Below are 56,765 nucleotides of genomic sequence, written 5' to 3' on the forward strand. Positions count from 1 at the left end.
CTTCCTGTTCCGCCAGTTCTTTATGACCCTGCCGGACGAGCTGATTGAGGCCGCGCGCATCGACGGCGCCTCGCCGATGCGCTTCTTCCGCGACATCGTGCTGCCGCTGTCGAAAACCAACCTTGCGGCGCTGTTTGTGATCACCTTTATCTACGGCTGGAACCAGTACCTGTGGCCGCTGCTGATTATTCAGGACGTCAACCTCGGCACCGCCGTGGCGGGCATCAAAGGCATGATTGCCACCGGCGAAGGCACCACCCTCTGGAACCAGGTGATGGCGGCGATGCTGCTCACCCTAATCCCACCCGTAGTCATTGTTTTAGCCATGCAGCGCGCGTTTGTCCGCGGCCTGGTCGATAGCGAGAAATAAGATGGCAGGTTTAAAACTTCAGGCAGTTACCAAAAGCTGGGACGGTAAAACCCAGGTCATTCAGCCGCTGACGCTTGACGTGGCGGACGGCGAATTTATCGTGATGGTCGGCCCGTCCGGCTGCGGGAAGTCCACGCTGCTGCGCATGGTGGCGGGGCTGGAGCGCGTCACGTCCGGGGATATCTGGATTGACCGCCAGCGCGTCACCGAGATGGAGCCGAAAGACAGGGGCATCGCGATGGTGTTCCAGAACTACGCCCTCTATCCGCACATGAGCGTGGAAGAGAACATGGCCTGGGGGCTGAAAATCCGCGGCATGGGCAAAGGCCATATCGACGAGCGCGTGAAAGAAGCCGCCCGCATTCTTGAGCTGGATGGCCTGCTGAAGCGCCGTCCGCGCGAGCTCTCCGGCGGCCAGCGCCAGCGCGTGGCAATGGGGCGCGCCATCGTGCGTGACCCGGCGGTATTCCTGTTCGACGAGCCGCTGTCTAACCTCGACGCCAAGCTGCGCGTGCAGATGCGCCTTGAGCTGCAGCAGCTGCACCGTCGTCTGAAAACAACGTCTCTGTACGTGACTCACGATCAGGTCGAAGCGATGACCCTCGCCCAGCGCGTGATGGTAATGAACAAAGGCGTTGCCGAGCAGATTGGCACCCCGGTGGAAGTGTACGAAAAACCGGCCACCCGCTTTGTGGCGAGCTTTATCGGCAGCCCGGCGATGAACCTGCTGGAAGGGCGCATCAGCAGCGCGGGTACCCACTTTGAACTGGAAAGCGGGATGGCGCTGCCGATCAACTGGTACTATCGTGGCTACGCCGGGCGTAAGATGACGCTCGGTATCCGCCCCGAGCATATTGGTTTAACCTCACAGGCGGACGGCGGCGTGCCGCTGGTGATGGACACGCTGGAGATGTTGGGTGCAGATAACCTGGCGCACGGGCGCTGGGGCGAGCAAAAAATGGTGGTGCGCCTGGCGCATCAGGAGCGCCCGAAAGCGGGCAGCACGCTGTGGCTCCACCTGCCGGAAAACCATCTGCACCTTTTTGACGGTGAAACAGGACAACGAGTATGAGCAACTGGCCTTACCCCCACATCGTCGCCCACCGTGGCGGCGGTAAGCTGGCCCCGGAAAACACCCTTGCGGCGATCGATGTCGGCGCGCGCTACGGCCACACGATGATCGAGTTCGACGCCAAGCTGTCGAAGGACGGCGAAATTTTCCTGCTGCATGACGACAACCTTGAACGCACCAGCAACGGCTGGGGCGTGGCGGGTGAACTGCCGTGGCGCGATCTGCTGAAGGTGGACGCCGGAAGCTGGTATAGCGGCGAGTTCAAAGGCGAACCGCTGCCCCTGCTGGCGGAAGTGGCCGATCGCTGTCGCCAGCACGGCATGATGGCGAACATCGAAATCAAACCGACCACCGGCACCGGGCCGCTGACGGGCAAAGTGATTGCCCTTGCCGCGCGCGAGCTGTGGGAAGGCATGACCGCGCCGCTGCTGTCGTCGTTTGACATCGACGCGCTGGAGGCCGCACAGGCAGCTGTACCTGAGCTGCCGCGCGGGCTGCTGCTGGACGAGTGGCGTGAGGACTGGCGTGAACTGACGGGCCGCTTAGGCTGCGTCTCTATCCATCTGAACCACAAGCTGCTGGATGAGGCGCGGGTGAAAATGCTGAAAGACGCGGGTCTGCATATTCTGGTCTACACCGTTAACAAACCCCAGCGCGCAGCCGAGCTGCTGCGCTGGGGCGTGGACAGTATCTGTACCGATGCGATTGACCAGATCGGCCCGAAATTTATTTATTGAGCATACTGCCGTTCTGCTGGGTCGGCAGCATATGCTGCTGACCGCTGCTTTGCGACATCCCGCCCCCTAACATCCCGCCGTTTTTATTTGGCAGCGGCTGCTCGCGCACCTGTCCCTGCTGCACGCGCTGGGTGTTGGCGTTCATCTGGTTTTGCAGGCTCTGCTGCTGCATCTGGGTCTGCGTTCTCAGCTGCTGATTGAGCATCCCTTTCTGCTGCTGTTGCTGGCTCATCATCTCGGTCTGCATGCGCTGCTGGCTCGGGATAACGTAACCCTGCTGGTTCGGGTTGTTCATGGTGTTGAGTGGCTGTGCGAGCGCGGCAAACGGGATCAGCGCCGCAATAATCATCAAGCGTTTCATTGTCATTTCCTCCTCTTGAGGTCTCTCTTAAGTTTACCCTGATTTCACCATGACGATGATTTTTTAGGAGTTGTGAACCAGGCTTAAGCGGGGAATATGGATCCCTTCACCTGGAGAACAATAATGATGAAACCAACCTTCTTGCGCTGGGTCGCCATCGCCGCGCTGATGGCAGGCGGCACATTTACCGTGGCGGCCAACCCGCCCGCCGCTCCTCCCGTCTCTTATGGCGTGGAGGAGGATGTTTTTCACCCCGTGCGGGCCACGCACGGCATGGTGGCCTCGGTTGACGCGCTGGCGACCCAAGTGGGCGTCGATATTCTTAAGCAGGGCGGTAACGCGGTGGATGCGGCGGTCGCGGTCGGGTACGCGCTGGCGGTAACGCATCCGCAGGCGGGGAATCTGGGCGGCGGCGGCTTTATGATGCTGCGCACCAAAGACGGCAAAACCACGGCCATCGACTTCCGCGAAATGGCGCCTTCTCAGGCGTCCCGCGATATGTTCCTCGACGACCAGGGGAACCCGGACAGCAAAAAATCCCTGACCTCGCACCTCGCCTCCGGCACGCCGGGCACCGTTGCGGGCTTCTCGCTGGCGCTGGAAAAATACGGCACGATGCCGCTGAACAAGGTGGTGCAGCCTGCCATCAGGCTGGCGCGGGAGGGATTTGTGGTCAATGACGCCCTGGCGGACGACCTCAAGACCTACGGCAGTGAAGTCATTCCCAATCACGAAAACAGCAAGGCGATCTTCTGGAAGGACGGCGAGCCGCTGAAGAAGGGCGATAAGCTGGTGCAGAAGAACCTCGCCAAAAGCCTGGAGCTGATTGCGGAGCACGGCCCGGACGCGTTCTACAAAGGGGCGATTGCCGACCAGATTGCGGAAGAGATGCAGAAGAACGGCGGGCTTATCACCAAAGCTGACCTGGCGGAATACAGGGCGGTCGAGCGCGAGCCGATTAGCGGCACCTACCGCGGCTACGAGGTCTTCTCCATGCCGCCGCCGTCTTCCGGGGGCATTCACATCGTGCAGATCCTCAATATTCTTGAAAACTTTGATATGCACAAGTTCGGCTTCGGCAGCGCGGATGCCATGCAGGTGATGGCGGAGGCGGAAAAACGCGCCTATGCCGACCGCTCGGAATACCTCGGTGATCCGGACTTCGTGAAGGTGCCGTGGCAGGCGCTGACCAACAAGGCGTATGCAAAATCCATTGCCGATCAGATCGACATCAACAAGGCTAAGCCGTCGAGCGAGATCCGCCCCGGCAAGCTGGCGCCGTATGAAAGCAACCAGACGACGCACTTCTCGGTGGTGGATAAAGACGGCAATGCGGTGGCGGTGACCTACACGCTCAACACTACCTTTGGTACCGGGATCGTAGCGGGCAACAGCGGCATTCTGCTGAACAATGAGATGGATGACTTCTCCGCCAAGCCGGGCGTGCCGAACGTCTACGGGCTGGTCGGCGGCGATGCGAATGCGGTGGGGCCGAAGAAGCGTCCGCTGTCGTCCATGTCGCCAACCATCGTGGTGAAAGACGGGAAAACCTGGCTGGTGACCGGCAGCCCTGGCGGGAGCCGCATCATAACTACCGTGCTACAGATGGTGGTGAACAGCATCGACTTTGGCATGAACGTCGCCGAGGCGACCAATGCGCCGCGTTTCCACCACCAGTGGCTGCCGGACGAGCTGCGCGTGGAGAAGGGCTTTAGCCCGGACACCATCAAGCTGCTGGAGCAGCGCGGACAGAAGGTTGCTGTGAAAGAGGCGATGGGCAGCACCCAGAGCATTATGGTGGGGCCAGACGGCGCGCTGTTTGGCGCGTCGGATCCGCGTTCGGTGGATGATTTGACGGCGGGGTATTGATGTGTTGCCCGGTGGCGCTGCGCTTACCGGGCCTACAACTGCACGAACGTAGGCCGGGTAAGGCGAAGCCGCCACCCGGCAACAAACTACTTCATTCTCGCCATATAATACGCATCCACATACTCGCCGTTGCGCAGGGCGTAGCGCCTGCCGGTGCCTTCAATTACGAACCCGTGCTTTTTGTACACCGCGATTGCCGGTTCGTTATCAACAAATACCGTTAACTCAATGCGATCGACACGCAGCCAGTTGTCGCACATATCAATCATGGTTCGCATCAGCGCGCTGGCAACGCCCCGATTTTGCCATTGCGCACCCACACAAATACCGAAATCGGCAACGTGGCTGCGACGCGGGCGTTGTGCGACGGCAATGCACAGGTGCCCGGCGACGGTCCCGTCGATACAAGCCACCAGCTGTTTAATGCCGGGCTGATCGGTTAGACGGTCATGCCACATCTGCTCTGAGGGATGAGGAACCTGTAGCGTGTTGTGGTACACCTCCGGCTGGGCGTGGATCTGACGAATGGCATCGTAATCTCTCGGTTCCGCGTGGCGTATCACTATCTCACTCATTCCTTGTTCCTCAGTCGGTTAAAAGACCCCTCCAACATCAATGACTTTAAAATTTGAGTCAACCGCTATTTTTTGCAAAAAGTATTGGACAAGTGCGAATGAGAATGATTATTATTGCTTTGCATTCAGGAGGACCCCTACGGGAACCTGAAAGCACGACATTGCTCACATTGCTTCCAGTATTACTTTAGCCAGCTTCTCGCTGGCTTTTTTTTTGTTATGGTTAGATTCAGTAACCTTCCAAAAGGACTGAGCCATGACACTACATTGCGCATTTATTGGATTTGGCAAAAGCACCACGCGTTACCACCTTCCGTATGTCCTCCACCGTAAAGACACCTGGCATGTGGCCCATATCTACCGCCGCCGCGCGAAGCCGGAAGAGCAATCCCCGCAGTACTCCCACATTCACTTCACCAGCGATCTCGATGAAGTATTGAATGACCCGCAGGTAAAGCTGGTGGTTGTCTGCACCCATGCCGACAGCCATTTTGACTATGCGAAACGCGCGCTCGAAGCGGGCAAGAACGTGCTGGTGGAAAAGCCGTTCACCCCGACCATTGCCGAAGCAAAAGCGCTGTTTACGCTGGCGAAGAGCAAAGGGCTGACCGTCACACCGTATCAGAACCGTCGCTTTGACAGCTGTTTTCTGACGGCGAAAAAGGCGATTGAGAGCGGCAATCTTGGCGACATTGTGGAAATCGAAAGCCACTTCGATTACTACCGCCCGGTGGCGGAAACCCAGCCCGGCCTGCCGCAGGACGGCTCGTTCTATGGTCTGGGCGTACACACCATGGACCAGATCATCTCCCTGTTTGGCCGCCCGGACCACGTGGCTTACGACATCCGCAGCCTGCGCAATAAAGCCAACCCGGACGATACCTTCGAGGCGCAGCTGTTCTACGGCGACCTTAAGGCTATCGTTAAAACCAGTCACCTGGTGAAAATCGACTACCCGAAATTTATCGTTCACGGTACCAAAGGTTCGTTCATTAAGTACGGCATTGACCAGCAGGAGACCAGCCTGAAGGCCAACATCATGCCAGGCGAACCGGGCTTTGCGGCGGACGATTCCGTGGGCGTGCTGGAGTATGTGAACGATGAGGGCGTAACGGTCAAAGAAGAGCTGAAACCGGGAACCGGCGACTATGGCCGCGTCTACGATGCACTGTATGAAACCCTCACCAGCGGCGCGCCGAATTACGTCAAGGAATCTGACGTTCTGACCAACCTTGAAATCCTTGAACGGGCCTTCGAGCAGGCTTCTCCTGCCACGGTAACCCTCGCGAAATAAGCAAAAACGGCTCCTCTGGGCTTGTTCATAATTTTTGAACAGAGGAGTCAATTTTCACCCTCTATGATCCCCGACCGTTTGAGTCCACACTTACTCCATCGAAACGAACTGAGGGTGAAAACAATGATCTACTTACGCAAAGCAAACGAACGCGGTCACGCAAATCATGGCTGGCTGGACTCATGGCATTCATTCTCGTTTGCCGACTACTACGACCCGAACTTCATGGGCTTCTCCGCGCTGCGCGTGATTAACGACGACGTGATTGATGCAGGCCAGGGCTTCGGTACCCACCCGCACAAAGACATGGAAATCCTGACCTACGTGCTGGAAGGGGCGGTTGAGCACCAGGACAGCATGGGCAACAAAGAGCAGGTGCCGGCGGGCGAGTTCCAGATTATGAGCGCGGGTACCGGGGTGCGTCACTCTGAGTACAACCCGAGCAAAACGGAAAAACTGCACCTGTATCAAATCTGGATCATTCCAGAAGAGACCGGCATCACGCCACGCTACGAGCAGCGCCGCTTCGACGCGAAACAGGGCAAACAGCTGGTGCTGTCCCCGGACGCGCGTGAAGGTTCCCTGAAAGTGCATCAGGATATGGAGCTGTACCGCTGGGCGTTGGCGAAAGACGAACAGTCCGTGCACCAGATTGCCGCCAACCGCCGCGTGTGGATCCAGGTGGTGAAAGGGGAAGTGTCTATCAACGGCACCAAAGCCACCACCGCCGATGGTCTGGCCGTCTGGGATGAGCAGGCGCTCTCCGTGCACGCCGACAGCGAAAGCGAAATCCTGCTGTTTGACCTGCCTCCGGTCTAAATAATTTCTCAACCTTCCCTTTAAACGGGGAAGGTTGAGCTTTGTCCGTGATAAACTGAGCAAATCTCTCACTTCAAGATTTCTCAGGACGATGAAAAAGAAACGCCCCGTACTTCAGGATGTCGCCGATCGCGTCGGTGTGACCAAAATGACGGTCAGCCGTTTTTTACGTAACCCGGAACAGGTTTCCGTGGCGTTGCGTGGCAAGATTGCCGCCGCCCTTGATGAACTGGGTTATATTCCCAACCGCGCACCCGATATTCTCTCCAATGCGACCAGCCGTGCGGTGGGCGTTCTGCTTCCTTCCCTGACCAACCAGGTTTTTGCTGAAGTTCTGCGCGGCATTGAAAGCGTTACCGATGCGTTTGGCTATCAGACCATGCTCGCCCACTACGGGTACAAGCCGGAACTGGAAGAGGAACGTCTTGAATCAATGCTTTCCTGGAACATTGACGGCCTGATTTTAACCGAACGTACCCACACTGCCCGCACGCTCAAAATGATTGAAGTCGCCGGTATTCCGGTGGTGGAACTCATGGACAGCCAGTCGCCATGCCTCGACATCGCCGTTGGGTTCGATAACTTTGAAGCGGCTCGTCAGATGACAGCGGCGATCATCGCCCGCGGTCATCGTCATATTGCCTATCTGGGTGCGCGTCTTGATGAACGTACTATCATCAAACAGAAGGGATACGAGCAGGCGATGCTCGACGCAAATTTAACCCCGTACAGCGTGATGGTGGAGCAGTCCTCATCTTACACCTCGGGTATTGAGCTGATGCGTCAGGCACGACGCGAGTATCCGCAACTGGACGGTATTTTCTGTACCAACGATGACCTTGCGGTCGGTGCAGCGTTCGAATGCCAGCGTCTGGGGTTGAAGATCCCTGAGGATATGGCGATTGCCGGCTTCCACGGCCACGATATTGGTCAGGTGATGGAGCCGCGTCTGGCGAGCGTTCTGACACCGCGTGAACGCATGGGCCGCATTGGCGCAGAACGCCTGCTGGCGCGCATTCGTGGAGAGACGGTTACCCCTAAAATGTTAGATTTAGGTTTCACCTTGTCACCGGGTGGATCTATTTGAACTGACAAATTTGAAGTAGCTCACACTTATTCACTTCGCGCACGTTTGGATATTGCTTCTCTTTTGCCCCAGCAGGACAATGTTACCGATAACTGTTACCCGTAACAATTGACTGAGGGACACCCTTTGAGCACGACTAATCACGATCACCACGTTTACGTCCTGATGGGCGTGTCCGGTAGCGGTAAATCTGCCGTGGCGAGCGAAGTGGCGCATCAACTTCAGGCTGCGTTTCTTGATGGTGACTTCCTCCATCCGCGCAGCAACATCATGAAAATGGCCTCCGGCGAACCGCTGAACGATGACGACCGCAAACCGTGGTTGCAGGCGCTGAATGACGCCGCGTTCGCGATGCAGCGCACCAACAAAGTTTCCCTGATCGTCTGCTCCGCGCTGAAAAAAAACTACCGCGACCTGCTGCGCGACGGCAATCCGAACCTCTCGTTCATCTACCTGAAAGGCGATTTCGGGGTGATTGAAAGCCGTCTGAAAGCGCGTAAAGGCCACTTCTTTAAAACCCAGATGCTGGTGACGCAGTTCGAAGCGCTTCAGGAGCCGGGTGAAGATGAAAAAGACGTCTTAGTGGTTGATATCGATCAGCCGCTGGAAGGTGTTGTAGCCAGCACCATCGAGGTCATTAACAAAAGGCAGTAAGTTTTGAGTACATTAACGCTAGTTTTGACAGCAGTGGGTTCGGTATTGCTGCTGCTGTTTTTAGTGATGAAGGCGCGTATGCACGCCTTCGTTGCTTTGATGGTGGTTTCTATTGGTGCAGGTCTCTTTTCCGGTATGCCGCTCGACAAGATCGCCGCGACGATGGAAAAAGGGATGGGAGGCACGCTGGGCTTCCTGGCGATTGTGGTCGCGCTGGGCGCGATGTTTGGCAAGATTCTGCATGAGACGGGCGCGGTCGACCAGATTGCCGTCAAAATGCTCAAATCCTTCGGGCACAGCCGCGCGCACTACGCGATTGGCCTGGCCGGTCTGATTTGCGCACTGCCGCTGTTCTTCGAAGTGGCGGTGGTGCTGCTCATCAGCGTCGCCTTCTCCATGGCGCGCCATACCGGTACTAACCTCGTGAAGCTGGTCATTCCGCTGTTTGCGGGCGTGGCGGCGGCTGCGGCGTTTCTGCTGCCAGGGCCGGCGCCGATGCTGCTGGCCTCCCAGATGCACGCCGATTTTGGCTGGATGATCCTGATTGGCCTGTGCGCGGCCATCCCGGGGATGATTATCGCCGGTCCGCTGTGGGGCAACTTCATCAGCCGTTACGTTGAACTGCACATTCCGGACGACATCACCGAGCCACACCTGGGCGAAGGCAAAATGCCGTCATTCGGCTTTAGCCTTTCTTTGATCCTGCTCCCGCTGGTGCTGGTGGGCCTGAAAACCATCGCCGCGCGCTTTGTGCCGGTCGGTTCTACCGCCTACGAATGGTTTGAGTTCATTGGTCATCCGTTCACGGCGATCCTGGTGGCGTGCCTGGTGGCGATTTACGGCCTGGCGATGCGTCAAGGGATGCCAAAAGACCGGGTGATGGAGATCTGCGGTGCGGCGCTGCAGCCTGCGGGGATTATCCTGCTGGTTATCGGTGCAGGCGGCGTGTTCAAGCAGGTGCTGGTGGATTCCGGCGTGGGCCCGGCTCTGGGTGAAGCCCTGACCGGGATGGGTCTGCCGATTGCGGTCACCTGCTTTGTGCTGGCTGCGGCGGTACGTATCATCCAGGGTTCCGCTACCGTGGCGTGTTTAACCGCCGTGGGTCTGGTGATGCCGGTGATTGAACAGCTGAACTACTCCGGTGCGCAGATGGCCGCGCTGTCTATCTGCATCGCGGGCGGGTCAATTGTGGTCTCGCACGTTAACGACGCTGGCTTCTGGCTGTTCGGCAAGTTTACTGGCGCCACCGAAGCGCAAACGCTGAAAACCTGGACGCTGATGGAAACCATCCTCGGCACCACCGGGGCCATTGTCGGGATGATTGCCTTTACGCTGCTGAGCTGAATGCGGTGATTTAACAAGGCTCAAAACTAAGGCCCGGTAGCGTTAGCGCTTACCGGGCCTTTTTTATTATCCAGGGCGTCAGGCCGGGTCATAACCCGGCATTGTGTTACTCGCCCTGCGTCGCGCTCTCAATCGTCAAGCGCACATCTGACGTAATCAGTTCAGCCAGCATCTGGTAAACCTTCAGCGTCTCTTCCGGCTCGGCATCGCCCGTATCGCTGATGAAGCCTTCGTCACGCAGCGTCAGCACCAGCGAGCTGAAGACCGCCTTGTCGAAGAATTCCGGGGCGTTAATGCCGTGCAGAACGGACAGGCGCTGCGCCAGCGTCCGGCTCTCTTTCTCCAGCGTGCCGCGGTTGATCGACGGGTTCGCGCTCAGCAGCCAGAACGTAATGGCGTAGCGCTGCAGCGTTTCGCGCGCACCGGCCGCCAGCAGTTGCAGGGTACGGGAGCGTGACGGATTGATGTGCAGCTCGTCGTTCGCAACGGTGATCAGCCCCTGACGGCGCAGCTCTTCCGTCAGTTTATCCAGCTCAACGGCCAGCTCTTCCTTGCTCCAGCGCAGGAATAGCTCCGCTTTAAGCATCGGGTAGAGCGTCTCAACGTGGCGCAACAGCTCCTGACGTGTAATACGGCGATGCTGGGTGATAATGGCCGCCATGAGCGACGGCAGCATCAGCATATGAGCGATGTTGTTGCGGTAGTACGTCATCAGTACGGCCTGCTCGCGCGGCAGAATGATGATATCGCCGATCGTATCTTTCTCGACTTCGAACTTATTCATCTGCAGCGCGTGATCGATAAGCTCGCTGGCGGTAGCAGAAGGAGCTGTCGAATCAACCGAGTACGGCACGTTGCGCATCATGTCCAGATAGCAGTCCAGCTGCTCCGTGAGCTGTTCACGGGTCAGGGAACGCTGACGTGAAGCCAGCAGCGCCGTACAGCACAGGTTCATCGCATTGGCCGCACCGGCGTTGTTAATGCGCACCATCAGCTCGGACGCGATACCGTTCACCGTTGGCGTCAGCCAGGCCGGACGCACCGCTTCGATAGGATCAATAGACTCGCGCCAATCCGGAACATGATGGTTCAGATACGTCATCAGCGGCATCGGCTCGCCAAAGTTTACGTAGCCCTGACCCAGGTTGCGTAACTTGCTCAGGCCACGCAGCATCTGCGGCAGGCTCTCTTTCTCTTTGGTCGCACCGCGCAGTTCTTTGGCGTACGTGCCCACTTCCATTACGTGCTCATAGCCAATGTAAATTGGCACGAGCGTGATTGGACGCGTACCGCCGCGCAGCATCGCCTGAATGGTCATCGACAGCGTGCCGGTCTTCGGATCGAGCAGACGACCGGTACGGGAGCGCCCGCCCTCCACGAAGTACTCTACGGAGTAGCCGCGGCTGAACAGCTCGCCGAGATACTCGCGGAACACGGTGGAGTAGAGCTTGTTGCCCTTGAAGGTACGACGAATAAAGAACGCACCCAGGCGGCGGAAAATCGGGCCTGCTGGCCAGAAGTTCAGGTTAATACCGGCGGCAATGTGCGGCGGTACCAGTCCCTGGTGATAGAGCACGTAGGAGAGAAGCAGGTAGTCCATGTGGCTGCGGTGGCAGGGGACATAGACAATCTCATGACCATCGTGCGCCAGCTGACGTACACGCTCAGCGTTATGCACGTTGATGCCCTGATACAGGCGGTTCCAGGTAAAGCCGAGAATACGATCGGACAGGCGAATCATCTCGTAGGAGAAGTTCGCGGCAATCTCTTCCATCAGCGCAATGGCGTTCTGCTGGGCTTTCTCATGGGAAATTTTCTTGCTGCGCGCTTCGTCTTCAACGGCGCGGGCGATCGCTTTCGAGGCCAGCAGCTTGTTGAACAGGTCCTGACGCGCCGGAAGACGTGGCCCTACGGCCGCCAGGCGCTGACGGGCGAAGTGCATACGCGCCACGCGCGCCAGTTTTTGCGCGATGATCTTGTCAGTGCCGTGCTCGTCCGCCATTCGGCGAAGGGAGACGGAAGGTGAGAAGCGCACAAAGCTGTCGCGTCCCAGCCAGGAGACCGCGAAGAACTTCTGGATGCCGTTAAGCATGCGCAGCGGCGGGTTCTCTTCGCCTTTTTCGCGGCCCGGACGGCGACCAAACATCACCGATACCGGCACCATCTGCACATCCAGGTCAGGATTGCTGCGGTGCAGGTCGAGATAGTCGTGGAACAGCTTGATGGACTCTTCTTTCGGTGTGTAATAGGTAAACACGCGCGGCCCGCCGTGAATGAACACGTAGCGCGGCAGCAAAGTGCCGTCAACTTCCAGTGGTTCAAGCGGATCGGGTAAATCATGCGCCAGACACTGGGCACGGAGCGTTAGCAGGTCTGCCTTAGAGTTATAAGGCAAAACGTACATAATAGGGCGCGACGTATCGAGCCCCAGTTCCAGCGCGGGTTCTGCTGGGATAGACTTGCTTTTTACCAGTATGCTTAATGGTAAATTAAGTAATTTGTAGTAAATTCGTGGCCAGCCGGACATAAACGATGTAAAGCCTCTGGTTAATAATGCAATTGCGGCGCAAGGATAACAGAAAGCGCGCAAAATTTCTGTTGTTACCCGTCATACTTCAGGCGGCAGCGAAACGCGCTGCAGCTCCTGTTACTGACGCTCTTTTTTAAAAAGGTTCTTTTAATGGCCAATAATACCACTGGGTTGACGCGTATCATCAAAGCCGCCGGCTATTCATGGAAAGGTTTCCGTGCCGCGTGGGTCAATGAAGCTGCTTTTCGCCAGGAAGGTGTCGCCGCTATCGTCGCGGTTATCATCGCCTGTTTCCTTGATGTAGATGCCATTACCCGCGTGCTTCTCATCGGTTCCGTACTTCTGGTGATGATAGTGGAAATTCTCAATAGCGCTATTGAGGCCGTGGTCGATCGAATCGGCTCTGATTTTCACGAGCTCTCTGGCCGCGCGAAAGATATGGGCTCCGCCGCTGTCCTGCTGGCGATTATCACCGCAGCCATTACCTGGGTCACGCTGCTTTGGTCACATTTCCGATGATGCTCGAGGAATAATTAAGTCCCTGGTTTTTTGTGCAGTTTTTGGTTCCAAAATCGCCTTTGACTGTATATACTCACAGCATAACTGTATATACACCCAGGGGGCGGAATGAAAGCATTAACGACCAGGCAGCAAGAGGTGTTTGATCTCATTCGGGATCATATCGGCCAGACGGGTATGCCACCCACGCGTGCGGAAATCGCGCAGCGTCTGGGTTTCCGTTCTCCGAATGCTGCCGAGGAACACCTGAAAGCGCTGGCGCGTAAGGGTGTGATTGAGATTGTGTCAGGCGCGTCGCGTGGTATCCGCCTGCTGGTGGAAGAAGAGACGGGCATTCCGCTGATAGGCCGCGTTGCCGCAGGTGAACCGCTGCTGGCACAACAGCATATTGAAGGTCACTACCAGGTCGATCCTGGTATGTTCAAGCCGAGCGCTGATTTTCTGCTGCGCGTTAGCGGGATGTCGATGAAAGACATCGGCATTCTTGATGGCGACCTTCTGGCCGTTCACAAAACGCAGGATGTGCGAAACGGCCAGGTGGTGGTTGCGCGCATTGATGACGAAGTGACCGTTAAGCGCCTGAAAAAACAGGGTAACACCGTTCAGCTGTTGCCCGAAAACAACGAGTTCACCCCGATTGTGGTCGACCTCCGCGAGCAGAGCTTCTCTATTGAAGGCCTGGCTGTTGGCGTGATTCGTAACGGCGAATGGCTGTAATCTCTTCCTGACAGGCTACGCTTCCGCTGTAGCCTGCTTCATTTACCCTTCCCGGTATCTCTCATGTCACTGCTGACGGCATCTGATAAGGCATTGTGGCGTCTTGCCCTGCCGATGATTTTCTCCAATATCACCGTGCCCTTGCTGGGTCTGGTCGATACGGCCGTTATTGGTCATCTCGATTCCCCTGTTTATCTTGGCGGCGTGGCGATTGGCGCGACGGCAACCAGCTTCCTGTTTATGCTGCTGCTCTTTTTGCGTATGAGTACTACCGGGCTCACGGCACAGGCGTATGGTGCGAAAGATCCGTTACGTCTGGCGCGTGCGCTGGTGCAGCCGCTGATCCTGGCGCTTGGCGCGGGGGTGCTCATTGTTTTACTGCGCACGCCCCTGATAGACCTTGCGCTCCATGTTGTTGGCGGCAGCGAGGCGGTACTGGAGCAGGCGCGTCGCTTCCTGGAAATCCGCTGGCTCAGCGCGCCCGCTTCGCTGGCAAACCTGGTTCTGCTGGGTTGGTTACTGGGTGTGCAATACGCCCGTGCGCCAGTGATTTTGCTGGTTGTGGGAAACCTTCTCAACATTGTGCTCGATCTCTGGCTGGTGATGGGCCTGCATATGGACGTGCGCGGGGCGGCACTGGCAACGGCGATTGCCGAATACGGAACCTTACTCATTGGGCTGTGGATGGTCTGGCGCGTGCTGGCCCTGCGCGGGATATCCCTTGTAATGCTGAAAACCGCATGGCGCGGCAATATCCGTAAACTGCTGGCGCTCAACCGTGACATCATGCTGCGCTCGCTTCTGCTACAACTCTGTTTTGGCGCATTGACGGTTTTTGGTGCCCGTCTTGGGCCTGAGATCGTCGCGGTGAATGCGGTCCTGATGACATTGCTGACGTTTACCGCCTACGCGCTGGACGGCTTCGCCTACGCCGTTGAGGCGCACTCCGGGCAGGCGTACGGCGCGCGGGAAAGTGGGCAGCTTAGGGATGTCTGGCGGGCAGCCTGTCGACAAGCGGGACTGGTCGCGCTGACGTTTGCACTGATCTATGCCTGTTTTGGCCGTAACATTATTGCATTACTCACTTCGATCCCGGCTTTACGCGAACTGGCGGACCACTACATCGTCTGGCAGGTGATCTTGCCGGTGGTGGGAGTGTGGTGTTATCTGCTGGACGGCATGTTTATCGGTGCGACGCGCGGAGCGGAAATGCGCAACAGTATGGCGGTTGCGGCGGCGGGGTTTGGTTTGACGCTGCTGACGCTTCCGTGGCTGGGGAATCACGGTTTGTGGCTGGCGCTTGCGGTCTTTCTCTCGCTGCGCGGCCTCTCGCTTGCCTTTATCTGGCATCGCCACTGGCAAAATAATACATGGCTTCCTTCCCGTCACGATATATCGTGACGGTTAAAGATTCCGAATATGAAATCAACCGCCGAATCCTTAGCTACAATTATTATCACGTCCAGCAGAAAAGAACGTAACGGACGTTACGACCCGACGCTTAACTAAGAGGACACGATGATGAATAAAGACGAAATCGGCGGCAACTGGAAGCAGTTCAAAGGTAAAGCGAAAGAACAGTGGGGTAAGCTGACTGATGACGATATGACCGTCATTGAAGGCAAGCGCGATCAGCTTGTCGGTAAAATTCAGGAACGTTACGGCTACGCGAAAGACCAGGCGGAAAATGAAGTCAAAGACTGGGAAACGCGTAACGATTACCGCTGGTAACGCTGAATAACCCACAGAGGCGGCTTAAGAGCCGCCTTTATTTTGCTGCTAACGCGGCTTTTTCTTTATCAGAATTGAGTGGTCGTGCTGACACGCATCCTGATGCCGACAGGCTTCCACCTCAACGCATGCAGAACACAGCCCGTGCGCTTCAATCACGTTATGACGCAGGGCAAAACCCATTTTTGCCGCCAGCGTGTGCATAATGTCCTCTACGCCTTCCGCTCCCTCTTCTTTCACTACGCCGCAACGATCGCAGATAAACATGGCCGATGTATGCGTTGGCTGATCGAAAAGATGGCACAGGACATAGCTGTTTGTGGATTCGACTTTATGCACAAACCCTTGTTCCAGCAGGAAATCCAGCGCACGATACACCGTGGGCGGTTTAGCCTGCGGCTCGCTTTCGCGGAGCAGGTCGAGCAGATCGTAGGCGCTGATCGCCCCCTGTTGCAGGCTCATCAGGCGCAAGACTTCAAGGCGCTGCGGGGTCAGGCGCACATTGCGTTGCGCGCACAGCTTTTCGGCCTGCGCTAACAGCTCTTTTGTGGACTTATCCATTTAGCACCTCGGATGTTCTGGGAAATAAAACCCTCACTTTATCATGTTCTGGCAAAAACACCGATATCCGCCAGGCTGTGCTATACCTGACGCATCGCAAACCGGGAATGTAACAATGAAAAAACCAGACTGTATCAAGCACTGGCGCGACGTAGAAGGGCCAGATGACGCCACCTACCCCGACAGTAACGAGCTTTTTTCCATCGGATCGCCGCTGGCGCGCAGCCTGGGCCTCAGGCGTATAGGCATTCATCATGAACGTTTACCGCCGGGGCGTCGGACGTCCTATCCCCATGCGGAAAGTGACGAAGAAGAGTTTATCTACGTGCTTGAGGGCTATCCTGAAGCCTGGATTAATGGTTATTTGTGGAAACTCGAACCCGGAGACAGCGTGGGCTTTCCCGCCGGAACGGGGATATGCCACACCTTTATCAACAACACGGAAGAAGAGGTGCGGTTGCTGGTGGTGGGAGAGGCCAACAAGAAGCACAACCGCATCTACTATCCGCTCAATCCGGTTTATGCCGCCACGCGGGAAGATCGCTGGGTAGACCATCCGCCACAGTTTTTTGGGCCGCACGATGGAAAACCTGGGAAAAAATAATTTCCTCTTCTATAAATATTGAGGGCCGTCACAAATTACAACAGGCCGTAAGGAAGTTTTACTTAGGGAATGAATTAGCGGGTCTTTTTATCTTTATTCACAGCAATAGTTCGCGCCTGTTTGGGGGATAACAGACAGGGGTTATTTCATAACAGACTATAAGACGGGCATACTGTGAAAAAACATTTTAAATTTTCGATGGTTAGCATCGCTGTCTCCTTGTTTATGGCAAATCAGGCGGGAGCAGCCAATACCTGGACAGAATCACGTAGCGACGCGATGGGGGGCACCGGCGTTGCTTCGGGCAATTATGGTAGCGGGGCGTTAATTAACCCCGCGCTGCTGGCAAAGGCAAAACCGGACGATGACGTGACGGTCATTTTGCCGTCCGTTGGGGTGCAGGTAACGGATGAGGACAATCTTCAGGATGAGATTGATACCATCAACGACAAAATCAATCACTATAAGGATGTGGTTGATAACCTTACGCCAATCGAGATTATTACTAATCCGTTAGGCTCCATCAACCAGTTCCAGGGCGCGGCCAAAGATCTGGCCGATGAGCTGGACTATCTCAAGGGCAAAACCGCTCGCGCGACGGCAGGAGCAGGCCTTGCCGTGAGTATCCCTAACGATGTGCTTTCCGTGGCCTTTATGGCGAAAGGGTACGCCCATGGCCGGGTAAGCTCGTCTATCGACCAGCAGGATATTGATTATCTGCGCGGTATTCAAAGAAGCAATCTGGTGGCTGCCGGCGTTGCCCTGGACGCTGCGCTGAACGGCACGGACCAGATCACTAAAAACCTCAACTCAACGGCGTCCGGTCGGGCGGCGATTATCTCCGACTACGGTATTGCCGTTGCCCGCCAGTTTGACCTTGGCGGCGTTCCGGTTTCCGTGGGCGTGACGCCAAAACTGCAAAAAAGCTGGATCTATAACTACACCACCTCGATCTACGATTACGACAGTAATAAGTGGAACGATAGCCGCTACCGTACAGACGATACCGGCTTTAACGTCGATGCCGGTATTGCCGCTGATTTTGGCGAAAACTGGACGGTCGGCGTGAGCGGGCAAAACCTGATGTCGCGCGATATCGACACCAAAGATATCCGCATCCGCAACGGGCGTACGGGGGAAGTGGTGAGCTATAAAGACACCTACCAGATCCGTCCGCTGGTGACCGCGGGCGCTGCCTGGCACAACGATCTGGTGACCCTGACCGCCGATGGCGATCTGACCGAAACCAAAGGATTTAAGAGCGAAGATACGTCGCAGTATGTTGGGGTCGGTGCTGAAGTGACTCCGCTGAGCTGGCTGGCGGTGCGTGCCGGTTATCGTGCGGATATGAAAGGGAACGACAGCAACGTCTTTACCGGCGGTGTCGGTTTCGCGCCGTTCAATACCGTTCATGTTGACCTGATGGGTCTGTATGGCGAGGACGAAACCTGGGGCGCAGGGGCTCAGCTGAGCATGACGTTCTAAAGTACACCGGGGGCGCTGCGCCTCCGGCTTTTCTTTGTGCTATAGTAGCGCCCCTTTTCCACCAGATGCTTAAAACTTCGCCATGTCGTCAGAACACCAGACCGCTTTTCCTGCACACCGTTTCTCTATTGCGCCAATGCTCGACTGGACGGACAGACACTGCCGCTATTTCCTGCGCCAGCTCTCCCGCCATACGCTGCTGTACACCGAAATGGTGACCACGGGCGCAATTATTCACGGTAAGGGCGACTACCTGGCATACAGTGAAGAAGAGCATCCGGTTGCGCTGCAGTTGGGGGGCAGCGATCCGGTCGCGCTGGCCCAGTGTGCAAAGCTGGCGGAAGAACGCGGCTACGACGAGATCAACCTGAACGTTGGCTGCCCTTCCGACCGCGTGCAAAACGGCATGTTCGGCGCCTGTCTGATGGGCAACGCACAGCTGGTGGCGGACTGCATCAAAGCGATGCGCGATGTGGTCTCCATTCCGGTGACGGTCAAAACCCGTATCGGCATCGACGACCAGGACAGCTACGAATTCCTGTGTGATTTCATCAATACGGTGTCAGGGAAAGGCGAGTGTGAGATGTTTATCATCCACGCCCGCAAAGCCTGGCTTTCAGGCCTTAGCCCGAAAGAGAACCGTGAGATCCCGCCGCTGGACTACCCGCGCGTGTACCAGCTGAAACGTGATTTCCCGCACCTGACGATGTCAATCAACGGCGGTATTACGTCGCTGGAAGAGGCGAAAGCGCACCTTGAGCATATGGATGGCGTGATGGTCGGGCGCGAGGCGTATCAAAATCCGGGCATTCTGGCGACCGTCGACCGCGAAATCTTTGACGTTGCAGGCGCAGACACCGATCCGGTTACCGTCGTGCGTGCCATGTACCCTTACATTGAGCGCGAGTTGAGCAATGGCACCTATCTTGGCCACATCACCCGCCATATGCTTGGCCTGTTCCAGGGTATTCCGGGCGCGCGCCAGTGGCGTCGCTACCTCAGTGAGAACGCGCATAAAGCCGGTGCCGATATTGAGGTGCTGGAACATGCGCTGCGGCTGGTGGCGGATAAGCGATAATTTCGCTAAAAGATCGTCAAATTCACCACGCCCTGCGGATCCTCGCGGGGCGTTTTTCTTTAAGAACAATAGGTTAGCTTTGGCATGATTCTTGTAATGATTGCAGTATCATTCGGGAACTCGTGGGAGAGCACCATGCTTGAACTACTTTTTGTGATTGGCTTTTTTGTCATGCTGATGGTCACGGGCGTGTCGCTGCTCGGTATTCTGGCCGCGCTCGTTGTGGCCACGGTGGTTATGTTTATCGGCGGATTATTTGCCCTGACGATCAAACTGCTGCCGTGGCTGCTGCTGGCTATCGCCGTGGTGTGGGTAATACGGGCGATTAAAGCGCCAAAACTGCCGACTTATCAGCGCAATAACCGCTTCCGTTACTAAGGTATTGAGGGGTTCGTCACATACTTGTAACTTTTCCGGCAGCATGGCTTAGAACAGAATAGGATTTACTTATCGAATCTGTCACTATGGCTGCCGCTACAGAATTCATCGAGCTGTACCCTACATACAGCCGAACTAAAAAAAGAAAGGGCTTCCCACGGGAAGCCCAATTTCTTTTTGGGGGTCAGGGAATTAGCAGACTTGAACCCTGCGTCGCCCGGCTTTCCAGCACCTTATGCGCGCGCTGCGCATCGGTTAGCGGGTATTTCTGCGCATCCGCCACATCCACCTTAATCACGCCGCTGGCTATTAGCGAGAACAGCTCGTTGCTGGCTTCCTCCAGTTCTTCCCGGTTGGTGATGTAACCCTGCAAAGAAGGGCGCGTTACGTACAGCGACCCTTTCTGATTCAGAATGCCGAGATTGACGCCGGTGACAGCGCCTGAGGCGTTACCAAAGCTCACCATCAGCCCGCGACGCTGCAGGCAGTCCAGCGACGCTTCCCAGGTGTCTTTCCCCACCGAGTCATACACGACGCGTACTTTTTTGCCGCCGGTGATCTCTTTTAGCCGTTCGACGATGCTCTCTTCCCGGTAGTTGATCACCTGCCACGCGCCCGCGTCCAGCGCACGCTGGGCTTTTTGCGCACTGCCTGTGGTGCCGATCAGCTTCGCGCCTAAGGCTTTCGCCCACTGGCAGGCAATCAGCCCCACGCCACCGGCGGCAGCATGAAACAGGAACTGCTCGTCGGGTTTAATCTCGTAGGTTTTACGCAGCAGGTAGTAAACGGTTAAGCCTTTCAGGAAGGAGGCCGCCGCCTGCTCAAAGGAGATGGCGTTAGGCAGCAGGGCGGCTTTATCCGCCGGGACGTTGTGGACGGAGCTGTAAGCGCCCAGGGCAGACTGTGCATATACCACACGATCGCCTTCTTTAATGTGCTTAACCGCACTGCCCACTTTGCTGACGATGCCGGCCGCCTCAGTGCCCAGGCCGCTCGGCATTGACGGAGGTGGGTAGAGACCGCCGCGAATATAAGTATCAATGTAGTTAATGCCGATAGCTTTGTTTTCAACCTGAATTTCGTTCTCGCCAGGCGCAGCGGGGGTAAACTCCACCGCTTTCAGCACTTCAGGACCGCCGTGTTTCTGGAACTCAATGCGCGTTGCCATGCTCCCTCCGTAAGAAAAATATGGTAATCTTTCGACCCACTCTTTATCTCGGTAACTCCATTCACTATGGCAGGAAACAAAGCCTTCAACAAACAGACTGAACCTCGCGAGCGTGATTTCCAGGTCGCAGGGTTAAAAGTCCCGCCGCACTCGATTGAAGCGGAACAGTCGGTGTTGGGCGGTTTAATGCTGGATAACGAACGCTGGGACGACGTCGCCGAGCGCGTGGTGTCTGAGGATTTCTACACCCGTCCGCACCGCCATATCTTTACCGAAATGGCGCGCCTGCAGGAGTCCGGCAGCCCGATTGACCTGATTACGCTCGCGGAATCGCTGGAGCGTCAGGGGCAGCTGGACAGCGTCGGCGGGTTTGCCTATCTGGCAGAACTGTCAAAAAACACGCCAAGTGCGGCGAACATCAGCGCTTATGCTGACATCGTGCGTGAACGCGCCGTTGTCCGAGAGATGATCTCGGTGGCGAATGAGATCGCCGAAGCCGGTTTTGATCCGCAGGGTCGCACCAGTGAAGACCTGCTCGATCTTGCCGAGTCCCGCGTCTTCAAAATCGCCGAAAGTCGTGCCAACAAAGATGAAGGCCCGAAAAACATCGCCGACGTGCTCGACGCCACCGTTGCGCGTATAGAGCAGCTTTTCCAGCAGCCGCACGACGGCGTGACCGGGGTGAACACAGGCTATGACGATCTGAACAAAAAAACTGCCGGTTTACAGCCGTCGGATTTAATTATCGTCGCGGCGCGTCCGTCGATGGGTAAAACGACATTTGCGATGAACCTCGTCGAAAACGCGGCGATGTTGCAGGATAAGCCGGTGCTTATTTTCAGTCTCGAGATGCCCTCGGAGCAGATTATGATGCGTTCTCTGGCATCCCTGTCGCGCGTGGATCAGACCCGCATCCGTACCGGCCAGCTCGACGACGAGGACTGGGCGCGCATCTCCGGCACCATGGGCATTCTGCTGGAAAAACGGAACATCTACATCGATGACTCCTCCGGCCTGACGCCGACGGAAGTGCGCTCCCGCGCGCGCCGCATCGCCCGTGAACACGGCGGCATCGGCCTTATCATGATCGACTACCTTCAGCTGATGCGCGTCCCGTCGCTCTCCGACAACCGTACGCTGGAAATTGCAGAGATTTCCCGCTCGCTCAAGGCGTTAGCCAAAGAGCTGCACGTGCCGGTGGTGGCGCTGTCGCAGCTTAACCGCTCTCTGGAACAGCGTGCAGACAAACGCCCGGTCAACTCCGACCTGCGTGAATCCGGCTCCATTGAGCAGGATGCCGACTTAATCATGTTCATCTACCGTGATGAGGTCTATCACGAGAACAGCGACCTGAAAGGGATCGCCGAAATTATTATTGGTAAGCAACGTAACGGCCCCATCGGTACGGTACGTCTGACCTTTAACGGCCAGTGGTCGCGTTTCGACAACTATGCCGGTCCTCAATATGATGATGAGTAATTTCTAAGGAATTCAAATGCAAGCGGCAACTGTTGTTATTAACCGCCGCGCTCTGCGACACAACCTGCAACGTCTGCGTGAACTGGCGCCTGCCAGCAGGCTCGTTGCAGTCGTGAAAGCGAACGCTTACGGACACGGTCTTCTTGAGACCGCGCGAACGCTCCCCGATGCCGACGCCTTTGGCGTCGCCCGTCTCGAAGAAGCTCTCCGCCTGCGCGCAGGCGGCATTACGCAACCGATTCTGCTCCTTGAAGGCTTTTTTGAAGCCTCGGATCTGCCGACCATTGCAGACCAGCAGCTGCACACGGCGGTACACAACGAAGAACAACTGGGCGCGCTGGAAACGGCTGAACTGAGCGAGCAGGTCACCGTCTGGATGAAGCTCGACACGGGCATGCACAGGCTGGGCGTGCGTCCGGAAAACGCGGAGGCGTTTTATCAGCGTTTGTGCCAGTGCAAAAATGTGCGTCAGCCGGTCAATATCGTCAGCCACTTTGCCCGTGCCGATGAGCCCGAATGTGGCGCAACCGAGCAGCAGCTTGATATCTTCAACACCTTCTGCGAAGGCAAGCCGGGAATGCGCTCCATTGCGGCATCCGGCGGCATTCTGCTGTGGCCGCAGTCCCACTTCGACTGGGCGCGTCCGGGGATTATCCTGTATGGCGTTTCCCCGCTTGAGAATAAACCCTGGGGGCCGGACTTAGGCTTTAAGCCGGTGATGTCGCTGGTATCAAAGCTGATTGCCGTGCGGGAGCACAAAGCGGGCGAGCCGGTGGGTTACGGCGGTACCTGGACCAGCGAGCGCGACACGCGGCTTGGCGTGGTGGCGATGGGCTACGGCGACGGCTATCCGCGCGCGGCACCAACGGGCACGCCAGTGCTGGTCAATGGTCGTGAAGTGAACATTGTCGGCCGCGTGGCGATGGACATGATTTGCGTGGATCTTGGGCCCGGCGCGCAGGATAAAGCGGGCGACGATGCGGTGATGTGGGGTGAAGGTCTGCCCGTTGAACGCATTGCTGAGATTACAAAAGTAAGTGCTTACGAACTTATTACGCGTCTGACGTCACGGGTGGCGATGAAATACATCGACTGAGCTTTAACGGGATGCGATGCATCCCGCTTCTGTTAACATCCCCTCGATCTTATTCCGCTTCCGGTTTATTGTTGAAAACCCTGCCTCATAATAATCCGGAGAACATCGCGTGTTTCAGAAAGTAGACGCCTACGCCGGCGACCCTATTCTCTCCTTGATGGAGCGTTTCAAAGAAGATCCTCGCAGCGATAAAGTGAACCTCAGCATTGGTCTTTATTACAACGAGGACGGCATCATTCCTCAACTGAAAGCCGTTGCCGAAGCCGAAGCACGTCTTAACGCAACCCCGCACGGTGCTTCGCTTTATTTGCCGATGGAAGGGTTAAACACCTACCGTAATACGATTGCGCCGCTGCTGTTTGGTGCGGACCACGCGGTGCTCGCGCAAAAGCGCGTGGCGACTATCCAGACGCTGGGCGGCTCGGGTGCGCTGAAGGTAGGCGCAGATTTCCTGAAAAAATATTTCCCGGATTCCGGCGTGTGGGTCAGCGACCCGACGTGGGAAAACCACGTGGCCATCTTTGAAGGCGCGGGCTTTAAGGTCGAGACCTATCCGTGGTTCGACAGTGAAACCAACGGCGTGCGCGTCGAAGCGCTGCTGGAAAAACTGAATACCCTGCCGGCGCGCAGCATCGTGCTGCTGCACCCATGCTGCCATAACCCGACCGGGGCGGACCTCACCAATGCCCAGTGGGATGCGGTGATCGAGGTGCTGAAGGCACGTAACCTGATCCCGTTCCTCGACATCGCCTATCAGGGCTTTGGCGCGGGCATGGAAGAAGATGCTTACGCCATCCGCGCCGTTGCCAGCGCCGGGCTGCCAGCGCTGGTCAGCAACTCCTTCTCAAAAATCTTCTCTCTCTACGGCGAGCGCGTTGGCGGTCTGTCCGTGGTGTGTGAAGACGCCGAAGCCGCGGGGCGTGTTCTTGGCCAACTGAAAGCGACGGTCCGCCGTATTTACTCCAGCCCGCCGAACTTTGGTGCGCAGGTGGTGGCGACCGTTCTGGGCGATGAACAGCTGAAAGCCACCTGGCTTGCGGAAGTGGAAGCGATGCGCAAGCGCATTCTGTCGATGCGTCAGGAACTTGTTAACGTGCTGAAAGAGGCGGTGCCGGGGCATAACTTCGACTATCTGCTCAAGCAGCGCGGGATGTTCAGCTATACCGGACTGAGCGCGGCACAGGTCGATCGCCTGCGTGACGAGTTCGGTGTCTACCTGATCGCCAGCGGCCGTATGTGCGTGGCGGGCCTGAATGCCGGCAACGTCCAGCGCGTGGCGCAGGCGTTTGCTGCTGTAATGTAAATGCTCACTAACCCAGCCCTCTCCCACCGGGAGAGGGCTGGGGTGAGGGCATCAGACTGCATAAACACGTCCCCCGGCACTTTGTGATCGTCTTCTTTTTATTCATCTTTATAAGTAAAAACTCCTTTCCTTCCCCTCCCGCCGGGGTTATGGTCGGATAGATTTTTGACCATCCACTCAAAATATAAAGATAACAAACTGAATATTCAGGGGAAAATATGCGCAAGATCACACTGGCGCTCAGCGCCGCCTGCTTATTGTTCTCGCTTAATAGCGCCGTCGTCGCGCGAGCTTCCGCACCGACGCCGCTTTACACCGGTACCACCGCCGCCATCCTTGCCGAGCAGGCACCCATTCACTGGGTTTCCGTGGCCCAAATCGAAAACAGCCTGATGGGCCGCCCGCCAATGGCCGTGGGCTTCGACATTGACGATACCGTGCTGTTCTCAAGCCCTGGCTTCTGGCGTGGCAAGAAAACATATTCTCCGGACAGCGAAGCGTATCTGAAGAACCCGGAGTTCTGGGAAAAAATGAATAACGGCTGGGATGAGTTCAGCATTCCGAAAGAGGTGGCCCGCGCGCTGATCGCCATGCACGTTAAGCGCGGCGACAGCATTTACTTTGTCACCGGCCGTAGCCAGACCAAAACGGAGACCGTCTCCAAAACCCTGCAGGACGATTTTCAGATCCCGGCAGCCAGCATGAATCCGGTCATTTTTGCCGGTGATAAAGAGGGACAAAACACCAAAACCCAGTGGCTGGAGCAGAAAAACATCAAAGTGTTCTACGGTGATTCGGATAACGACATTACCGCGGCGCAGGATGTGGGGGCCAGAGCGATCCGGGTGCTGCGTGCCTCTAACTCGACCTATCGACCGCTGCCGATGGCAGGCAAGTTTGGCGAGGAGGTGATTGTTAACTCCGAGTATTAGTTCTTGAGCGGCGGGTTTGATTCTTTTTTGAACAAATCCGCCGCTGCGGGTTTTACCTTTCGCCTTCTTGCTGCACACTTAGAAATATTCATCTTTCAGAACGGAGCAGCTCATGTGGTATCAACAGACCCTGACCTTAAGCGCTAAACCCCGCGGGTTTCACCTTGTGACGGACGAAGTCATCGGGCAACTCCGCGACCTGTCGCGCGTCAAAACGGGTTTACTGCATCTGCTGCTTCAGCACACGTCAGCCTCCCTCACGCTTAATGAAAATTGCGACCCTACCGTCCGGTCTGATATGGAACACCATTTCCTGAAGACGGTTCCGGACAACGCCTCCTACGAGCACGATTATGAAGGCGCAGATGACATGCCTTCGCATATCAAATCTTCTCTGCTGGGCGTATCGCTGATGCTACCGGTTCATAACGGGCGGCTAATGCTGGGAACGTGGCAAGGGATCTGGCTGGGAGAACATCGCATTCACGGTGGTTCGCGTAAAATTATCGCAACGCTACAAGGGGAATAAAGATGACAATTTCGGAGATACTTCAGTACTGCATGAGCAAGCCTGGCGCGGAACAAAGCGTTCACAGCGACTGGAAAGCCACGCAGATCAAAGTGGGAGACGTGCTGTTTGCGATGGTGAAAGAGGTTGAAGGGCGCCCGGCGGCGTCGCTGAAAACCAGCCCGGAACTGGCGGATCTATTACGTCAGCAGCATGATGATGTGAGGCCGAGCCAGCACCTCAATAAGGCGCACTGGAGTACCGTTTATCTGGACGGCTCGCTGCCCGGCTCACAAATTTACTATCTGGTGGATGCGTCCTACAAGCAGGCGGTTGAGCTGCTGCCGGAAGCGACCCGACAGCAGCTCTCCGTGTAACAATTACAGCAACGGTTTAAGGAAGCGCGCGGTGTGCGAGGCTTCGCACTCTGCAACGGTCTCTGGCGTACCGGAGACGAGGATTTCACCCCCGCCGCTGCCGCCTTCCGGACCGAGATCGACAATCCAGTCCGCGGTTTTAATCACGTCAAGATTATGTTCGATGACCACAATCGTGTTGCCCTGATCGCGCAGCTGATGCAGCACCTCAAGCAACTGCTGGATATCCGCAAAGTGCAGGCCGGTGGTCGGTTCATCCAGAATGTAGAGCGTCTGGCCGGTACCACGCTTGGACAGCTCGCGCGCCAGCTTCACGCGCTGCGCCTCACCGCCGGACAGGGTTGTTGCTGACTGCCCCAGGCGAATGTAGGTCAGACCTACGTCCATCAGCGTCTGCAGCTTACGCGCCAGCGCAGGGACGGCGTCAAAGAACTCGCGCGCCTCTTCGATGGTCATGTCCAGCACTTCGTGGATGGTCTTGCCTTTGTATTTAATCTCCAGCGTTTCGCGGTTATAGCGCTTGCCTTTGCACTGGTCGCACGGCACGTAGATATCCGGCAGGAAGTGCATCTCAACCTTGATCACGCCGTCGCCCTGACACGCTTCACAGCGGCCGCCGCGCACGTTAAAGCTGAAACGTCCTGGCGTATACCCGCGCGAACGCGCTTCCGGTACGCCGGCGAAGAGTTCACGTACGGGCGTGAAGACGCCGGTATAGGTCGCCGGGTTGGAACGCGGCGTACGGCCAATCGGGCTCTGGTCGATGTCGATAACCTTGTCGAAATGCTCCAGCCCCTGAATGTCGCGGTACGGTGCAGGCTCGGCCAGCGTCGCGCCGTTCAGCGCCGTCTGCGCAATCGGGAACAGCGTATCGTTGATCAGCGTCGATTTACCGGAACCGGACACGCCGGTAATGCAGGTAAACAGGCCAACCGGCAGCGTCAGGGTGACGTCCTTCAGGTTGTTGCCGCGCGCTCCTGTGAGCTTCAGCACTTTTTCCGGGTTCGCCGCGACGCGCTGTTTTGGCACTTCAATTTTGCGCTTGCCGCTCATGTACTGGCCGGTCAGCGACTCGGGCACCGCCATAATGTCCTTCAGCGTACCTTCCGCCACCACCTGGCCGCCGTGCACGCCCGCGCCCGGGCCGATGTCGATCACGTGGTCTGCGGCGCGAATTGCGTCTTCGTCGTGCTCCACCACGATTACCGTGTTGCCGAGATTGCGCAGGTGGATCAGCGTGCCGAGCAGACGCTCGTTGTCGCGCTGGTGCAGGCCGATGGACGGTTCATCCAGCACGTACATCACGCCGACTAAGCCCGCGCCAATCTGGCTCGCCAGACGGATACGCTGGGCTTCACCGCCGGAGAGCGTTTCCGCCGAGCGGGAAAGCGTCAGGTAGTTCAGGCCAACGTTCACGAGGAACTTGAGGCGATCGCCGATCTCTTTCAGCACTTTTTCGGCGATTTTCGCACGCTGGCCGGAAAGCTTCAGGTTGTTGAAGAAGTCCATTGCGTGGCCGATGCTCATGTCTGAGATGGTCGGCAGCGCCGTGTTTTCCACAAACACGTGGCGCGCTTCGCGACGCAGACGCGTGCCCTCGCAGGTGGCGCAGGAGCGGTTGCTGATGAACTTCGCCAGCTCCTCGCGCACCGCGCTGGATTCGGTCTCTTTGTAGCGGCGCTCCATATTGTGCAGCACCCCTTCGAACGGGTGGCGACGCACGGAGGTATCGCCGCGATCGTTCATGTATTTGAACTCGATGTTCTCTTTGCCGGAACCGAACAGGATCACTTTGTGCACGTTCGGGCTCAGGCTCGCCCACGGCGCTTCAACGTCGAATTTGTAGTGCTCCGCCAGCGACTTCAGCATCTGGAAGTAGTAGAAGTTACGCTTATCCCAGCCGCGAATCGCACCGCCCGCGAGCGACAGCTCGGGGTTCTGGATCACGCGATCCGGATCGAAATACTGCTGCACGCCCAGACCGTCACAGGTCGGGCACGCGCCCGCCGGGTTGTTGAACGAGAACAGGCGCGGTTCCAGCTCGCGCATGCTGTAGCCGCAAATCGGGCAGGCGAAGTTGGCGGAGAAGAGCAGCTCTTCCGCTTTCGGGTCGTCCATGTCGGAGACCACGGCCGTGCCGCCAGAGAGTTCCAGCGCGGTTTCAAAGGATTCAGCCAGACGCGTGGCGAGATCGTCACGCACCTTAAAGCGGTCAATCACCACTTCGATGGTGTGTTTCTTTTGCAGCTCAAGCTTTGGCGGATCGGACAGGTCACACACTTCGCCGTCGATACGGGCGCGGATATAGCCCTGGCTTGCCAGGTTCTCCAGCGTTTTGGTGTGCTCGCCTTTACGCTCTTTGATGATCGGTGCCAGCAGCATCAGGCGTTTGCCTTCCGGCTGCGACAGCACGTTATCCACCATCTGGCTCACGGTCTGTGCCGCCAGCGGGACATCGTGGTCCGGGCAGCGCGGCTCACCCACGCGGGCATACAGCAGACGCAGATAGTCATGAATTTCGGTAATGGTACCGACCGTTGAACGCGGGTTATGCGAGGTAGACTTCTGCTCAATAGAGATAGCAGGCGATAACCCTTCAATATGGTCGACATCCGGTTTTTCCATCAGCGACAGGAACTGACGCGCGTACGCCGAGAGCGATTCAACGTAACGACGCTGTCCTTCGGCATACAAGGTGTCGAAAGCCAGTGAGGATTTGCCTGACCCCGAAAGCCCGGTCACGACGATGAGTTTGTCGCGAGGGATTATGAGGTTGATATTCTTGAGATTATGGGTGCGGGCGCCCCGAACTTCGATCTTATCCATTCACCTTTCCCGGTTGGAACACGGATTGCCTGGTTTGTTTGAAGGACAAACGGCTGTCAGAAACGGCTAATTATGACACAAAATGACCTGTTTGAATATACAGTATTGGAATGCATTTTCTGATTCGCTGTGTAACAATGTCGAGTTCGCGGGATATTTCTGAACCGACCACGCAACTATGCAAATTGCCGCGTGGAAATGGTACACTCGCGCGTTTACACTATTAAGAAACGTATTCAGGAGACACGAACATGGCCAGCAGAGGCGTAAACAAGGTGATTCTCGTCGGTAATCTGGGCCAGGACCCGGAAGTACGCTACATGCCGAGTGGTGGCGCAGTTGCCAACATTACGCTGGCTACTTCCGAATCCTGGCGTGATAAAGCGACCGGTGAAATGAAAGAGCAGACCGAATGGCACCGCGTTGTGCTGTTTGGCAAACTGGCCGAAGTGGCCGGTGAGTATCTGCGTAAAGGTTCTCAGGTCTATATCGAAGGCCAGCTGCGTACCCGCAAATGGACCGACCAATCCGGTCAGGAAAAATACACCACGGAAGTGGTGGTGAACGTGGGCGGCACCATGCAAATGCTGGGTGGCCGTCAGGGCGGCGGCGCACCAGCCGGTGGCAGCCAGCAGCAGGGCGGTTGGGGTCAGCCTCAGCAGCCACAGGGCGGCAACCAGTTCAGCGGCGGCGCGCAGTCTCGTCCGCAGCAGCAGTCTGCTCCTGCCCCGTCTAACGAACCGCCAATGGACTTCGACGACGACATCCCGTTCTGATCAACGGATGCTAAAACAAAAAACCCAGACATCGTCTGGGTTTTTTGTTGCTGAAGGGATCAGGTAATGACCATCGGCCAGTCTGGTGGCGTGTGGCTCATCGCCTCAACCATCACTACTTTAATATTTTCCCAGACGGCGGCCATATCCAGCAGGGTGATGCCCAGCAGGCCCGTTGCGAACCAGCAAGCCGCGCCAAGCCCTAGCAGGGTACTGATGACGGCAAGACCCGCGTAGTCGGATTTACGAAACTGAATGTTCAGCGTGCTGGCTAAAAACATCAAAAACGCACTCAACAAGGGCCAGCGCAGGAGAACCATGCTGGTAGTAATGGTTGCCATAAAACCCATCCTCTACAAAACAGACGAACTGAATGAAACAGTGTTTCTCGTTACACAATATGTGTGAACTATATCACATTTGTTGATTTATTCGCCAGTGTCTGCGTAGCCAAAAAGGGGATTTTATTAGCCGGAAAAAGAGTGTGCGGTACGGGACTGCCTTCGTACAAAGGGATGCGGACCCACAACGTGCGGGGTAATGCCCGCCGGGCAAGCGGGGAAGAGCATCTGGAGGCAAAGAGACGTCCAGCCGTGCCGTTTTTAGGAGAAGCATTATTTTCTGATAATATTGTGGTGATGTCTGATTATTTATAAAACAACGAACAAAATATACCCGCAGAAATAGGATGAAACGTCACGTTGGCGTTGTACTTTTTTCATGCCGCCAGAAGTTTTGCTTAATCAGCGATCCTCTGTTGTGTTCTCTTCAAACCTCCCGTACGCGATGGATAATTATTTTCCTTAATTAAAACGGAACGAATACTTACAGTTTAGCTTACGGGAAAATATTATCGTCATAACGAAATTTAAGATTTTTAATACTAAAAGTCAGTTGCTAACTTCGCATGATTCATGCAACGTAATCACCTGTTTAACAAAGCATCCGGCCTTCATTACTACAGGCGTACAACATGCAGGGATATAGGGCGGGAAATGAATCGTAGCGCGCGGCGCAAAATGCTCAGAGTGGTAGGGATCATCATGGTAGTTATGCTGCCGGTGATGCTTGCTCTATGGTTTGCCCAGCTGAGAGCCGAGTCGGAAACGAGCGCTCAGCTACGGACATTTGCTGAACTGGCTTTAGACAAAACAGAACTGGTAATTCAACAAGTTGAACTGGCCAGGGGCGAGGCAGAAAAATATCAGGGTGAACGTTGTACGCCGGAACATCGTCAATATATGTTGAACGTTGTTCGTGGCCGCCTGTTTGTCGCCGATTTAATTTATGCTGAAGGTCAGAATTTTCTTTGTTCGACCGTTTTTACACCGGATCAACCCTACGTCATTCCGGTCGCTAATTACACGCGTAAACCTGACGTTGCTATCTATTATTTTCGCGATACGCCATTTTATACTGGCTATAAAATGACATATATGCAGCGCGGAAATTATGTCGTGGTTGTCAATCCGCTTTCTTACAGTGAAGTGATGTCTACCGATCATTCCCTCGCATGGGGGGTATACGACACGGTAACTAATGCCTTCTTTTCCGTCAGCCAGAAAGCCAATGCGACTTTATTAAATTCGATGATTCGGGATAAGGAATCGGTATTTCAAAAAGATAACCGTTTCTATACCGTCGTGAAATCGACAAATCGGCCTATTGCCGCCATCGTGTCGACGTCAGATAAACGTTTTTATGAAACGCTCTATCACCAGGCGACGTTGACGCTACCGCTGGGAATGATCTGCAGCATTATTATTTTGCTGGTGTGGTCCCGCACCCATCGTGAGCTTAATTCGCCGGGGCGCTTACTGCACCGGGCGCTGAACAAGCGCCAGCTTTGTGTGCACTATCAGCCGATTATTGATATCAAGAACAACCAGTGTGTGGGGGCAGAGGCGCTGTTGCGCTGGCCTGGTTTCAATGGGCAGGTAATGAGCCCGGCTGACTTTATTCCGCTTGCGGAAAAAGAGGGAATGAGCGAGCGGATCACGGATTATGTCGTTGAGGAGGTGTTCAGCGATCTGGGCCATTTCCTGGCGGCGCATCCGCATCTCTATATTTCGATCAACCTGTCGGCCACGGACTTCCACTCCTCGCGGCTGATCGCCATGATTTCTGACAAGGCCCGGCACTACGCCGTACGCGCCCAGCAAATTAAAATTGAAGTGACGGAACGCGGCTTTATCGATGTGCCAAAAACCACGCCGGTGATTCAGGCCTTCCGTCAGGCGGGCTATGAAGTGGCGATCGATGATTTCGGGACCGGTTATTCCAACCTGCACAACCTCTACTCGTTGAACGTGGATATTCTGAAAATCGATAAATCGTTTATCGACACCTTAACCACCAACAGTACCAGCCACCTGATCGCCGAGCATATTATCGAGATGGCGCAAAGCCTGCGGCTTAAAACCATTGCGGAAGGGGTTGAGACGGCTGAGCAGGTGAGCTGGCTGTTGAAGCGCGGCGTTGAGTTCTGTCAGGGATGGCACTTCGCGAAAGCGATGCCGCCCCAGGAGTTTATGACCTGGCAGCAGCAACCTTTGCACTGATATCCATTAATTCAACTGGTGGCGATAATCGCTCGGCGTACGGTCAAACTCGCGGCGAAACACGCGGGAAAAGGTTTGTTGCGAAACATAGCCAAGATCCATCGCGATATCAAAAATCGGCCGCTGCGTTGAGCGTAACGCCTGCGCCGCCAGCAGGAGCCTGCGCTGGCGAATGTATTCCCCCAGCGTCTGGTGCATGACCGTGCGGAACATTCTCTGTAAATACCATTTCGAATAGCCCGATTTTTTTGCGACCACATCAATGTTCAACGGTTGGTCGATATGATCGTCAATCCATTCAATAAGTGTCTGAATAATTTGCTGATGCGACATAAGGTTGCCCCTCTGTAGATACAACTTTCTCGGTTGATTCGTCGTTTTCTCTGCGGGGGAGTATAATTCCTCAAGTTAACTTGAGGTAAAGAGGTTTTATGGAAAAGAGATTGCCGCGCATTAAAGCGCTTTTAACCCCCGGCGAAGTGGCAAAGCGAAGCGGCGTCGCGGTATCGGCGCTCCACTTCTATGAAAGCAAAGGGTTAATTAAAAGCATCCGTAACGGCGGAAACCAGCGCCGCTATACCCGTGACGTGCTCCGCTACGTGGCGATTATCAAAATTGCGCAACGCATCGGCATTCCCCTGGCGACGATCGGTGAGGCATTCGGCGTGTTGCCGGAAGGGCACACGCTTAGCCCGAAAGAGTGGAAAGAGCTTTCGTCCCAGTGGCGTGAAGAGCTGGACAGGCGTATCCACACGCTGGTGGCGCTGCGTGACGAGCTGGACGGCTGTATCGGCTGCGGCTGCCTGTCCCGTAGCGACTGCCCGCTACGTAACCCTGGCGACAGGCTGGGCGAGCAGGGGACCGGGGCGCGGCTGCTGGAGGAGGATTAAGTTCTTGCGGCAAAAAGCATAATAAAGAACTAAAGCGCCACTAAGGGCGCTTTAGTTTTTCCCGGTCTTTGTCTTTCTCTCTATCCCGCTGGTTCACGGGAGGGTTTCCCCCGACATCAGCACCCCTCGTGTCGAGCTGGTTGGGGAGGTTCCGGATTGTGCTGACACTTTAATTCTATGCAAGACCCGTTTTTTCGCCAGCCGCGCTAGCCGTTTTTTAGACGAAATTTTTTCGCGGTGTTGTTCGATTTTCTATAGTTAAAAAGTATGAATAACAGGAGAAAATCATGCTCACGGTACATCACCTTAACCAGTCGCGCTCGCACCGCGTGATCTGGGCGCTGGAAGAGCTCGCCCTGCCTTATGAGATTGTTCACTACCAGCGCGAAAAGAACATGCTGGCACCCGAGTCCCTCAAAAAGGTGCATCCGTTGGGCAAATCGCCGGTCATTGAAGATAACGGGCTGATCCTTGCGGAGTCAGGCGCCATTCTGGAATATCTGCAGGAAACCTATGATGCCGAATCGCGGCTGAAGCCTTTAGACCCCGCGCATAAGGTGCAATACCGCTTCTGGCTGCATTACGCAGAAGGGTCGCTGATGCCGCTGCTGCTCATGAAGCTGGTCTTCAGCAGCCTGGGCAAGCCGCCCGTGCCGTTTGGCATCCGAACGCTGGGCAAGGCGCTGGGGCAGGGGGTACAGAAAGCGTATCTCAACCCCCAGCTGGAGACCCATGCGCGCTTTATTGACTCACATCTTGCTAAAAACAGCTGGTTTGCCGGAGAGACGTTAAGCATGGCCGACATTCAGATGAGCTTCCCCCTCTTTGCTCTGCTGGCGCGCGGCGGCATTGCTAATCTGCCGCATATTCAGGCATGGAAGCAAAAAGTGGAAACTAGTCCTGGCTGGCAAAGAACCCTGCAACAAGGTGGCCCGTTAACGATCCCGGGCGAGGATTGAAATGTAAACAAATTGCGCATAGACGATAACGTTTGCGCATCCTCTGTTTATTTCTTCATCGTCATAAGTGAATTTTAGCGAAAAACGACAAAGTTCAGTTGAAAAGGGCGGGTATTAGGCTGGATAATCGTTTGCCTTAATTTGACCACCCGTTTTATAAGCGCGGAGCTAAACGTTTGCTTTTTTTGTGACGCCCTTTCGTCGCAAACGCAACACACGGATTTGACGTTTTAGCTGGCAGCGGTGTCTCCACCACGCTTATGGACGTTCTATAAAAACTCTCAGGGGATGTTTTCTATGTCTACGCCATCTGCGCGTACCGGCGGTTCACTTGACGCCATGTTTAAAATTTCGGCTCGTGGCAGCACCGTGCGCCAGGAAGTCGTTGCCGGTCTGACCACGTTTCTGGCGATGGTTTACTCCGTCATCGTGGTGCCGGGCATGCTGGGCAAGGCGGGCTTCCCGCCTGCGGCTGTCTTTGTCGCCACCTGCCTGGTGGCCGGCGTGGGCTCCATCGTAATGGGCCTGTGGGCGAACCTGCCGCTGGCGATTGGTTGCGCCATCTCTTTGACCGCCTTTACCGCGTTCAGTCTGGTGCTGGGCCAGCAGATCAGCGTACCGGTTGCCCTCGGCGCCGTGTTCCTGATGGGCGTACTGTTTACCGTTATTTCTGCCACCGGCATCCGTAGCTGGATTTTGCGCAACCTGCCGCAGGGCGTGGCGCACGGCACCGGTATCGGTATCGGCCTGTTCCTGCTGCTGATCGCTGCCAACGGCGTGGGTCTGGTCATCAAGAACCCGCTGGACGGCCTGCCGGTAGCGCTCGGTCATTTCGCGAGCTTCCCGGTCATTATGTCGCTCATCGGTCTGGCGGTGATTATCGGCCTGGAAAAACTGAAGGTGCCGGGCGGCATTTTGCTGACCATTATTGGCATTTCCATCGTCGGCCTGATTTTCGATCCGACCGTTCACTTCTCCGGTATTTTCGCCATGCCGTCGCTGAGCGATGACAAAGGCAACTCCCTGATCGGCAGCCTGGATATCGTCGGCGCGCTGAACCCGGTGATCCTGCCAAGCGTGCTGGCGCTGGTGATGACCGCGGTATTTGACGCCACCGGTACCATTCGCGCGGTGGCCGGTCAGGCCAACCTGCTGGATAAAGACGGTCAGATTATTGATGGCGGCAAAGCGCTGACCACCGACTCCCTGAGCAGCGTCTTCTCTGGTCTGGTGGGTGCGGCGCCTGCGGCGGTGTACATCGAATCTGCAGCGGGTACGGCGGCAGGCGGTAAAACCGGCCTGACGGCCATCACCGTTGGCGTGCTGTTCCTGCTGATCCTGTTCCTCTCTCCGCTCTCTTACCTGGTGCCTGCGTATGCGACCGCGCCAGCGCTGATGTACGTCGGCCTGCTGATGCTGAGCAACGTGGCGAAAATCGATTTTGCGGACTTCGTGGATGCGATGTCCGGCCTGATTACCGCAGTGTTTATCGTCCTGACCTGTAACATCGTGACCGGCATTATGATCGGCTTTGCCTCGCTGGTGATTGGCCGCCTGGTCTCCGGTGAGTGGCGCAAGCTGAACATCGGCACCGTGGTGATCGCCGTTGCGTTGGTCGCCTTCTACGCGGGTGGCTGGGCAATCTAAATTATCCATTGATGCGAAAACGGGTGGCTCAGGCCGCCCGTTTTTATTTTCAGGACTCATCCCGTTGCCTTTTGCGTTACTCTGGAGAGGATAGAGTAAGAGGCACGACGCCTCAGGTTTGGCTTAAAAAGAAACACAGCAAACAGGGAACGCATGGAAATCTTCTTCACAATACTCATCATGACCCTTGTGGTCTCATTATCCGGGGTGGTTACACGCGTACTGCCCTTCCAGGTCCCCCTGCCTTTAATGCAAATAGCCATCGGCGCGCTGCTGGCGTGGCCGACGTTCGGTCTGCACGTGGAGTTCGATCCGGAACTGTTCCTCGTGCTGTTTATCCCGCCGCTGCTGTTTGCTGATGGGTGGAAAACGCCGACGCGCGAATTTCTTGAGCACGGGCGAGAGATCTTCGGCCTGGCGCTGGCGCTGGTGGTCGTTACCGTGGTCGGGATTGGTTTCCTGATCTACTGGGCCGTACCGGGTATCCCGTTAATTCCCGCCTTTGCGCTGGCCGCCGTGCTGTCGCCGACCGACGCCGTGGCCCTTTCCGGCATTGTGGGTGAAGGGCGCATTCCGAAGAAAATAATGGGCATTTTGCAGGGCGAGGCGTTGATGAACGACGCTTCCGGCCTGGTGGCCCTGAAGTTTGCCGTGGCGGTAGCCATGGGCACCATGGTCTTTACCATTGGTGGCGCGACCCTGGAATTCTTCAAGGTGGCGATTGGCGGTATTCTCGCGGGCTTCGTGGTGAGCTGGCTGTACGGTCGTTCGCTGCGCTTCCTCAGCCGCTGGGGCGGCGATGAACCGGCGACGCAAATCGTTCTGCTGTTCCTGCTGCCGTTTGCCTCTTACCTTATCGCTGAACATATCGGCGTCTCGGGCATTCTGGCGGCGGTAGCCGCGGGGATGACCATCACCCGCTCCGGCGTGATGCGCCGCGCGCCGCTGGCGATGCGCCTGCGTGCCAACAGCACCTGGGCGATGCTGGAATTTGTCTTTAACGGCATGGTCTTCCTGCTGCTGGGCCTGCAGCTGCCGGGCATTATGGAATCCTCGCTGATCGCGGCGGAGGCGGATCCAAACGTTGAAGTCTGGATGCTGTTTACCGATATCGTGCTGATCTACATGGCATTAATGCTGGTGCGTTTCGGCTGGCTGTGGACGATGAAAAAGTTCAGCGTCCGCTTCCTGACCAAAAAGCCGATGGAGTTCGGCTCCTGGACCACGCGCGAGCTGCTGATTGCCTCTTTCGCCGGCGTACGCGGGGCGATAACCCTCGCCGGTGTGCTCTCTATTCCGCTGCTGCTACCGACGGGCGACGTCTTCCCGGCGCGCTACGAGCTGGTGTTCCTGGCGGCGGGCGTGATTCTCTTCTCGCTGTTTGTCGGCGTGATTATGCTGCCGATTTTACTCCAGCACATTGATGCCGGTGACTCGACCCAACAGCACAAAGAGGAGCGGATAGCCCGTGCGGCGACGGCGGAAGTCGCGATTGTCGCCATTGAGAAGATGGAGGAGCGTCTGGCTGCCGATGCCGAAGAGAACATTGATAACCAGCTGCTGAAGGAAGTCAGTTCACGCGTGATTGGTAATTTGCGCCGTCGTGCTGACGGACGTAACGACGTGGAAAGCTCGCTGCAGGAAGAGAACCTCGAGCGTCGTTTCCGCCTGGCGGCGCTGCGCTCCGAGCGTGCCGAGCTGTATCACCTGCGCGCCACGCGCCAGATCAGCAACGAGACGCTGCAAAAGCTGCTGCACGATCTGGACCTGTTAGAAGCGCTGTTAATAGAGAATCAGTAGCGCGCTTTTGCCCGGTAGCGCTACGCTTACCGGGCCTACATTTGAACCGTAGGCCGGGTAAGGCGAAGCCGCCACCCGGCACTATTCAGACCGCACCCAAAACCCCTCACAACATTGCAGCCACGCCTGTGCGCTGTGCGAAAGATACACCCCTTCACGCCAAATCATCCCCAACTGCCAGTGCAGGTCACTCTCCAGCGGGATCCAGCGCAGCGTGTTTTTATCCAGCCGCTCGCAGATCGGCTGCGGCAGAATGGCAATTCCCACGCCCGCCTGCACCATTGCCGCGAGGAAATCCCACTGGCCGCTGCGCACCGCAATGCGCGGCTTCACGTTATGGTGGTTAAACAGGGTCATCAGCTGGCGGCTTAAGGCGAAGTCTTCGTTGTAGATCAGCAGCGGGTGTTCGCCGAGCAGATCGGGCTTCACTGAGTCTATCTTCAGCCAGTCGCCGGAGCGGGGCACCAGCACGCACAGTGGATGGCTGAACAGCGGCAGCGTTGCCAGCCCGCTCTCTTCCTCCACGGGAAGGGCCGTCATCGCCACGTCCAGCTCGCCGTTGATCACCGCCTGCTGCACGGTCAGGCCGCCAAACTCAGATATTTTAAGCTCAACGCCGGGGTAGCGCTGGCGGAACAGGCTTATCGGCCCGGCCATCATCATGCCAACCATCGGCGGAATGCCGAGCCGCAGCAGACCTTTCGTCAGGTGGTTGATGTCCGCAAGCTCGGCCTCAAGCTGGCGAAACTCCGCCAGGATCGCCAGCCCGCGCTCGAACACCACGCGTCCGGTATCGGTCAGCAGCAGCTTGCGTCCGTCGCGGATCAGCAGGGTGCAGTTCAGCTCGTCTTCGAGGTTTTTCAGCATTTTGCTGATGGTTGGCTGGGTAACGAACAACTTCTCCGCTGCGCGGGTAAAACTTTGCTGGCGAACCACCTCGACAAAATAGCGCAGCGTTCTTATGTCCATGATTATTCCTCGAAACTATACCTTCGATGATTTTAATTCATTTCAGTCGATGACGTACGCTCACTATACTGGCGCCTCGTCTCATTTCTGAGGAAATCCCCCATGGCCGTGGCGTTAAGCCGTGTTACGCCTGCCGTTGTGCAACGACTCCAGGTCCCGGTTCAGGTACTGCTCTACGCGGGACTGTTTATTTTTGCGGAATACCTTGTCGACTGGCTGCACCTGCCTTTACCCGCCAACCTGGTGGGAATGGTGCTGATGCTGGTGCTGATCCTCTGCCGCGCGTTGCCCCTCAGCTGGGTGCGCGCCGGCGCGCGCTGGCTGCTAGCGGAGATGCTGCTGTTCTTCGTTCCGGCCGTGGTGGCGGTGGTGAACTATGCGCAGCTGCTGATGGTCGACGGCTGGCGCATCTTCGCGGTTATTGCCCTGAGCACGCTGATGGTGCTGGGTGCCACCGCCTGGGTGGTGGATAAGGTGTACCGGTTCGAAATCAGCAGGCAAAAGCATGACTAACTTTCAGATAAGCGTGTTGTGCCTGATCGTGACGGTCGCCATCTACTTTGCCAACAAGCGCCTGTATCGCCGCTTTCGCACGCTGCCGCTGATGCCGCTGGTCTTCACGCCCATCCTGCTGGTGCTGATGCTGATCTTCGGCCATATCTCCTGGCAGAACTACATTGGTGAATCCCACTGGCTGCTGTGGCTGCTCGGCCCGGCGACTATCGCCTTTGCGGTGCCGGTGTATGACAACCTCGCCATTATCAAACGCCACTGGATGTCGCTCAGCGCGGGCGTCGTCACCGCGACGGTGGTGGCGGTCTGTAGCTCCGTCTGGCTGGCGCGGCTGTTTACCCTCTCCGATGAAATTCAGCGCAGCCTGGCCGTGCGCTCGGTGACCACGCCGTTTGCGCTGGCGGCCGCCAAACCGCTCGGCGGGCAGCCGGATCTGGTGGCGCTGTTTGTGGTTGTCACCGGCGTATTCGGCATGGCGGTGGGGGATGTGCTGTTTCTGCGGCTGTCCATTCGGGAAGGGATGGCGAAAGGGGCGGGCTTTGGCGCGGCTTCGCACGGTGCGGGAACGGCGCGTTCGTATGAGCTGGGTCAGCAGGAAGGGGTCGTTGCAAGCCTGGTGATGATGCTCTCGGGCGTGACGATGGTGTTAATCGCGCCGCTGGTGGCGTGGGTGATGTTTTAAGCTCCCCGGCCAGAGCAACCGGGGAGAAAGGCTTAGTGTGCGCGGCCCTGCTCAACGCCGAGGCCGGTCTGCGAGCGGATAAACTGGGCGCGGAATTTCTCACGCTCCAGGTTACCCTCCGGCGAGTTGTCGGTAGCCGAGAAGACCCAGATACCGATAAACGCCACGGCAATGGAGAACAGCGCCGGGTACTCGTACGGGAAGATAGCGCTTTCGTGACCGAGGATCTGCACCCAGATGGTCGGGCCGAGGATCATCAGAATTACCGCTGTTAGCAGGCCGAGCCAGCCGCCTATCATCGCCCCACGGGTGGTCAGTTTGGACCAGTACATGGAGAGCAGAATGATTGGGAAGTTACAGCTTGCCGCAATCGAGAAGGCCAGTCCCACCATAAAGGCGATGTTCTGCTTCTCAAACAGGATCCCCAGCAGAATAGCGACCACGCCCAGCACCAGCACGGTGATTTTGGAAACCTTCAGCTCGTCGCGCTCGCTCGCGCCTTTACGGAAGACGTTGGCGTAGAGGTCGTGCGATACCGCAGACGCGCCCGCCAGCGTCAGCCCGGCGACCACCGCAAGGATGGTGGCGAAGGCCACGGCGGAGATAAAGCCGAGGAACAGGTTGCCGCCCACCGCGTCGGCCAGGTGCACCGCCGCCATGTTGTTACCGCCAATCAGCGCGCCCGCCGCGTCTTTAAACGCCGGGTTCGCGCCCACCAGCATGATCGCGCCGAAGCCGATGATAAAGGTCAGGATGTAGAAGTAACCCATAAAGCCGGTGGCGTAGAAGACGCTCTTACGCGCTTCACGCGCGTCTGACACCGTGAAGAAACGCATCAGAATGTGCGGCAGGCCAGCGGTACCAAACATCAGGCCGAGACCGAGAGAGAGCGCGGAGATCGGATCTTTCACCAGCCCGCCAGGGCTCATGATTGCTTCTCCTTTCGGGTGGACAGCCATCGCTTCGGTGAACAGGTTATTGAAGCTGAAGCCGACGTGTTTCATCACCATAAAGGCCATAAAGCTCGCGCCGAACAGCAGCAGTACGGCTTTGATGATCTGCACCCAGGTGGTGGCCAGCATGCCGCCGAACAGAACGTACATCACCATCAGCACGCCCACCAGCACCACCGCGACGTGGTAGTTCAGGCCAAACAGCAGTTCGATAAGCTTGCCCGCGCCCACCATCTGGGCGATCAGATACAGCGCCACCACCACCAGCGAGCCGCAGGCGGAGAGGGTACGAATCGGCCCCTGCTTCAGGCGATAGGATGCCACGTCAGCGAAGGTGTAACGTCCCAGGTTGCGCAAGCGTTCGGCAATCAGGAACAGAATGATCGGCCAGCCGACGAGGAAGCCGAGGGAGTAAATCAGGCCGTCATAGCCGGAGGTGTAGACCAGCGCGGAGATCCCGAGGAACGAGGCGGCGGACATAAAGTCACCCGCAATCGCCAGCCCGTTCTGGAAGCCGGTAATGTTGCCACCCGCGGTGTAGTAATCGTTACGGGAGCGCACGCGTTTCGACGCCCAGTAAGTGATATACAGCGTCAGCACCACGAAAATCAGGAACATCACAATCGCCTGCCAGTTGGTTGGCTGGCGCTGTACCTCGCCGGTAATCGCATCCGCCGCGTGGGCGGCAAAGGGAAGCGTGGCGGCGAGCGCCGTCAGAATTCTCTTCATGATGCTTTTACCTCTTGCAGTACCGCTTTATTAAGGCGATCGAATTCACCGTTCGCGCGCCAGACGTAAACGCCGGTCAGCACAAACGAAATCACAATTACGCCAATGCCAATGGGAATACCGCGCGTCACGCTGGTGCCCTCGTGCAGCGGGGTGCCCAGCCAGTGCGGCGCAAAGGCGATCAGCAGAATAAAGCCGACGTAGATAATCAGCATGATGATGGAAAGGATGAAGGCAAACCGTTGCCGCTTATCGACGAGCTCCCTGTAGTGCGCACTATTCTCTATCTGCTGACAAATATCGTTATTCATCACAGAAGTCTCCAGAGGTAAGGTTGGTTTGTTTTAATTCCCTCTCCCCTTTGGGGAGAGGGTTAGGGTGAGGGGAGGAAGGTGCGGTCTGATGCCCTCACCCCGGCCCTCTCCCACAGGGAGAGGGAGAATTTTATGAAGGCATTGCGATGGCCTGCTTCTCTTCGAGCAGTTTGTCCACCACGCCAGGATCCGCGAGTGTTGAGGTATCACCGAGGTTGCTGGTGTCCCCTGCCGCGATTTTGCGCAAGATACGGCGCATGATTTTGCCGGAGCGGGTTTTCGGCAGCGAGTCGGTCCAGTGCAGCACGTCCGGCGTCGCCAGCGGGCCAATCTCTTTACGCACCCAATTGCGCACCTCAGCATAGAGTTCTGGCGACGGCTCTTCCCCGTGGTTCAGGGTGACGTAAGCGTAAATTGCCTGGCCCTTGATGTTGTGCGGAATGCCGACAACGGCGGCTTCGGCAATCTTCGGATGCGACACCAGCGCAGATTCAATCTCCGCGGTGCCCAGACGGTGGCCGGAGACGTTCAGCACGTCGTCCACGCGTCCGGTGATCCAGTAATAGCCATCTTCATCACGACGCGCACCGTCACCGCTGAAGTACATGTTTTTAAAGGTCGAGAAGTAGGTCTGCTCGAAGCGCTCGTGATCGCCAAACAGTGTGCGCGCCTGACCCGGCCAGGAGTCGACGATCACCAGGTTGCCTTCGGTGGCCCCTTCCTGCGGATTGCCTTCGTTATCCACCAGCGCAGGCTGCACGCCAAAGAACGGACGGGTTGCAGAACCCGCCTTCAGCTGCGTGGCGCCCGGCATAGGGGTGATCATAAAGCCGCCGGTTTCGGTCTGCCACCAGGTGTCCATCACCGGGCATTTCTCGTTGCCAATTTTCTTCCAGTACCACTCCCAGGCTTCCGGGTTGATCGGCTCGCCCACGGAGCCGAGGATGCGCAATGAGGAGCGGTCAGTGCCCTCGATGGCCTTATCACCTTCCGCCATTAACGCGCGGATCGCCGTTGGCGCGGTGTAAAGAATGTTGACCTGGTGCTTATCGACCACCTGACACATGCGCGCCGGGGTCGGCCAGTTTGGCACGCCTTCAAACATCAGCGTCGTTGCGCCGCAGGCCAGCGGGCCGTACAGCAGGTAGCTGTGTCCGGTGACCCAGCCCACGTCGGCGGTACACCAGTAGATGTCGCCCGGATGGTAGTCGAAGACGTATTTGAAGGTGGTGGCCGCATAGACCAGATAGCCGCCGGTGGTGTGCAGTACGCCTTTCGGTTTACCGGTTGAGCCGGAGGTGTAAAGAATAAACAGCGGATCTTCCGCGTTCATCTCTTCCGGCTGATGCTGGTCGCTCGCTTTTTCAATCAGGTCGCTCCACCACAGGTCACGCCCCTCGTGCCAGTCGATCTTGCCGCCGGTACGCTTGAGGACAATGACGTTATTGATGGATTTGACGTTCGGGTTTTTCAGCGCTTCATCGACGTTTTTCTTCAGCGGAATACCGCGCCCGGCGCGTACGCCCTCGTCGGCGGTGATCACCAGCTTCGAGTTCGAGTCAACGATGCGCCCGGCAACCGCTTCAGGGGAGAAGCCGCCGAAGATGACGGAGTGGATCGCGCCGATACGCGCGCAAGCGAGCATAGCTACCGCCGCTTCCGGTACCATCGGCATGTAGATCGCCACCACGTCGCCTTTTTTAATCCCCTGGTCCAGCAGCACGTTAGCGAAGCGGCAGACGTCGCGGTGCAGCTCTTTATAAGAGATGTGCTTGCTCTGAGAGGCATCGTCGCCTTCCCAGATAATGGCCGTTTCGTTGCCGCGTTCGGCAAGATGGCGGTCCAGGCAGTTCGCCGCCAGGTTCAGCGTGCCGTCTTCATACCATTTAATGGAGACGTTGCCTGGCGCGAAAGAGGTATTCTTCACCTTCTGATAAGGTTTGATCCAGTCAAGGATGTGACCCTGCTCGCCCCAGAAGGCGTCCGGGTTGGTAACAGATTGCTGATATTTCTCGTGGTACTGCTCCGGGGTGATCAGGCAACGGTCCGCAATGTTTGCGGGAATGTCGTGTTTGTGTATTTGGCTCATGGCTTTTTTTCTCCTTGTAAGATGTTAATACTATGTCGCAAAAACGTTAATAGTAGGGCCTTTACAAGCTTTGTTTAGTATTTGGGCGACAGATCACGCATTGTTTGAACAGGTTGAAAATTGAGCGAATGAAACTTTGAAGGGAAATAATTCACGATGCCGATTATTCACAATTCTTTATAAAAAAGCGTTTTTATAACAAAAGGTTATTTATCAGAATTATGACAAACTCGCGTCATAACCGCTTTTGATAGTGAAATGCGTCGTTCTTTAAGGCTTGCGCAACAGGTCGTGCAAATGATACTCATACGCCGCGTTAAAAAATCCCATAAACCAACGCAACACAATTCATACCCTTTCAGTATGTCTCCATATTCATGCAGTTTTGCTGGTGCGGAGATTTCATTGAGGAAGTCAGTTTCTATGAAAAATTTGAAAGTCAGCCTGGCCTGGCAGATCCTGCTGGCCCTTGTGCTGGGCATCTTGCTGGGCAGTTATCTTCATTATCATAGCGACAGCCGCGAGTGGCTGATTGCGAACCTGCTCTCTCCGGCAGGCGATATTTTTATTCATCTGATTAAGATGATTGTGGTGCCCATTGTGATCTCGACGCTGGTGGTCGGTATCGCGGGCGTCGGCGATGCGAAGCAGTTAGGTCGCATTGGCGCGAAAACTATTCTCTATTTCGAAGTGATCACCACGGTTGCGATTATCCTCGGCATAACGCTGGCGAACGTATTCCAGCCAGGCTCCGGGATCGATATGTCGCAGCTGGCGACGGTGGATATTTCGAAATACCAAAGCACCACCGCTGACGTGCAGAGCCATTCCCATGGTCTGATGGGGACTATTCTGTCGCTGGTGCCGACCAACATCATTGCTTCCATGGCGAAAGGCGAGATGCTGCCGATCATCTTCTTCTCGGTGCTGTTTGGTCTGGGGCTCTCCTCCCTGCCGGCAACACACCGTGAGCCGCTGGTGACCGTGTTCCGCTCTATCTCCGAAACCATGTTCAAAGTGACCCACATGGTGATGCGCTACGCGCCGGTTGGGGTGTTCGCGCTTATCGCAGTGACCGTGGCGAACTTTGGTTTTGCCTCCCTGTGGCCGCTGGCGAAGCTGGTGATCCTGGTGCACTTCGCCATTCTGTTCTTCGCGCTGGTGGTGCTGGGGATTGTGGCGCGCCTGTGCGGGCTGAGTATCTGGATCCTGATCCGCATCCTGAAGGATGAACTGATTCTGGCGTACTCCACCGCAAGCTCTGAGAGCGTGCTGCCGCGCATTATTGAGAAGATGGAAGCGTACGGTGCGCCAGCGTCGATAACGAGCTTCGTGGTGCCGACCGGCTACTCCTTTAACCTGGATGGCTCGACGCTGTACCAAAGTATTGCGGCGATCTTTATCGCGCAGCTGTACGGCATTGACCTGTCGCTGTGGCAGGAGATCGTACTGGTTCTGACGCTGATGGTGACCTCAAAGGGCATCGCAGGCGTGCCGGGCGTCTCCTTCGTGGTGCTGCTGGCGACGCTGGGCAGCGTCGGTATTCCGCTGGAAGGCCTGGCGTTTATCGCCGGTGTGGACCGTATCCTCGATATGGCGCGTACGGCGCTGAACGTGGTGGGTAACGCGCTGGCGGTGCTGGTGATCGCCAAGTGGGAACACAAATTCGACCGTAAAAAAGCGCTGGCGTATGAACGCGAAGTGCTGGGTCGTTTTGATAAGACGGCTGACCAGTAACATCCTTAGCCCGGTGGCGCTGCGCTTACCGGGCCTATGGGTTTTGTAGGCCGGGTAAGGCGAAGCCGCCACCCGGCATGTTATTCTCCGCTCAACGCATCAAACTCCTCACACCCCGTATCAAACCCTTCGGTACAGCTCAGGTTTAGCCAGTAGAGCGCTTTCTGCTTATTTGGCGTAATAAAGCCTTTCTCACCCTGCTGGAACAGCATTCCTGCCCAGTACTCCGCATAGCCCGTACGTGACAGGGACGAGCTGCGCTTAAACCATGACGCCGCCTGTACGTCATCCTGCGGCACCTCTACGCCGTTGGCATAAATCAGCCCCAGCAGCAGCTGCGCATCGACCGCCGAGTCGTTGTCGATATCTTCGGCCGCCGTTTGCAGGAGCTTGATGGCCTGAGGATAGTCGGTTTTACCCGCCTGCGTGTTCACCATAATACGCGCCAGCATAATCGTGCCGCGCTTGCTGCCGGCGATGGTGGCCTGCTGCGCCAGCGCTTTAGCCTGAGCGTAATCCCCCTGCGTAAAGAGGATCTGCGAGAGTAACCCCATGGCGTCGACATCACCGCCTTTCGCGGCTTTCTCGGCCCACAGCGCTGCCTGCTTTCTGTCACCGGAGCTAAAGTAGGTATCGGCGAGATAATACTGGGCGCGGGCATCGCCGGCTTCCGCCTGCTTCTGATACTGGCTGCCTATCTCATCCGCGCGGGCGAACGACGTAAAAAATAACAACAACAGAAAAATGGCTTTCATGGATTCTTATCATCTGGGTACACGCCGCGCAGTATAATCGCGGTAGCAAAAGAAAAAAATGGGTGCATTAAGACCTCAGCATCCTACAAGCCGGGCGAAACCGTGGTTTCGCCCGTAGAGGTTAGCCTGCCACGCAGGCTAATTTCGCCGCCACCTCCTGATGTTCACTCTTTATTGAAAATTCGCAGAGTCTACCGCGAGTAATAAAGGTAAATATCACTATCGTCAGGCAGATAATAAAGACGATGCCTAACGCAGTTTTTAATGGCGTCATGCCTTTTACTCCTTGTCAAAAAAAGAATAAGAGGCTACTCTCAACCTGTTGGGAGTTGAGGGGTAGCCTCGGGTGAATGAAAATTTCCCGGGGCTTTCCACTTTCTGTCCCTCAACAATGCTCAAGACAGAAAGTCTTAAGCACCCGCCGCACATCTTATCCTTCTGAATTAAAATGCAAAGATGTAATTCTGTTCTGCGCGAATTACATTATTTTGCGAGCCGCTTTCCAGAATAATAATTTATATTTTTAATGTTTTAAGCGGAAATAAAAAGGGAGTGAATAATTCACTCCCTTTATTCAACGATTAATTAACGGCTTCAACCCATTGCGCTTTCACGCAGCCGTGCTTTCAGCTTGTTATATTCGTCGATCACATACTGTTCCGCCGCGTGCTGATCCGCAATCGGCTCAACGTTGACGGCGCAGTATTTATACTCCGGCGTTTTGGTTATCGGGCTGAGGTTCTCCGTCACCAGCTCGTTACAGGCACCAATCCACCACTGGTAGGTCATATAGACCGCCCCTTTGTTTGGACGGTCGCTGACCTGCGCGCGGGTAATGATGCGGCCTTTGCGCGAATTCACCCACACCAGCGCTTCATCCTCAATGCCGAGGCGCTCCGCATCGGCGGTGTTGATCTGCGCGTAGCCCGGTTCGTCCGCCAGCGCCGCCAGCGCGGCGCAGTTGCCGGTCATTGAACGGCAGGAGTAGTGGCCTACTTCACGCACGGTAGAGAGCACCATCGGGTACTCCTCGGTGAGTTTATCGATCGGCGCAACCCAGTCGCAGGTGAAGAACTGCGCCAGCCCGTTCGGCGTGTCAAATTTCTCTTTAAAGAGATACGACGTCCCCTGGTCGGCCTCCGACTCGTCCCGGCACGGCCACTGGATGTAGCCCAGCTCACCCATTTTTTCATAGGTTGCCCCATAAAAGTCCGGGCACAGATGCCGCAGTTCGTCCCAGATCTCCTGGGTGTTGTTGTAGTGCATCGGGTAGCCCATGCGGGTGGCGATTTCGCTGATGATCTGCCAGTCCGTTTTCAAATCCCACTTCGGCTCGACCGCCTTAAAGAAGCGCTGGAAGCCGCGGTCCGCCGCCGTATAGACGCCTTCATGCTCGCCCCAGGAGGTCGACGGGAGAATCACATCCGCCGCCGCCGCGGTTTTGGTCATGAAGATATCCTGGACAATCACCAGCTCCAGATCCTCAAAGCCTTTGCGCACCGCAGACAGCTCGGCGTCGGTCTGGAGCGGATCTTCACCCATGATGTAGGCCGCCCGCACTTCACCGTGCGCCGCGCGGTGCGGAAGCTCGCTGATGCGATAGCCGGTGTGTGCCGGCAGGCTCTCTACGCCCCAGGCCTTCGCGAACTTCTCGCGGTTTTCCGGGTACTTCACGTACTGGTAGCCCGGATACGTGTCCGGCAGCGCGCCCATGTCGCAGGCACCCTGGACGTTATTCTGGCCGCGAACCGGGTTAACGCCGACGTGCGCTTTGCCCAGATTCCCGGTCAGCATCGCGAGGCTGGTCAGGGAGCGCACGGTTTCCACGCCCTGGTAGAACTGGGTCACGCCCATGCCCCACAGGATGGCGGCGGTTTTCGCTCCGGCATACATCCGTGCCGCCTGGCGGATCTCCTGCGCGCTGACACCGGTTATCGCCTCTACCGACTCCGGCGTGTAGCCTTCGACAATTTTCCGGTACTCTTCAAACCCTTCCGTACGCGTGGCGACAAACGCCTGGTCGTACAGGTTTTCCTCGATAATGACGTGCCCCATCGCATTCAACAGCGCGATATTCGAGCCGTTTTTCAGCGCAATGTGCATATCCGCAATGCGCGCGGTTTCGATTTTGCGCGGATCGCAGACGATGATTTTCGCCCCGTTCTGTTTAGCGCGAATCACGTGGTTCGCGACGATAGGGTGAGAATCCGCTGGGTTATAACCGAAGATAAACACCAGATCGGTGTTATCTATCTCGTTGATGGCATTACTCATTGCGCCGTTACCGACCGACTGGTGCAGACCTGCAACCGATGGGCCGTGTCAGACGCGAGCGCAGCAGTCGACGTTATTGGTACCAATAACGGCGCGCGCGAATTTTTGCATCACGTAGTTGGTTTCATTCCCGGTCCCGCGTGAGGAGCCGGTGGTCTGAATGGCATCCGGGCCATACTTGGCCTTAATGGCACTCAGGCGCGTGGCGACGTAATCCAGCGCCTCGTTCCAGGAGACGGCTTCCAGCTTGCCGCCGCGCTCGCGGCGGATCATAGGGTTTTTCAGGCGCGGGGTGAGGATTTGTGTATCGTTAATAAAATCCCAGCCGTAATACCCCTTCAGGCACAGCGTGCCCTGGTTGGTTTTCCCCTGCGCGGCCTCCGCCCGGACGATTTTGCCGTTATCGACCACCAGGTGGATCTTGCAACCTGAGGCACAATAAGGGCAAACCGTGACGACTTTTTTCATCAGTCTGCTCCAGTTAATCAAATCTTTCGCACCGACTAATGCAGCTTCTATGCCATGTTTTTATTGGGGTAACTCACCGGCTTTACGGTGCATTCCCGGCGAAACTCCTGACGAAAAGCAGACAATCGTCAAAATTGACGTGTCGAATGAGCGGCGGATGTGACATGGGTTGAATTTCCGTCACGGAAAAATTCATTTCACTGGAGCCGACGGCAGAATGGTTCAGACTTAACATAATCCCCTGACGGAAGCATATGATGAAACCGGCGATTCTGGTGGTTGATGACGATATGGCAGTGTGTGAACTGCTGCAGGATGTGCTGAGCGAGCACGTCTTTAGCGTGCTTGTCTGCCACAACGGCCAGGATGCGCTGCGACAGGTCCAGCAGGAGCCGGCTATCGCCCTTGTTCTGCTGGATATGATGCTGCCGGACTTCAACGGCCTGCAGGTTTTGCTGCAGCTGCAAAAGCAGCGCCCGGCGCTACCGGTGATCATGTTAACCGGGCTGGGCAGTGAATCAGATGTGGTGGTGGGGCTGGAGATGGGGGCTGACGATTATATTGGCAAACCGTTTAATCCACGCGTGGTGGTGGCTCGCGTTAAGGCCGTGCTGCGTCGTACCGGAGCGCTGGCAGCCGAAGCGCCGATGCCACGTGCAGCGGGGATAACCTTCAACGACTGGACGCTGGACACCGCCCGCTGTGAACTGATTGATCCGCAGCGTAACGCCGTGCCACTGACTCAGGGTGAATATGGCCTGCTGCTGGCGCTAACGCAAAATGCCCGCCGGGTACTGAGCCGCGAGCAGCTGCTTGAGCTCACCCACAGCGAAAGTACTAAGGTATTCGACCGCACGATTGACGTGTTGATCATGCGCCTGCGGCGAAAAATCGAGGTCAACCCGCATCAGCCTAAGCTCATCAAAACTATGCGCGGTCTGGGCTACGTTTTTGCCGCCGATGTGTCTCATAGCGAGAAAGCGGCCTAAGTATTCTCTTTAATAAACAGCTGCAGTTCGGCCAGCGTTTTCGCGCCGTCAATCGCATTGGCCGCCAGCAGGCTGGCCCGCGCGCAGGCGTGTGCCAGATAAATACTTTCTGTCAGCGGCAGCGATTCATGGCAGCCGTATAAAAAGCCCGCGCAAAACGCGTCGCCCGCGCCGACGCTGCCGATAATCTCGTTCTGCTCCAGCTTCCAGGACGGAACCCATCGGCCTCCTTCTCCCGGTGTTTCACCCCATGCCCCTTCCGGGCAGTGGATTACCACCCGCTGACGAACGCCTGCCGCCAGCAGCTGCGCCGCGGCATCGGCGATATGGGCGATGTTCAGCGCATCGTCGGCGTCGCGCACCTCCAGCCCGCTAAACTCACCGGCCTCGAGCTCGTTAATCACCAGATAATCCAGATGGCGCAGGGCAGGGAGCACCAGCGGCTGGTAGCGCGGGTCGCCCTTGCGGGACACCAGGTCAAGGGAGGTTTCATACCCCTGCTCGCGCATCTGCGCCAGCAGCCGCGCGCTGCGGGTGCCAAATTCGTCATCCGGCATATCCAGGCTGTCGAGCAGCAGCAGGTAGCCGAGATGGAAGATCTTCATCGATCCATCGAGACGATCGAAGGCGGGAAGATCCAGCAGACGGTTGGCGCCCGGCGAGTGGAAAAAGGTGCGCTGCCCGCTGGGATCGGTCATCACCTGCGACATGGAGGTTGGCGCAAAGGTGGTGCGCTGCACGCGCTGGCGGTTGACGTGGTACTGGTCGAGCATCGCCAGAATGTAATCCCCGTCGCCGTCTTCCCCGATCAGCCCCACCGCCTGCAGCGGCAGGCCGGCGTGCATTTTCGCCAGCGTCAGCAGCACGTTGAGCGGCGCGCCGCCGGTTGAGCGTTCGCTGTGGGTGATTTCCGCCAGCCAGCCGCGCTCCGGCCACTGCACGATCTGGTGAACGTGATCCACCAGCATGTTGCCTGCGGCGATGATGCCTTTGCGTTCCATTATGCCTGCCCCGCGCTGCCGAAGATGCGCATCTGCTCGGCGACCGTATCGGTTATCGCCTCTTCTATCCCCAGCAGCAGCTCGGCAAACTCATCGTACAGCGGCTGGCGGTTCGCCATACGCTGCTCAACGGCGGCGAGCGCGGCCTGCGACATGCCGGTGTAGAAGTTGATTTTATGAATGCCCAGCTTGATGGCGCGGCGGAAGTCGGCATCGCTAATCCCGGAGCCGCCGTGCAGCACCAGCGGCAGCCCCGTCTGCTGACGAATGGCGTCCAGGCGCGGGAAATCGAGCTTCGGCTCGCCTTTGTATTTGCCGTGCGCGTTGCCGATGGCGACCGCCAGCGCGTCGATGTCGGTCTTATCGACAAACTCCCGCGCCAGCTGTGGGTCGGTAAAGAACGCTTCATCCGCATGTCCGTACAGCGCGCCGCCTTCATCCCCGCCGACCGCGCCCAGCTCCGCCTCCACCGAGACGCCCACCGCGTGGCACATCTTCACCACTTCCCGGGTCTGGCGAATGTTCTCCTCGTAGCTCAGCGTCGAGCCGTCGAACATCACCGAGCTAAACCCCAGGCGCAGGGCGCGCACGACGGCCTCGAAATGCAGACCGTGGTCGAGATTCAGCACCACGGGAATATCGTGGCGGGCGGCTTCGAACTTAACCGCTTCGACCAGCGAATCCAGGGACACATACTTAAAGTGCACTTCGGCGATGTTGATGATAAACGGCGAGCGTTCCTGCTTTGCGGCGGCAAACAGCGCGCGCAGGAAATGGGAGTCGAGCACGTTGAACGCGCCCAGCGCGTAGCGGTGTTTCCTGGCGTGCTCAAGACCGTCGGCAAGAGAAATCAGTGGCATCATTCACTCCTTATCTCCGAAACAGGTTGTACTCGTTGCACAGCACCAGCACCGCCGGTTCGTCTTCTTCGATGTTGTTATAGCGGGCAACGGGCTGCAAAAAGTGGTTGTCGTGCTCGTCGTCATTCACCGACGACACTTCGCCCACCAGCACGTCGCCAAAGCCGCGTTCGCCCCAGAAGCTGTGATACAGACCGGGCGTGAGACAGATGCTTTCCCCTGGTGTGAGGCGCAGCTGGCTGCCGGGAGCATGGGTTTGCCGACAGCCGTCAATCGTGACGGTCACGTCGGTGTTTTCTGTCTCTTCATGCGCCCCGGCATTCCATAACTCAATAATCAGGTTCCCGCCGCCCCGGTTAATGATGTCTTCCCGCTTGCGCCAGTGAAAATGCATCGGCGTCACCTGGCCGTCGCGCACGTGCATGATTTTTTCGGCGTAGCATTTCTCATACGGCACGCCGTTGGGGGAGCCGTTGCGCAGGGTAAACAGCGTCAGACCCTGTGCGGCAAAACTGTTGCCGCCGAAAGCGGTCACGTCCCAGCCGAGCTTGAGGTCAAACACTTCCTGCCACGCAGCCCGATCAAGCTGCTGCCATTTGGTTGGCGGAAAGCTGGCAAACGGCGGGAGATGCACGTCGTGCATGGAAAAGAACTGCCGCGTGTGGCCGAGGATTTCATTGATGTCGGAGCGTTTCATGGGGACTCCTTGAAAACAGCTCCCTCTCCCTGTGGGAGAGGGAAAAGGATCATTTAACCGTCCACCCCTTATACGTGCCGACGTTCTTTTTATCGATCATCGTCACCGGGATCAGCACAGGCTCTTTCGGCGCAGGTTTGCCCTGCAGAATGTCATAGCCGATCTCCACCGCCTTCGCCGCCATCACCTGCGGATCCTGCGCCGGGGTCGCCACAAACAGGGAGTTTTCGCGCTTCAGCGCCTCTTCACCGTCCGGGGAACCGTCCACGCCGACGATAAAGAACTCGTTGCGCTGGGCCTGTTTCGCCGCCAGATCGGCGCCGATCGCGGTCGGATCGTTAATCGCGAATACGCCGTCGATCTTCGGATTGGCCGCCAGCAGAGAGGTCATCACTTCCAGCCCGCCTTCACGACTGCCTTTGGCATTCTGGTTGTCCGAGAGCACCTTGATGTCCGGATGTTTTTTGAATTCCGTCTGGCAGCCTTCCACGCGGTTCTGCACCGCGGAGACCGGCGGTCCGTTGATGATCACCACGTTGCCTTTGCCTTTCAGGCGGTCGGTAATGTACTTACAGGCCATTTCCCCCGCCTGGGTATTATCGGAGGTGATGGTCGCATCGGCCCCTTCCGCCGCCACGTCCACCGCCACGACCACGATCCCCGCTTCTTTGGCTCGCTTCACCGCCGGGCCGATCCCTTTGGAATCCGCAGCGTTGAGGATGATCATGTCCACCTTCGCGGCGATGAAGTTATCGATCTGCGACACCTGCTGGCCCAGATCGTACCCGCTGGAAACCAGCGTCACCTTGACGTTATCGCCAGCCAGCTTGCGCGCTTCCAGCTCAGCACCTTTGGTGATCTGCACGAAGAACGGGTTAGCCAGGTCGCCCACCGTCACGCCGATGGACTTCAGATCTTTTGCCTGCGCAAACGGCGTTGCGGCCAGCAGGGCGCCAGCACAGAGCGCGGTCACTAAGGGTTTCAAACGCATCTTGTCTTCCTCGCTTGTAGGGTATTGTTGTTATGCACTTTGATGATGTCGGGTACGGTATTTGTCGATCAGCACCGCTATGATGATCACCGCCCCTTTGATCACCAGCTGCCAGAAGTAGGAGACACCCATCAGCGTCATGCCGTTGTTGAGGGTGGCGATGATCAGCGCCCCCACCAGCGTGCCGGTGATCGTACCGATCCCGCCGACGAAGCTGGTGCCGCCGAGGATCACCGCCGCAATCGCATCCAACTCGTAACCCGTGCCGAGGTTGCCGTTGGCGCTGTAGAGGCGCGAGGCGCTCATCACCCCGCCGAGGCCGGAGAGCAGGCCGCTCATGCCGTAGACAAAAAGCAGCACCAGCCAGACTTTGATGCCGGTTAAGCGCGCCGCCTGCATGTTGCCGCCGACCGCGTAGATATGAACGCCGAGCGTGGTGCGGCGCAGGATGAACCAGCAGATAGCGATGACCGCCAGGGCAATGACTACGAGCCACGGAATCGGGCCGAGGTAGTTATTGCCGATCCACTCGAAGCTGATGTTGGAGTTAATCACCGTGGTGCCGTCCGCCAGCAGATACGCTGCGCCTCGCAGCGCCGTATAGGTGCCGAGCGTGACGATAAACGGCGGCAGCCCGGCGAAGGCCACCAGCGCGCCGTTGAACAGCCCCAGCACCATGCCGAGCATCAGCGCCGCCGGAATGGAGAGCATCGCGAATTCAGGAATAAGCGAGACCACCATCGCCGCCACCGCCGTGGTGCCGAGAATCGAGCCCACGGAGAGGTCAATCCCGCCGGTCAGAATGATGAAGGTCATTCCCGCCGCCAGCACGATGTTGATCGACGCCTGACGGGTAATGTTGAGCAGGTTACTTTCGGTAAAGAAGTTCGGGGCGATAAAGCCAAACACCGCCACAATCAGGATTAAAATCGGCAAAATGCCGACCGTTTGCATCAGATCGCTCATCAGCATTTTTTTGGCGGAGGCGGATTTCGCCACCTGCTGCGGATGGGTTGGAGTTGTCATGATTGCACCGCCTGATGATGTGTGTCGTTCACGCCGGTTGCCAGCGTCATAATATTTTCCTGAGAGATGTCGCGCCCGTGCAGTTCACCCGCAATGCTGCCTTCCCGCATTACGTACACCCGGTCGCTCATGCCTACCACTTCCGGCAGCTCGCTGGAGATCATCAGAATCGCCACCCCCTTGCGCGCCATCTGGTTCATGATGCGGTAGATCTCGCTTTTGGCACCGACGTCCACCCCGCGCGTGGGTTCGTCGAGAATCAGAATGCGCGGGCCAATCGCCACCCAGCGGGAGATCAGCAGCTTTTGCTGGTTGCCGCCGGAGAGCCCGCCCGCGCGCACCTGAGAATGGGGCACGCGGATGTTAAGCAGGGCGATAGCGTCATCGGAAATGGACTGGGCTTTTTTGCGGTTAAGCATGCCGAAGGTGGCGTCGCGCTCCAGCGTCGCCATGGTGATGTTCTCCTGCGCCGCCAGCTCCAGAAACAGCCCCTGCTCCTTGCGGTTCTCGGTGAGAAAACCAATCCCGTTTTCAATGGCCGCGCGCGGGGAGTGGATCACCACCGGCTCGCCGTCCACCTCAATCATCCCGCCGGTGGCCTTGCGCACGCCGAAAATCAACTGCGCCAGCTCGGAGCGTCCGGCCCCGACCAGCCCCGCCAGCCCGACGATTTCACCGGAGCGCACCTGCAGGCTGCATGGCTGCACTTTTTTACCGTCGGTGAGGTGGTGCACGTTGAGACGCGGGCTGCCGAGAGGGATATCGCGCTCTTTGTTGAACAGATCGCTGAGCGGGCGGCCCACCATCATCTTCACCAGTTCAGACGCGTTCAGCTTGTCGCGCGTCAGGCTGCCGACGTACTGCCCGTCGCGCAGAACGCTCACGCGGTCAGAGAGTTCATACACTTCCGCCATGCGGTGGCTGATATAGATGATCGCCATCCCTTCATCGCGCAGGCGCAAAATCAGTTCGAACAGGCGGTGGGTTTCGCGGGAGGAGAGGGCGGCGGTGGGTTCGTCCATCACCAGGATGCGGCTGTTGCGGTGCAGCGCGCGGGCGATTTCCACCTGCTGCTGCTCGGCGATGGTCAGCTTCATCACCAGGTCGGTGGCGCTGAACTGCGCGCCGAGACGGTCAATCACCGCCTGCGCCTGGGCGGCCATCTCCTTGCGCTGCACCAGCCCGCCGCGCGACAACTCGCTGCCGAGGAAGATATTTTCCGCGACGGTCAGATTGGGGGCGAGCTGCATCTCCTGGTAAATCAGGGTAATGCCTGCGGCCAGCGCGTCCTTCGGCCCTTTGATGTGAAACGGCTGGCCGTCGATCAGGATCTCGCCGCCGGTGGCGGTATAGGCCCCCGCGAGGATCTTCATCAGCGTGCTTTTTCCCGCGCCGTTTTCCCCCATCAGCGCGTGGATCTCACCGGGGAAGACCGTCAAATCCACGCCCTTGAGCGCGTGGAAATTGCCAAAGGTTTTGGCAATGTGGCGCATCTCTAAAACCGGGGTTCTGCTCATGGCGGATCTCCTGTGAATGTCGATATCTGCACTTCATCACAGGTGCGTAAATGCAAAATGTCAGAAGCTGTTCATATTTGTCATAGTTATGAAT

Annotated in this window: 55 protein-coding genes and 1 pseudogene (1 of these 56 only partly in view); 35 read left to right on the forward strand and 21 right to left on the reverse strand. The window is 57.0% G+C overall.

Annotated features, from left to right (window positions below; translation table 11 throughout):
* The 3 genes in view from ugpE to ugpQ are tightly spaced (at most 1 nt apart) and all read left to right on the forward strand, a layout consistent with a single transcriptional unit that may run on beyond the window.
* Positions 1 to 370 carry the end of a sn-glycerol-3-phosphate ABC transporter permease UgpE gene (gene ugpE, locus IM314_RS14405; RefSeq protein ID WP_028015153.1) on the forward strand. The gene continues 476 nt to the left of window position 1, outside the view, so only the last 370 of its 846 coding nucleotides appear in the window; its start codon lies beyond the left edge, outside the window; it ends in the stop codon at positions 368 to 370.
* A gap of 1 nt (position 371) precedes the next feature.
* On the forward strand, positions 372 to 1,442 hold the full coding sequence (locus IM314_RS14410) for a sn-glycerol-3-phosphate import ATP-binding protein UgpC (RefSeq protein WP_047362620.1): 1,071 nt from the start codon (positions 372 to 374) through the stop codon (positions 1,440 to 1,442).
* Positions 1,439 to 2,179 carry a glycerophosphodiester phosphodiesterase gene (gene ugpQ, locus IM314_RS14415; protein WP_063155549.1) on the forward strand — a complete coding sequence of 247 codons (741 nt, stop codon included), beginning with the start codon at positions 1,439 to 1,441 and terminating at the stop codon, positions 2,177 to 2,179. The genes IM314_RS14410 and ugpQ overlap by 4 nt, the downstream gene beginning before the upstream one ends.
* Here ugpQ and IM314_RS14420 read toward each other — a convergent pair.
* Positions 2,169 to 2,540 (reverse strand): DUF2756 family protein, encoded by a 372-nt coding sequence (locus IM314_RS14420; protein ID WP_045260950.1) that lies wholly within the window; start codon positions 2,538 to 2,540, stop codon positions 2,169 to 2,171. The two genes, ugpQ and IM314_RS14420, sit on opposite strands and share 11 nt — an antisense overlap.
* 123 nt (positions 2,541 to 2,663) lie before the next feature.
* Here IM314_RS14420 and ggt point away from each other — a divergent pair, with 123 nt between their 5' ends.
* A complete protein-coding gene (gene ggt / locus IM314_RS14425) occupies positions 2,664 to 4,409 on the forward strand; it encodes a gamma-glutamyltransferase (protein WP_074171895.1) in 1,746 nt (581 codons plus the stop codon).
* An 86-nt stretch (positions 4,410 to 4,495) separates the two neighbouring features.
* On the opposite strand, the gene yhhY is transcribed toward ggt, so the two are convergent.
* Entirely contained in the window at positions 4,496 to 4,984 is a 489-nt protein-coding gene (gene yhhY, locus IM314_RS14430; protein WP_193359115.1) for an N-acetyltransferase, read from the reverse strand.
* 256 nt (positions 4,985 to 5,240) lie between these two features.
* Here yhhY and IM314_RS14435 point away from each other — a divergent pair, with 256 nt between their 5' ends.
* The 5 genes from IM314_RS14435 (at position 5,241) to gntU (ending at position 10,182) form a co-directional block, all read left to right on the forward strand.
* Positions 5,241 to 6,278: an oxidoreductase gene (locus IM314_RS14435; protein WP_193359116.1), complete on the forward strand. Its 1,038-nt coding sequence runs from the start codon at positions 5,241 to 5,243 to the stop codon at positions 6,276 to 6,278.
* Between the two features lie 123 nt (positions 6,279 to 6,401).
* A complete protein-coding gene (locus IM314_RS14440; RefSeq protein ID WP_003861565.1) occupies positions 6,402 to 7,097 on the forward strand; it encodes a pirin family protein in 696 nt (231 codons plus the stop codon).
* Positions 7,098 to 7,188: 91 nt separating this feature from the next.
* On the forward strand, positions 7,189 to 8,184 hold the full coding sequence (gntR, locus tag IM314_RS14445) for a gluconate operon transcriptional repressor GntR (protein ID WP_014882133.1): 996 nt from the start codon (positions 7,189 to 7,191) through the stop codon (positions 8,182 to 8,184).
* 126 nt (positions 8,185 to 8,310) lie between these two features.
* Entirely contained in the window at positions 8,311 to 8,838 is a 528-nt protein-coding gene (gene gntK, locus IM314_RS14450) for a gluconokinase (RefSeq protein WP_028015160.1), read from the forward strand.
* A gap of 3 nt (positions 8,839 to 8,841) precedes the next feature.
* Positions 8,842 to 10,182, forward strand: a complete 1,341-nt coding sequence (gntU, locus tag IM314_RS14455) for a gluconate transporter (RefSeq protein WP_014833577.1) — start codon at positions 8,842 to 8,844, stop codon at positions 10,180 to 10,182.
* 106 nt (positions 10,183 to 10,288) lie between these two features.
* Here gntU and plsB read toward each other — a convergent pair whose 3' ends face one another.
* Positions 10,289 to 12,709, reverse strand: coding sequence for a glycerol-3-phosphate 1-O-acyltransferase PlsB (plsB, locus tag IM314_RS14460; protein WP_126327281.1), 2,421 nt, complete (start codon positions 12,707 to 12,709; stop codon positions 10,289 to 10,291).
* Positions 12,710 to 12,862: 153 nt separating this feature from the next.
* Here plsB and IM314_RS14465 point away from each other — a divergent pair, with 153 nt between their 5' ends.
* The 5 genes and pseudogenes from IM314_RS14465 (at position 12,863) to IM314_RS14480 (ending at position 15,679) form a co-directional block, all read left to right on the forward strand.
* A complete protein-coding gene (locus tag IM314_RS14465; protein ID WP_014830281.1) occupies positions 12,863 to 13,231 on the forward strand; it encodes a diacylglycerol kinase in 369 nt (122 codons plus the stop codon).
* Positions 13,232 to 13,339: 108 nt separating this feature from the next.
* Positions 13,340 to 13,948, forward strand: coding sequence for a transcriptional repressor LexA (gene lexA / locus IM314_RS14470; RefSeq protein WP_028015162.1), 609 nt, complete (start codon positions 13,340 to 13,342; stop codon positions 13,946 to 13,948).
* Positions 13,949 to 14,011: 63 nt separating this feature from the next.
* Positions 14,012 to 15,349: an MATE family efflux transporter DinF gene (gene dinF / locus IM314_RS14475; protein WP_193359117.1), complete on the forward strand. Its 1,338-nt coding sequence runs from the start codon at positions 14,012 to 14,014 to the stop codon at positions 15,347 to 15,349.
* Positions 15,319 to 15,420 (forward strand): annotated as a pseudogene (locus IM314_RS22135) (hypothetical protein); the annotation flags it as partial. The gene dinF and the pseudogene IM314_RS22135, both read left to right, overlap by 31 nt.
* A gap of 49 nt (positions 15,421 to 15,469) precedes the next feature.
* Positions 15,470 to 15,679, forward strand: coding sequence for a CsbD family protein (locus tag IM314_RS14480; protein WP_014882139.1), 210 nt, complete (start codon positions 15,470 to 15,472; stop codon positions 15,677 to 15,679).
* 48 nt (positions 15,680 to 15,727) lie between these two features.
* Here the strand turns inward: IM314_RS14480 and zur are convergent, their stop codons facing one another.
* The gene (gene zur / locus IM314_RS14485; RefSeq protein WP_028015164.1) at positions 15,728 to 16,240 is read right to left on the reverse strand and encodes a zinc uptake transcriptional repressor Zur; all 513 of its coding nucleotides are present in this window, start codon (positions 16,238 to 16,240) and stop codon (positions 15,728 to 15,730) included.
* Between the two features lie 115 nt (positions 16,241 to 16,355).
* Here zur and IM314_RS14490 point away from each other — a divergent pair, with 115 nt between their 5' ends.
* The 4 genes from IM314_RS14490 (at position 16,356) to pspG (ending at position 19,785) form a co-directional block, all read left to right on the forward strand.
* Positions 16,356 to 16,844 (forward strand): cupin domain-containing protein, encoded by a 489-nt coding sequence (locus IM314_RS14490; RefSeq protein WP_047362624.1) that lies wholly within the window; start codon positions 16,356 to 16,358, stop codon positions 16,842 to 16,844.
* Positions 16,845 to 17,042: 198 nt separating this feature from the next.
* Positions 17,043 to 18,329, forward strand: coding sequence for a conjugal transfer protein TraF (gene traF / locus IM314_RS14495; protein WP_227008624.1), 1,287 nt, complete (start codon positions 17,043 to 17,045; stop codon positions 18,327 to 18,329).
* Between the two features lie 82 nt (positions 18,330 to 18,411).
* Positions 18,412 to 19,407: a tRNA dihydrouridine(20/20a) synthase DusA gene (gene dusA / locus IM314_RS14500; protein WP_048957468.1), complete on the forward strand. Its 996-nt coding sequence runs from the start codon at positions 18,412 to 18,414 to the stop codon at positions 19,405 to 19,407.
* A gap of 135 nt (positions 19,408 to 19,542) precedes the next feature.
* Complete coding sequence (gene pspG / locus IM314_RS14505) at positions 19,543 to 19,785, forward strand: envelope stress response protein PspG (RefSeq protein ID WP_028015168.1); 243 nt, start codon at positions 19,543 to 19,545, stop codon at positions 19,783 to 19,785.
* Between the two features lie 184 nt (positions 19,786 to 19,969).
* Here pspG and IM314_RS14510 read toward each other — a convergent pair whose 3' ends face one another.
* Positions 19,970 to 20,953, reverse strand: a complete 984-nt coding sequence (locus tag IM314_RS14510) for a quinone oxidoreductase (protein WP_193359119.1) — start codon at positions 20,951 to 20,953, stop codon at positions 19,970 to 19,972.
* A 66-nt stretch (positions 20,954 to 21,019) separates the two neighbouring features.
* Here IM314_RS14510 and dnaB point away from each other — a divergent pair, with 66 nt between their 5' ends.
* The 6 genes from dnaB (at position 21,020) to IM314_RS14540 (ending at position 26,648) form a co-directional block, all read left to right on the forward strand.
* Positions 21,020 to 22,432, forward strand: coding sequence for a replicative DNA helicase (gene dnaB, locus IM314_RS14515; RefSeq protein ID WP_193359120.1), 1,413 nt, complete (start codon positions 21,020 to 21,022; stop codon positions 22,430 to 22,432).
* Between the two features lie 16 nt (positions 22,433 to 22,448).
* A complete protein-coding gene (alr, locus tag IM314_RS14520; RefSeq protein WP_193359121.1) occupies positions 22,449 to 23,528 on the forward strand; it encodes an alanine racemase in 1,080 nt (359 codons plus the stop codon).
* A gap of 109 nt (positions 23,529 to 23,637) precedes the next feature.
* The gene (gene tyrB / locus IM314_RS14525; protein ID WP_045260940.1) at positions 23,638 to 24,831 is read left to right on the forward strand and encodes an aromatic amino acid transaminase; all 1,194 of its coding nucleotides are present in this window, start codon (positions 23,638 to 23,640) and stop codon (positions 24,829 to 24,831) included.
* 218 nt (positions 24,832 to 25,049) lie between these two features.
* Positions 25,050 to 25,763, forward strand: coding sequence for an acid phosphatase AphA (aphA, locus tag IM314_RS14530; RefSeq protein ID WP_041911537.1), 714 nt, complete (start codon positions 25,050 to 25,052; stop codon positions 25,761 to 25,763).
* A 112-nt stretch (positions 25,764 to 25,875) separates the two neighbouring features.
* Positions 25,876 to 26,292 (forward strand): secondary thiamine-phosphate synthase enzyme YjbQ, encoded by a 417-nt coding sequence (locus IM314_RS14535; RefSeq protein WP_163333480.1) that lies wholly within the window; start codon positions 25,876 to 25,878, stop codon positions 26,290 to 26,292.
* Positions 26,293 to 26,294: 2 nt separating this feature from the next.
* Positions 26,295 to 26,648 (forward strand): MmcQ/YjbR family DNA-binding protein, encoded by a 354-nt coding sequence (locus IM314_RS14540; protein ID WP_028015174.1) that lies wholly within the window; start codon positions 26,295 to 26,297, stop codon positions 26,646 to 26,648.
* 3 nt (positions 26,649 to 26,651) lie between these two features.
* Here IM314_RS14540 and uvrA read toward each other — a convergent pair whose 3' ends face one another.
* The gene (gene uvrA / locus IM314_RS14545; protein WP_041911534.1) at positions 26,652 to 29,474 is read right to left on the reverse strand and encodes an excinuclease ABC subunit UvrA; all 2,823 of its coding nucleotides are present in this window, start codon (positions 29,472 to 29,474) and stop codon (positions 26,652 to 26,654) included.
* Between the two features lie 251 nt (positions 29,475 to 29,725).
* On the opposite strand from uvrA, the gene ssb1 reads away from it, so the two are divergent.
* Entirely contained in the window at positions 29,726 to 30,250 is a 525-nt protein-coding gene (gene ssb1, locus IM314_RS14550; RefSeq protein ID WP_121478507.1) for a single-stranded DNA-binding protein SSB1, read from the forward strand.
* Between the two features lie 59 nt (positions 30,251 to 30,309).
* On the opposite strand, the gene IM314_RS14555 is transcribed toward ssb1, so the two are convergent.
* Positions 30,310 to 30,591, reverse strand: coding sequence for a YjcB family protein (locus IM314_RS14555; protein WP_048957473.1), 282 nt, complete (start codon positions 30,589 to 30,591; stop codon positions 30,310 to 30,312).
* A 63-nt stretch (positions 30,592 to 30,654) separates the two neighbouring features.
* On the opposite strand from IM314_RS14555, the gene IM314_RS14560 reads away from it, so the two are divergent.
* Positions 30,655 to 30,906, forward strand: a complete 252-nt coding sequence (locus IM314_RS14560) for a hypothetical protein (RefSeq protein ID WP_163333478.1) — start codon at positions 30,655 to 30,657, stop codon at positions 30,904 to 30,906.
* A gap of 339 nt (positions 30,907 to 31,245) precedes the next feature.
* A complete protein-coding gene (locus tag IM314_RS14565) occupies positions 31,246 to 32,811 on the forward strand; it encodes an EAL domain-containing protein (protein ID WP_041911532.1) in 1,566 nt (521 codons plus the stop codon).
* Between the two features lie 6 nt (positions 32,812 to 32,817).
* On the opposite strand, the gene soxS is transcribed toward IM314_RS14565, so the two are convergent.
* Positions 32,818 to 33,144, reverse strand: a complete 327-nt coding sequence (gene soxS, locus IM314_RS14570; RefSeq protein ID WP_008503387.1) for a superoxide response transcriptional regulator SoxS — start codon at positions 33,142 to 33,144, stop codon at positions 32,818 to 32,820.
* A gap of 98 nt (positions 33,145 to 33,242) precedes the next feature.
* Here soxS and soxR point away from each other — a divergent pair, with 98 nt between their 5' ends.
* The 4 genes from soxR to IM314_RS14590 all read left to right on the forward strand — a co-directional run bounded on the left by soxR (position 33,243) and on the right by IM314_RS14590 (position 38,107).
* Positions 33,243 to 33,701 (forward strand): redox-sensitive transcriptional activator SoxR, encoded by a 459-nt coding sequence (soxR, locus tag IM314_RS14575; protein WP_023331806.1) that lies wholly within the window; start codon positions 33,243 to 33,245, stop codon positions 33,699 to 33,701.
* Between the two features lie 287 nt (positions 33,702 to 33,988).
* Positions 33,989 to 34,660 (forward strand): glutathione S-transferase family protein, encoded by a 672-nt coding sequence (locus IM314_RS14580; protein ID WP_028015178.1) that lies wholly within the window; start codon positions 33,989 to 33,991, stop codon positions 34,658 to 34,660.
* A 297-nt stretch (positions 34,661 to 34,957) separates the two neighbouring features.
* Complete coding sequence (ghxP, locus tag IM314_RS14585) at positions 34,958 to 36,307, forward strand: guanine/hypoxanthine transporter GhxP (protein ID WP_028015179.1); 1,350 nt, start codon at positions 34,958 to 34,960, stop codon at positions 36,305 to 36,307.
* Positions 36,308 to 36,460: 153 nt separating this feature from the next.
* Complete coding sequence (locus IM314_RS14590) at positions 36,461 to 38,107, forward strand: Na+/H+ antiporter (protein ID WP_028015180.1); 1,647 nt, start codon at positions 36,461 to 36,463, stop codon at positions 38,105 to 38,107.
* Positions 38,108 to 38,188: 81 nt separating this feature from the next.
* Here IM314_RS14590 and IM314_RS14595 read toward each other — a convergent pair whose 3' ends face one another.
* Positions 38,189 to 39,076 (reverse strand): LysR family transcriptional regulator, encoded by an 888-nt coding sequence (locus IM314_RS14595; protein WP_041911529.1) that lies wholly within the window; start codon positions 39,074 to 39,076, stop codon positions 38,189 to 38,191.
* Between the two features lie 102 nt (positions 39,077 to 39,178).
* Here IM314_RS14595 and IM314_RS14600 point away from each other — a divergent pair, with 102 nt between their 5' ends.
* The gene (locus IM314_RS14600; RefSeq protein ID WP_028015182.1) at positions 39,179 to 39,589 is read left to right on the forward strand and encodes a CidA/LrgA family protein; all 411 of its coding nucleotides are present in this window, start codon (positions 39,179 to 39,181) and stop codon (positions 39,587 to 39,589) included.
* Positions 39,582 to 40,271 carry an LrgB family protein gene (locus IM314_RS14605; RefSeq protein ID WP_041911528.1) on the forward strand — a complete coding sequence of 230 codons (690 nt, stop codon included), beginning with the start codon at positions 39,582 to 39,584 and terminating at the stop codon, positions 40,269 to 40,271. Before IM314_RS14600 ends, IM314_RS14605 begins: the two co-directional genes overlap by 8 nt.
* Positions 40,272 to 40,303: 32 nt before the next feature.
* Here the strand turns inward: IM314_RS14605 and actP are convergent, their stop codons facing one another.
* From actP to acs, 3 genes are all read right to left on the reverse strand, one after another.
* Positions 40,304 to 41,953, reverse strand: coding sequence for a cation/acetate symporter ActP (gene actP / locus IM314_RS14610; protein WP_041911527.1), 1,650 nt, complete (start codon positions 41,951 to 41,953; stop codon positions 40,304 to 40,306).
* On the reverse strand, positions 41,950 to 42,264 hold the full coding sequence (locus tag IM314_RS14615; RefSeq protein ID WP_028017918.1) for a DUF485 domain-containing protein: 315 nt from the start codon (positions 42,262 to 42,264) through the stop codon (positions 41,950 to 41,952). Before IM314_RS14615 ends, actP begins: the two co-directional genes overlap by 4 nt.
* A 133-nt stretch (positions 42,265 to 42,397) precedes the next feature.
* Positions 42,398 to 44,356, reverse strand: a complete 1,959-nt coding sequence (gene acs / locus IM314_RS14620; RefSeq protein WP_193359122.1) for an acetate--CoA ligase — start codon at positions 44,354 to 44,356, stop codon at positions 42,398 to 42,400.
* 423 nt (positions 44,357 to 44,779) lie between these two features.
* Here acs and gltP point away from each other — a divergent pair, with 423 nt between their 5' ends.
* Positions 44,780 to 46,093, forward strand: a complete 1,314-nt coding sequence (gene gltP, locus IM314_RS14625) for a glutamate/aspartate:proton symporter GltP (protein WP_028015187.1) — start codon at positions 44,780 to 44,782, stop codon at positions 46,091 to 46,093.
* A gap of 80 nt (positions 46,094 to 46,173) precedes the next feature.
* Here gltP and IM314_RS14630 read toward each other — a convergent pair whose 3' ends face one another.
* From IM314_RS14630 to fdhF, 3 genes are all read right to left on the reverse strand, one after another.
* On the reverse strand, positions 46,174 to 46,848 hold the full coding sequence (locus IM314_RS14630; protein ID WP_045261055.1) for a tetratricopeptide repeat protein: 675 nt from the start codon (positions 46,846 to 46,848) through the stop codon (positions 46,174 to 46,176).
* Positions 46,849 to 46,969: 121 nt separating this feature from the next.
* Entirely contained in the window at positions 46,970 to 47,122 is a 153-nt protein-coding gene (locus IM314_RS14635; RefSeq protein WP_028015189.1) for a Hok/Gef family protein, read from the reverse strand.
* A gap of 320 nt (positions 47,123 to 47,442) precedes the next feature.
* Positions 47,443 to 49,590 carry a formate dehydrogenase subunit alpha gene (gene fdhF / locus IM314_RS14640; RefSeq protein WP_080350604.1) on the reverse strand — a complete coding sequence of 716 codons (2,148 nt, stop codon included), beginning with the start codon at positions 49,588 to 49,590 and terminating at the stop codon, positions 47,443 to 47,445.
* A gap of 257 nt (positions 49,591 to 49,847) precedes the next feature.
* Here fdhF and IM314_RS14645 point away from each other — a divergent pair, with 257 nt between their 5' ends.
* Positions 49,848 to 50,579 carry a response regulator gene (locus IM314_RS14645; protein ID WP_193359130.1) on the forward strand — a complete coding sequence of 244 codons (732 nt, stop codon included), beginning with the start codon at positions 49,848 to 49,850 and terminating at the stop codon, positions 50,577 to 50,579.
* On the opposite strand, the gene IM314_RS14650 is transcribed toward IM314_RS14645, so the two are convergent.
* The 6 genes from IM314_RS14650 to IM314_RS14675 are packed head-to-tail and all read right to left on the reverse strand — an operon-like array spanning position 50,576 to position 56,671.
* Entirely contained in the window at positions 50,576 to 51,583 is a 1,008-nt protein-coding gene (locus IM314_RS14650) for a carbohydrate kinase family protein (RefSeq protein WP_193359129.1), read from the reverse strand. The two genes, IM314_RS14645 and IM314_RS14650, sit on opposite strands and share 4 nt — an antisense overlap.
* On the reverse strand, positions 51,580 to 52,440 hold the full coding sequence (locus IM314_RS14655) for a ketose 1,6-bisphosphate aldolase (RefSeq protein WP_193359131.1): 861 nt from the start codon (positions 52,438 to 52,440) through the stop codon (positions 51,580 to 51,582). Before IM314_RS14655 ends, IM314_RS14650 begins: the two co-directional genes overlap by 4 nt.
* A 10-nt stretch (positions 52,441 to 52,450) precedes the next feature.
* Positions 52,451 to 53,137, reverse strand: coding sequence for a D-lyxose/D-mannose family sugar isomerase (locus tag IM314_RS14660; protein ID WP_041911521.1), 687 nt, complete (start codon positions 53,135 to 53,137; stop codon positions 52,451 to 52,453).
* 49 nt (positions 53,138 to 53,186) lie between these two features.
* Positions 53,187 to 54,128 carry an ABC transporter substrate-binding protein gene (locus IM314_RS14665; protein WP_028015197.1) on the reverse strand — a complete coding sequence of 314 codons (942 nt, stop codon included), beginning with the start codon at positions 54,126 to 54,128 and terminating at the stop codon, positions 53,187 to 53,189.
* 30 nt (positions 54,129 to 54,158) lie between these two features.
* Complete coding sequence (locus IM314_RS14670) at positions 54,159 to 55,154, reverse strand: ribose ABC transporter permease (protein ID WP_032662554.1); 996 nt, start codon at positions 55,152 to 55,154, stop codon at positions 54,159 to 54,161.
* Complete coding sequence (locus IM314_RS14675; protein ID WP_028015199.1) at positions 55,151 to 56,671, reverse strand: sugar ABC transporter ATP-binding protein; 1,521 nt, start codon at positions 56,669 to 56,671, stop codon at positions 55,151 to 55,153. Before IM314_RS14675 ends, IM314_RS14670 begins: the two co-directional genes overlap by 4 nt.
* Between the last annotated feature and the right edge of the window lie 94 nt (positions 56,672 to 56,765).

Source organism: Enterobacter cloacae complex sp. P42RS (assembly GCF_014930595.1).
Classification (GTDB): domain Bacteria; phylum Pseudomonadota; class Gammaproteobacteria; order Enterobacterales; family Enterobacteriaceae; genus Enterobacter; species Enterobacter bugandensis.

Coding starts and splice junctions, on each gene's coding strand:
- IM314_RS14410 (WP_047362620.1), top strand. CDS start 372: ATGGCAGGTTTAAAACTTCAGGCAGTTACCAAAAGCTGGGACGGTAAA.
- ugpQ (WP_063155549.1), top strand. CDS start 1,439: ATGAGCAACTGGCCTTACCCCCACATCGTCGCCCACCGTGGCGGCGGT.
- IM314_RS14420 (WP_045260950.1), bottom strand. CDS start 2,540: ATGAAACGCTTGATGATTATTGCGGCGCTGATCCCGTTTGCCGCGCTC.
- ggt (WP_074171895.1), top strand. CDS start 2,664: ATGATGAAACCAACCTTCTTGCGCTGGGTCGCCATCGCCGCGCTGATG.
- yhhY (WP_193359115.1), bottom strand. CDS start 4,984: ATGAGTGAGATAGTGATACGCCACGCGGAACCGAGAGATTACGATGCC.
- IM314_RS14435 (WP_193359116.1), top strand. CDS start 5,241: ATGACACTACATTGCGCATTTATTGGATTTGGCAAAAGCACCACGCGT.
- IM314_RS14440 (WP_003861565.1), top strand. CDS start 6,402: ATGATCTACTTACGCAAAGCAAACGAACGCGGTCACGCAAATCATGGC.
- gntR (WP_014882133.1), top strand. CDS start 7,189: ATGAAAAAGAAACGCCCCGTACTTCAGGATGTCGCCGATCGCGTCGGT.
- plsB (WP_126327281.1), bottom strand. CDS start 12,709: ATGTCCGGCTGGCCACGAATTTACTACAAATTACTTAATTTACCATTA.
- IM314_RS14465 (WP_014830281.1), top strand. CDS start 12,863: ATGGCCAATAATACCACTGGGTTGACGCGTATCATCAAAGCCGCCGGC.
- lexA (WP_028015162.1), top strand. CDS start 13,340: ATGAAAGCATTAACGACCAGGCAGCAAGAGGTGTTTGATCTCATTCGG.
- dinF (WP_193359117.1), top strand. CDS start 14,012: ATGTCACTGCTGACGGCATCTGATAAGGCATTGTGGCGTCTTGCCCTG.
- IM314_RS14480 (WP_014882139.1), top strand. CDS start 15,470: ATGAATAAAGACGAAATCGGCGGCAACTGGAAGCAGTTCAAAGGTAAA.
- zur (WP_028015164.1), bottom strand. CDS start 16,240: ATGGATAAGTCCACAAAAGAGCTGTTAGCGCAGGCCGAAAAGCTGTGC.
- IM314_RS14490 (WP_047362624.1), top strand. CDS start 16,356: ATGAAAAAACCAGACTGTATCAAGCACTGGCGCGACGTAGAAGGGCCA.
- traF (WP_227008624.1), top strand. CDS start 17,043: ATGGTTAGCATCGCTGTCTCCTTGTTTATGGCAAATCAGGCGGGAGCA.
- dusA (WP_048957468.1), top strand. CDS start 18,412: ATGTCGTCAGAACACCAGACCGCTTTTCCTGCACACCGTTTCTCTATT.
- pspG (WP_028015168.1), top strand. CDS start 19,543: ATGCTTGAACTACTTTTTGTGATTGGCTTTTTTGTCATGCTGATGGTC.
- IM314_RS14510 (WP_193359119.1), bottom strand. CDS start 20,953: ATGGCAACGCGCATTGAGTTCCAGAAACACGGCGGTCCTGAAGTGCTG.
- dnaB (WP_193359120.1), top strand. CDS start 21,020: ATGGCAGGAAACAAAGCCTTCAACAAACAGACTGAACCTCGCGAGCGT.
- alr (WP_193359121.1), top strand. CDS start 22,449: ATGCAAGCGGCAACTGTTGTTATTAACCGCCGCGCTCTGCGACACAAC.
- aphA (WP_041911537.1), top strand. CDS start 25,050: ATGCGCAAGATCACACTGGCGCTCAGCGCCGCCTGCTTATTGTTCTCG.
- IM314_RS14535 (WP_163333480.1), top strand. CDS start 25,876: ATGTGGTATCAACAGACCCTGACCTTAAGCGCTAAACCCCGCGGGTTT.
- IM314_RS14540 (WP_028015174.1), top strand. CDS start 26,295: ATGACAATTTCGGAGATACTTCAGTACTGCATGAGCAAGCCTGGCGCG.
- uvrA (WP_041911534.1), bottom strand. CDS start 29,474: ATGGATAAGATCGAAGTTCGGGGCGCCCGCACCCATAATCTCAAGAAT.
- ssb1 (WP_121478507.1), top strand. CDS start 29,726: ATGGCCAGCAGAGGCGTAAACAAGGTGATTCTCGTCGGTAATCTGGGC.
- IM314_RS14555 (WP_048957473.1), bottom strand. CDS start 30,591: ATGGCAACCATTACTACCAGCATGGTTCTCCTGCGCTGGCCCTTGTTG.
- IM314_RS14565 (WP_041911532.1), top strand. CDS start 31,246: ATGAATCGTAGCGCGCGGCGCAAAATGCTCAGAGTGGTAGGGATCATC.
- soxS (WP_008503387.1), bottom strand. CDS start 33,144: ATGTCGCATCAGCAAATTATTCAGACACTTATTGAATGGATTGACGAT.
- soxR (WP_023331806.1), top strand. CDS start 33,243: ATGGAAAAGAGATTGCCGCGCATTAAAGCGCTTTTAACCCCCGGCGAA.
- IM314_RS14580 (WP_028015178.1), top strand. CDS start 33,989: ATGCTCACGGTACATCACCTTAACCAGTCGCGCTCGCACCGCGTGATC.
- ghxP (WP_028015179.1), top strand. CDS start 34,958: ATGTCTACGCCATCTGCGCGTACCGGCGGTTCACTTGACGCCATGTTT.
- IM314_RS14590 (WP_028015180.1), top strand. CDS start 36,461: ATGGAAATCTTCTTCACAATACTCATCATGACCCTTGTGGTCTCATTA.
- IM314_RS14595 (WP_041911529.1), bottom strand. CDS start 39,076: ATGGACATAAGAACGCTGCGCTATTTTGTCGAGGTGGTTCGCCAGCAA.
- IM314_RS14600 (WP_028015182.1), top strand. CDS start 39,179: ATGGCCGTGGCGTTAAGCCGTGTTACGCCTGCCGTTGTGCAACGACTC.
- IM314_RS14605 (WP_041911528.1), top strand. CDS start 39,582: ATGACTAACTTTCAGATAAGCGTGTTGTGCCTGATCGTGACGGTCGCC.
- actP (WP_041911527.1), bottom strand. CDS start 41,953: ATGAAGAGAATTCTGACGGCGCTCGCCGCCACGCTTCCCTTTGCCGCC.
- IM314_RS14615 (WP_028017918.1), bottom strand. CDS start 42,264: ATGAATAACGATATTTGTCAGCAGATAGAGAATAGTGCGCACTACAGG.
- acs (WP_193359122.1), bottom strand. CDS start 44,356: ATGAGCCAAATACACAAACACGACATTCCCGCAAACATTGCGGACCGT.
- gltP (WP_028015187.1), top strand. CDS start 44,780: ATGAAAAATTTGAAAGTCAGCCTGGCCTGGCAGATCCTGCTGGCCCTT.
- IM314_RS14630 (WP_045261055.1), bottom strand. CDS start 46,848: ATGAAAGCCATTTTTCTGTTGTTGTTATTTTTTACGTCGTTCGCCCGC.
- IM314_RS14635 (WP_028015189.1), bottom strand. CDS start 47,122: ATGACGCCATTAAAAACTGCGTTAGGCATCGTCTTTATTATCTGCCTG.
- IM314_RS14645 (WP_193359130.1), top strand. CDS start 49,848: ATGAAACCGGCGATTCTGGTGGTTGATGACGATATGGCAGTGTGTGAA.
- IM314_RS14655 (WP_193359131.1), bottom strand. CDS start 52,440: ATGCCACTGATTTCTCTTGCCGACGGTCTTGAGCACGCCAGGAAACAC.
- IM314_RS14660 (WP_041911521.1), bottom strand. CDS start 53,137: ATGAAACGCTCCGACATCAATGAAATCCTCGGCCACACGCGGCAGTTC.
- IM314_RS14665 (WP_028015197.1), bottom strand. CDS start 54,128: ATGCGTTTGAAACCCTTAGTGACCGCGCTCTGTGCTGGCGCCCTGCTG.
- IM314_RS14670 (WP_032662554.1), bottom strand. CDS start 55,154: ATGACAACTCCAACCCATCCGCAGCAGGTGGCGAAATCCGCCTCCGCC.
- IM314_RS14675 (WP_028015199.1), bottom strand. CDS start 56,671: ATGAGCAGAACCCCGGTTTTAGAGATGCGCCACATTGCCAAAACCTTT.